Annotated in this window: 51 protein-coding genes and 1 tRNA gene; 33 read left to right on the forward strand and 19 right to left on the reverse strand. The window is 49.3% G+C overall.

Translation table 11 applies throughout. The annotated features are described in order from the left end of the window. Nucleotides 1-46: 46 nt before the first annotated feature. A tRNA-Asp gene (locus tag M0R47_RS05990) sits at nucleotides 47-123 on the forward strand. 78 nt (nucleotides 124-201) lie between these two features. Further along, nucleotides 202-2,064: a SurA N-terminal domain-containing protein gene (locus tag M0R47_RS05995; protein WP_292551762.1), complete on the forward strand. Its 1,863-nt coding sequence runs from the start codon at nucleotides 202-204 to the stop codon at nucleotides 2,062-2,064. Nucleotides 2,065-2,129: 65 nt separating this feature from the next. On the opposite strand, the gene M0R47_RS06000 is transcribed toward M0R47_RS05995, so the two are convergent. Continuing rightward, entirely contained in the window at nucleotides 2,130-2,912 is a 783-nt protein-coding gene (locus M0R47_RS06000) for an enoyl-ACP reductase (RefSeq protein ID WP_292551765.1), read from the reverse strand. A gap of 116 nt (nucleotides 2,913-3,028) precedes the next feature. Here M0R47_RS06000 and M0R47_RS06005 point away from each other — a divergent pair, with 116 nt between their 5' ends. The 8 genes from M0R47_RS06005 (at nucleotide 3,029) to M0R47_RS06040 (ending at nucleotide 10,868) form a co-directional block, all read left to right on the forward strand. After that, nucleotides 3,029-5,158: an ABC transporter substrate-binding protein gene (locus tag M0R47_RS06005; RefSeq protein WP_292551768.1), complete on the forward strand. Its 2,130-nt coding sequence runs from the start codon at nucleotides 3,029-3,031 to the stop codon at nucleotides 5,156-5,158. Next, nucleotides 5,155-6,132, forward strand: coding sequence for an ABC transporter permease (locus tag M0R47_RS06010; RefSeq protein WP_292551771.1), 978 nt, complete (start codon nucleotides 5,155-5,157; stop codon nucleotides 6,130-6,132). Before M0R47_RS06005 ends, M0R47_RS06010 begins: the two co-directional genes overlap by 4 nt. A gap of 112 nt (nucleotides 6,133-6,244) precedes the next feature. Continuing rightward, a complete protein-coding gene (locus M0R47_RS06015; RefSeq protein WP_292551774.1) occupies nucleotides 6,245-6,781 on the forward strand; it encodes a transposase in 537 nt (178 codons plus the stop codon). Nucleotides 6,782-6,886: 105 nt separating this feature from the next. Next, a complete protein-coding gene (locus M0R47_RS06020) occupies nucleotides 6,887-8,230 on the forward strand; it encodes an ABC transporter permease (RefSeq protein WP_292551777.1) in 1,344 nt (447 codons plus the stop codon). Beyond that, nucleotides 8,223-9,827: a dipeptide ABC transporter ATP-binding protein gene (locus tag M0R47_RS06025; protein ID WP_292551779.1), complete on the forward strand. Its 1,605-nt coding sequence runs from the start codon at nucleotides 8,223-8,225 to the stop codon at nucleotides 9,825-9,827. Before M0R47_RS06020 ends, M0R47_RS06025 begins: the two co-directional genes overlap by 8 nt. Before the next feature lie 78 nt (nucleotides 9,828-9,905). After that, nucleotides 9,906-10,094, forward strand: coding sequence for a type II toxin-antitoxin system HicA family toxin (locus tag M0R47_RS06030; protein ID WP_292551783.1), 189 nt, complete (start codon nucleotides 9,906-9,908; stop codon nucleotides 10,092-10,094). Nucleotides 10,095-10,097: 3 nt separating this feature from the next. Next, nucleotides 10,098-10,310, forward strand: a complete 213-nt coding sequence (locus M0R47_RS06035; protein ID WP_292551785.1) for a type II toxin-antitoxin system HicB family antitoxin — start codon at nucleotides 10,098-10,100, stop codon at nucleotides 10,308-10,310. Nucleotides 10,311-10,400: 90 nt separating this feature from the next. Beyond that, nucleotides 10,401-10,868: a CreA family protein gene (locus tag M0R47_RS06040; protein WP_292551788.1), complete on the forward strand. Its 468-nt coding sequence runs from the start codon at nucleotides 10,401-10,403 to the stop codon at nucleotides 10,866-10,868. Nucleotides 10,869-11,046: 178 nt separating this feature from the next. On the opposite strand, the gene M0R47_RS06045 is transcribed toward M0R47_RS06040, so the two are convergent. Continuing rightward, nucleotides 11,047-11,634, reverse strand: a complete 588-nt coding sequence (locus M0R47_RS06045; protein ID WP_292551789.1) for a hypothetical protein — start codon at nucleotides 11,632-11,634, stop codon at nucleotides 11,047-11,049. 257 nt (nucleotides 11,635-11,891) lie between these two features. Further along, complete coding sequence (locus M0R47_RS06050) at nucleotides 11,892-13,205, reverse strand: TRZ/ATZ family hydrolase (protein ID WP_292551792.1); 1,314 nt, start codon at nucleotides 13,203-13,205, stop codon at nucleotides 11,892-11,894. Nucleotides 13,206-13,355: 150 nt separating this feature from the next. On the opposite strand from M0R47_RS06050, the gene mtnA reads away from it, so the two are divergent. The 6 genes from mtnA to tusC all read left to right on the forward strand — a co-directional run bounded on the left by mtnA (nucleotide 13,356) and on the right by tusC (nucleotide 17,082). Beyond that, a complete protein-coding gene (mtnA, locus tag M0R47_RS06055) occupies nucleotides 13,356-14,390 on the forward strand; it encodes an S-methyl-5-thioribose-1-phosphate isomerase (RefSeq protein WP_292551795.1) in 1,035 nt (344 codons plus the stop codon). Beyond that, nucleotides 14,380-15,099, forward strand: coding sequence for a sulfate transporter CysZ (gene cysZ / locus M0R47_RS06060; protein ID WP_292551798.1), 720 nt, complete (start codon nucleotides 14,380-14,382; stop codon nucleotides 15,097-15,099). Before mtnA ends, cysZ begins: the two co-directional genes overlap by 11 nt. A gap of 146 nt (nucleotides 15,100-15,245) precedes the next feature. Continuing rightward, nucleotides 15,246-15,695: a hypothetical protein gene (locus M0R47_RS06065; protein WP_292551801.1), complete on the forward strand. Its 450-nt coding sequence runs from the start codon at nucleotides 15,246-15,248 to the stop codon at nucleotides 15,693-15,695. 175 nt (nucleotides 15,696-15,870) lie between these two features. Next, nucleotides 15,871-16,146, forward strand: a complete 276-nt coding sequence (locus M0R47_RS06070) for a type II toxin-antitoxin system HicB family antitoxin (protein WP_292551805.1) — start codon at nucleotides 15,871-15,873, stop codon at nucleotides 16,144-16,146. A gap of 185 nt (nucleotides 16,147-16,331) precedes the next feature. Continuing rightward, nucleotides 16,332-16,721, forward strand: a complete 390-nt coding sequence (gene tusD / locus M0R47_RS06075; RefSeq protein WP_292551807.1) for a sulfurtransferase complex subunit TusD — start codon at nucleotides 16,332-16,334, stop codon at nucleotides 16,719-16,721. Nucleotides 16,722-16,725: 4 nt separating this feature from the next. Beyond that, on the forward strand, nucleotides 16,726-17,082 hold the full coding sequence (gene tusC / locus M0R47_RS06080; protein ID WP_292551810.1) for a sulfurtransferase complex subunit TusC: 357 nt from the start codon (nucleotides 16,726-16,728) through the stop codon (nucleotides 17,080-17,082). Between the two features lie 175 nt (nucleotides 17,083-17,257). On the opposite strand, the gene ettA is transcribed toward tusC, so the two are convergent. From ettA to M0R47_RS06100, 4 genes are all read right to left on the reverse strand, one after another. Next, nucleotides 17,258-18,925 carry an energy-dependent translational throttle protein EttA gene (gene ettA / locus M0R47_RS06085; RefSeq protein WP_292551813.1) on the reverse strand — a complete coding sequence of 556 codons (1,668 nt, stop codon included), beginning with the start codon at nucleotides 18,923-18,925 and terminating at the stop codon, nucleotides 17,258-17,260. Nucleotides 18,926-19,280: 355 nt separating this feature from the next. After that, nucleotides 19,281-22,982 carry a pyridine nucleotide-disulfide oxidoreductase gene (locus tag M0R47_RS06090; RefSeq protein WP_292551816.1) on the reverse strand — a complete coding sequence of 1,234 codons (3,702 nt, stop codon included), beginning with the start codon at nucleotides 22,980-22,982 and terminating at the stop codon, nucleotides 19,281-19,283. 200 nt (nucleotides 22,983-23,182) lie between these two features. Further along, nucleotides 23,183-24,064 (reverse strand): ribosome small subunit-dependent GTPase A, encoded by an 882-nt coding sequence (gene rsgA / locus M0R47_RS06095; RefSeq protein WP_292551819.1) that lies wholly within the window; start codon nucleotides 24,062-24,064, stop codon nucleotides 23,183-23,185. Beyond that, nucleotides 24,064-25,314, reverse strand: coding sequence for a M48 family metallopeptidase (locus M0R47_RS06100; protein ID WP_292551821.1), 1,251 nt, complete (start codon nucleotides 25,312-25,314; stop codon nucleotides 24,064-24,066). Before M0R47_RS06100 ends, rsgA begins: the two co-directional genes overlap by 1 nt. Nucleotides 25,315-25,402: 88 nt before the next feature. Between M0R47_RS06100 and orn the strand changes: the two genes are divergently transcribed. From orn to serS, 3 genes are all read left to right on the forward strand, one after another. Then, nucleotides 25,403-25,948: an oligoribonuclease gene (orn, locus tag M0R47_RS06105; RefSeq protein WP_292551824.1), complete on the forward strand. Its 546-nt coding sequence runs from the start codon at nucleotides 25,403-25,405 to the stop codon at nucleotides 25,946-25,948. Between the two features lie 3 nt (nucleotides 25,949-25,951). Next, nucleotides 25,952-26,659: a fluoride efflux transporter CrcB gene (gene crcB / locus M0R47_RS06110; protein ID WP_292551827.1), complete on the forward strand. Its 708-nt coding sequence runs from the start codon at nucleotides 25,952-25,954 to the stop codon at nucleotides 26,657-26,659. 99 nt (nucleotides 26,660-26,758) lie between these two features. Further along, complete coding sequence (gene serS, locus M0R47_RS06115) at nucleotides 26,759-28,030, forward strand: serine--tRNA ligase (RefSeq protein WP_292551829.1); 1,272 nt, start codon at nucleotides 26,759-26,761, stop codon at nucleotides 28,028-28,030. A gap of 29 nt (nucleotides 28,031-28,059) precedes the next feature. Here serS and M0R47_RS06120 read toward each other — a convergent pair whose 3' ends face one another. The 5 genes from M0R47_RS06120 to M0R47_RS06140 all read right to left on the reverse strand — a co-directional run bounded on the left by M0R47_RS06120 (nucleotide 28,060) and on the right by M0R47_RS06140 (nucleotide 33,838). Further along, a complete protein-coding gene (locus M0R47_RS06120; RefSeq protein WP_292551832.1) occupies nucleotides 28,060-28,617 on the reverse strand; it encodes an L-threonylcarbamoyladenylate synthase in 558 nt (185 codons plus the stop codon). Nucleotides 28,618-28,718: 101 nt separating this feature from the next. Then, nucleotides 28,719-31,031, reverse strand: a complete 2,313-nt coding sequence (gene topA / locus M0R47_RS06125) for a type I DNA topoisomerase (protein WP_292551834.1) — start codon at nucleotides 31,029-31,031, stop codon at nucleotides 28,719-28,721. Between the two features lie 103 nt (nucleotides 31,032-31,134). Next, on the reverse strand, nucleotides 31,135-31,602 hold the full coding sequence (locus M0R47_RS06130; RefSeq protein ID WP_292551837.1) for a DUF494 domain-containing protein: 468 nt from the start codon (nucleotides 31,600-31,602) through the stop codon (nucleotides 31,135-31,137). Nucleotides 31,603-31,616: 14 nt separating this feature from the next. Further along, a complete protein-coding gene (dprA, locus tag M0R47_RS06135; RefSeq protein WP_292551840.1) occupies nucleotides 31,617-32,669 on the reverse strand; it encodes a DNA-processing protein DprA in 1,053 nt (350 codons plus the stop codon). Between the two features lie 50 nt (nucleotides 32,670-32,719). Beyond that, complete coding sequence (locus M0R47_RS06140; protein ID WP_292551843.1) at nucleotides 32,720-33,838, reverse strand: LysM domain-containing protein; 1,119 nt, start codon at nucleotides 33,836-33,838, stop codon at nucleotides 32,720-32,722. A 96-nt stretch (nucleotides 33,839-33,934) separates the two neighbouring features. On the opposite strand from M0R47_RS06140, the gene def reads away from it, so the two are divergent. The 11 genes from def to M0R47_RS06195 all read left to right on the forward strand — a co-directional run bounded on the left by def (nucleotide 33,935) and on the right by M0R47_RS06195 (nucleotide 44,429). Then, entirely contained in the window at nucleotides 33,935-34,441 is a 507-nt protein-coding gene (gene def / locus M0R47_RS06145; protein WP_292551846.1) for a peptide deformylase, read from the forward strand. Between the two features lie 2 nt (nucleotides 34,442-34,443). Next, the gene (fmt, locus tag M0R47_RS06150; RefSeq protein WP_292551849.1) at nucleotides 34,444-35,373 is read left to right on the forward strand and encodes a methionyl-tRNA formyltransferase; all 930 of its coding nucleotides are present in this window, start codon (nucleotides 34,444-34,446) and stop codon (nucleotides 35,371-35,373) included. After that, the gene (gene rsmB / locus M0R47_RS06155; protein WP_292551852.1) at nucleotides 35,370-36,656 is read left to right on the forward strand and encodes a 16S rRNA (cytosine(967)-C(5))-methyltransferase RsmB; all 1,287 of its coding nucleotides are present in this window, start codon (nucleotides 35,370-35,372) and stop codon (nucleotides 36,654-36,656) included. The genes fmt and rsmB overlap by 4 nt, the downstream gene beginning before the upstream one ends. Further along, nucleotides 36,634-37,218 (forward strand): DUF4390 domain-containing protein, encoded by a 585-nt coding sequence (locus tag M0R47_RS06160; protein ID WP_292551854.1) that lies wholly within the window; start codon nucleotides 36,634-36,636, stop codon nucleotides 37,216-37,218. The genes rsmB and M0R47_RS06160 overlap by 23 nt, the downstream gene beginning before the upstream one ends. After that, nucleotides 37,200-39,347 (forward strand): ATP-binding protein, encoded by a 2,148-nt coding sequence (locus tag M0R47_RS06165; protein ID WP_292551856.1) that lies wholly within the window; start codon nucleotides 37,200-37,202, stop codon nucleotides 39,345-39,347. The genes M0R47_RS06160 and M0R47_RS06165 overlap by 19 nt, the downstream gene beginning before the upstream one ends. Before the next feature lie 15 nt (nucleotides 39,348-39,362). Beyond that, complete coding sequence (locus tag M0R47_RS06170; RefSeq protein WP_292551859.1) at nucleotides 39,363-40,724, forward strand: sigma-54 dependent transcriptional regulator; 1,362 nt, start codon at nucleotides 39,363-39,365, stop codon at nucleotides 40,722-40,724. A 131-nt stretch (nucleotides 40,725-40,855) separates the two neighbouring features. Then, complete coding sequence (gene rplM, locus M0R47_RS06175) at nucleotides 40,856-41,284, forward strand: 50S ribosomal protein L13 (RefSeq protein ID WP_292551862.1); 429 nt, start codon at nucleotides 40,856-40,858, stop codon at nucleotides 41,282-41,284. Between the two features lie 11 nt (nucleotides 41,285-41,295). After that, nucleotides 41,296-41,691, forward strand: a complete 396-nt coding sequence (rpsI, locus tag M0R47_RS06180; RefSeq protein ID WP_292551865.1) for a 30S ribosomal protein S9 — start codon at nucleotides 41,296-41,298, stop codon at nucleotides 41,689-41,691. A 106-nt stretch (nucleotides 41,692-41,797) separates the two neighbouring features. Beyond that, nucleotides 41,798-42,529, forward strand: coding sequence for a glycosyltransferase family 2 protein (locus M0R47_RS06185; protein ID WP_292551867.1), 732 nt, complete (start codon nucleotides 41,798-41,800; stop codon nucleotides 42,527-42,529). Continuing rightward, on the forward strand, nucleotides 42,522-42,800 hold the full coding sequence (locus tag M0R47_RS06190) for a lipid-A-disaccharide synthase N-terminal domain-containing protein (protein ID WP_292551869.1): 279 nt from the start codon (nucleotides 42,522-42,524) through the stop codon (nucleotides 42,798-42,800). The genes M0R47_RS06185 and M0R47_RS06190 overlap by 8 nt, the downstream gene beginning before the upstream one ends. Before the next feature lie 6 nt (nucleotides 42,801-42,806). After that, a complete protein-coding gene (locus M0R47_RS06195; RefSeq protein WP_292551872.1) occupies nucleotides 42,807-44,429 on the forward strand; it encodes a glycosyltransferase family 39 protein in 1,623 nt (540 codons plus the stop codon). A gap of 96 nt (nucleotides 44,430-44,525) precedes the next feature. Here M0R47_RS06195 and M0R47_RS06200 read toward each other — a convergent pair whose 3' ends face one another. From M0R47_RS06200 to M0R47_RS06230, 7 genes are all read right to left on the reverse strand, one after another. After that, nucleotides 44,526-44,711, reverse strand: a complete 186-nt coding sequence (locus tag M0R47_RS06200; protein WP_292551875.1) for a DUF6726 family protein — start codon at nucleotides 44,709-44,711, stop codon at nucleotides 44,526-44,528. Between the two features lie 166 nt (nucleotides 44,712-44,877). Next, nucleotides 44,878-45,891: a Gfo/Idh/MocA family oxidoreductase gene (locus M0R47_RS06205; RefSeq protein ID WP_292551878.1), complete on the reverse strand. Its 1,014-nt coding sequence runs from the start codon at nucleotides 45,889-45,891 to the stop codon at nucleotides 44,878-44,880. Nucleotides 45,892-45,934: 43 nt separating this feature from the next. Then, nucleotides 45,935-46,195, reverse strand: a complete 261-nt coding sequence (locus tag M0R47_RS06210) for a DUF5062 family protein (RefSeq protein WP_292551881.1) — start codon at nucleotides 46,193-46,195, stop codon at nucleotides 45,935-45,937. Continuing rightward, on the reverse strand, nucleotides 46,188-46,916 hold the full coding sequence (locus M0R47_RS06215) for an arginyltransferase (RefSeq protein ID WP_292551884.1): 729 nt from the start codon (nucleotides 46,914-46,916) through the stop codon (nucleotides 46,188-46,190). Before M0R47_RS06215 ends, M0R47_RS06210 begins: the two co-directional genes overlap by 8 nt. A gap of 58 nt (nucleotides 46,917-46,974) precedes the next feature. Then, nucleotides 46,975-48,933 carry a transglutaminase-like domain-containing protein gene (locus tag M0R47_RS06220; protein WP_292551886.1) on the reverse strand — a complete coding sequence of 653 codons (1,959 nt, stop codon included), beginning with the start codon at nucleotides 48,931-48,933 and terminating at the stop codon, nucleotides 46,975-46,977. Then, nucleotides 48,930-50,261 carry a DUF58 domain-containing protein gene (locus M0R47_RS06225; RefSeq protein ID WP_292551889.1) on the reverse strand — a complete coding sequence of 444 codons (1,332 nt, stop codon included), beginning with the start codon at nucleotides 50,259-50,261 and terminating at the stop codon, nucleotides 48,930-48,932. The genes M0R47_RS06220 and M0R47_RS06225 overlap by 4 nt, the downstream gene beginning before the upstream one ends. Nucleotides 50,262-50,264: 3 nt before the next feature. Continuing rightward, a complete protein-coding gene (locus tag M0R47_RS06230; protein ID WP_292551892.1) occupies nucleotides 50,265-51,221 on the reverse strand; it encodes a MoxR family ATPase in 957 nt (318 codons plus the stop codon). Between the two features lie 327 nt (nucleotides 51,222-51,548). Between M0R47_RS06230 and M0R47_RS06235 the strand changes: the two genes are divergently transcribed. The 3 genes from M0R47_RS06235 to M0R47_RS06245 all read left to right on the forward strand — a co-directional run bounded on the left by M0R47_RS06235 (nucleotide 51,549) and on the right by M0R47_RS06245 (nucleotide 57,389). Further along, nucleotides 51,549-52,892: an RNA polymerase sigma factor RpoD/SigA gene (locus M0R47_RS06235; RefSeq protein ID WP_292551894.1), complete on the forward strand. Its 1,344-nt coding sequence runs from the start codon at nucleotides 51,549-51,551 to the stop codon at nucleotides 52,890-52,892. Between the two features lie 88 nt (nucleotides 52,893-52,980). Next, nucleotides 52,981-54,894, forward strand: a complete 1,914-nt coding sequence (gene ftsH / locus M0R47_RS06240) for an ATP-dependent zinc metalloprotease FtsH (protein ID WP_292551896.1) — start codon at nucleotides 52,981-52,983, stop codon at nucleotides 54,892-54,894. Nucleotides 54,895-55,838: 944 nt separating this feature from the next. Further along, a complete protein-coding gene (locus tag M0R47_RS06245; RefSeq protein WP_292551899.1) occupies nucleotides 55,839-57,389 on the forward strand; it encodes an FG-GAP-like repeat-containing protein in 1,551 nt (516 codons plus the stop codon). The last annotated feature ends 282 nt before the right edge of the window (nucleotides 57,390-57,671 follow it).

A 57,671-nucleotide genomic window follows, 5' to 3' on the forward strand; every position in this document is an offset into this window, starting at 1 on the left:
AAGGCGAGGGTCGGGGGTTCGAACCCCTCAGCACCCACCAGACTTTGGAGTGGTAGTTCAGTTGGTTAGAATACCGGCCTGTCACGCCGGTGGTCGCGGGTTCGAGCCCCGTCCACTCCGCCAAAATTAAAAAGCCCCGGATCGATTGGTTCGGGGCTTTTTTTTTGATTAAAATTAAGTTGTTTCTTTAGGATAGATCATATGCTGACAAAAATAAGAGAAAAAGCACAAGGTGCTTTCGCATGGGGTATTCTGATAGTGATTTGTGTACCTTTTGCATTATGGGGCATACAGAATTACCTGGATACTGGAGAAGAAGCGCCTGTCGCTTCCGTAGGCGATAAAGATTTTTATCAGCGCGATGTTAATAGGGCTTACGAGCAATATAGCCAGCAACTCCAGGGAATGACGTTTGATGAACAAAGCTTGAAGGCGCAAGCCTTGGAAAAACTGATAAAGGATGAGGTTTTGTTGCAGTATGTACGTGCTCAGGGACTTGTAACAACAGATGATGCCGCGCGTGAATTTATAAAATCTTTGCCCTATTTTCAGGTAGATGGTAAGTTTGATGATAAGCGTTACAAGGCAATGCTTAATTCACAAAAAATATCCTCGGCTGAATTTGTAAATAGAATCAAGAATGCTCTGATTATGGAGCAGTTTCAGCGCAGCATTATAGATAGCAGTTTTGCAACTAAATATGATGTGGAAAGCTTTTTCAAAATCCAGAATCAACAGCGCGACGTGGATTATGTCACCGTTGCTGTACAGAAGTTGACGGAACAACCCTCAGAGCAAGAGATAGAGACTTATTACCAGCAGCATCAGGATTTGTTTCGAATACCTGAGCAGGTTTCGGTAGAGTACGTAGAATTATCACTTGAAGATATAGCCAAGACTATAACGGTAACCGATGACAAGCTGAAAGCGTTCTATGAAGAGCAGAAAGATCAATATACCACCCCAGAGCGAAGAAAAATCAGTCATATCCTGTTTGCAATTAACGACAAGACCGACGAGAAAACCGCACTGGAAAAAGCTTTAAAGGCAAAACAAGAACTTGCAAATAAAGACTTTGCCGCTTTAGCGGCGGAAGTTTCCGATGACAAGCTAACCGCTAAAACAGGCGGAGATTTAGGCCTGTTTAATGCAGGCGTCATGGAGAAATCGTTTGAAGATGCAGCAAGCTCTTTAAAACTGGGTGAAGTATCAAATCCCGTTAAATCGGCGTTTGGTTATCATTTGATAAAAGTTACCGAGTTAGTGTCTGGCGAGGTTAAACCGTTTGAATCAGTCAAAAATGAAGTAACCAAGGCTTATCAAAAAGCCCAAGCGGAAAATGCCTTTTATGAGGCGGGGGAAAAATTAACTGAAATGAGTTATGAAAATCCCGACAACCTGAAAACCGTGGCGGACGCTTTGGGCATTGCTGTTAAGAAAACAGCCTTGTTTACCAAAGATAAAGGCGACGGCATTGCCGCTGAAGAAAAAATTCGTAATGCTGCTTTTGCTGAAGAAGTTCTGAAAGGTAACAATAGTGCGCCAATAGAATTAGGAACCGATCGTCTGGTTGCATTGCGAATGCTGGAGCATAAACCTGCTGCTGTACGCGACCTAAAAGATGTTAAGAAGGATATAGTTGACGCATTACTAACTGATGAGGCTAAGCAACAAGCTGTTGAAAAAGCCCGTCAGATTAAGGCTCGATTGCAGGCGGGAGAATCCATTCAAGCTGTTGCGGCTGAAAATAAGCTGCAAGTGAAGACAGCAACAGGATTAACGCGTAGCAAGGAAGATGTGCCGCTTCCGTTGAGTCAGGCCATTTTCAAGGCAGCTAAACCTGTTGGCGGCAAGCCGACTGTCTTTATCGCCGAATTGCCTGCCGGCGAGCAAGTGGTTGTGAGCCTGTCAAAAGTAAAAGAGGGTGCAATGACTGAGGATGACAAGAAACAAATGGAACTGGCGACTAAAAATATTGCCAAAGCGTTCGGTCAGACTGAATTCAATGCATTGATAAACAGCTTGCAGGCTGATGCTGACATAGAGGTGAGAGCGCCTAAGTAAAAACTGCTGGGCCGGAAATAAAAAAGGGAGCTTAAAGCTCCCTTTTTTTGTGCGCTACTTTTGCATTAAGATGCCGCTAGACCGGCAATGTTATAGCCGCAATCGACAAAAGTGATTTCGCCGGTAATACCCGAAGCCAGATCCGAACACATAAATGCCGCGGCATTGCCAACTTCTTCAATGCTTACGTTTCTTCTTAACGGCGCAGTATCGGCCGCTTTGCTGAGCATGGCTTTAAAATCATTAATGCCCGACGCGGCGAGCGTTCTGATAGGGCCTGCCGAGATCGCATTAACGCGCGTACCCTCGGCACCTAGCGCTACAGCCATATAGCGGACATTGGCTTCCAGGCTGGCTTTAGCCACGCCCATGACATTGTAGTTAGGAATCGCCCTGTCGGCGCCTAAATAAGACAGAGTCAAAAGAGAACCGTTACGGCCTTGCATCATTGCGCGCCCGGCTTTTGCCAGAGCGGTAAAGCTGTAGGAGCTGATATCATGGGCAATCTGAAAGTTTTCGCGGGTGGTGACGTCAACATAATCACCATTCAGCGCGTCACGAGGCGCGTAAGCAACCGAATGCACGATACAATCCAGGCCGTCCCAGTGTTCGCCCAGTTTGTTAAATACATTGTCGATATGAGCATCAATGCTGACATCGCATTCAATGGTAATGTTGGAATCACATTGACCAGCCATTTCTTCGACGCGACTTTGCAGCTTTTCATTCTGAAAGGTAAAGGCTAATTCAGCTCCCTCGCGGTGCATGGCTTGAGCAATTCCCCATGCAATAGAACGGTTACTGGCTAAACCTACAATCAAGACTCGTTTGCCTTGCATAAAACCCATTATCATCTCCCAATGTTTTTGTTGTTACAATAGAGTTTCAAGTATCTATGACCCTTTTATTGATGTCCAGTCTTTTGTCTATGAAGATGCGTACCTGCAAAGCTCGTGTATTAATTATGATATTGTCGGTCATATTTGGGGCCGTCTCGTTTTCGTGCGCTGCGCTGGCCTCTGGGCAACTTAACAATCCTTATCCGGAAGATGAGGGCGAGCAGGCGGTTTTGTATGAATCCTTTTCAGAGCGGCCCAAGCATATGGATCCGGCTGTCGCCTACAGTTCTAATGAATATGCCTTTATCTCGCAAATATACGAACCGCCGTTTCAATATCATTACCTGAAAAGGCCTTATCAGGTTGTACCGCTCACCGCCACTCGTATGCCTGAAGTGATTTATCTGAACCAGAAAGGCGAAAAGCTGGGGCAGGGCGCAAATAACAGCGATATCGCATTTAGCGATTATGTGATTGAAATCCAGTCAGGCATTAAATACCAACCGCACCCCGCGCTGGCTAAAAACTTCCAAGGCGCTTATGAATATCACCAGTTAGACAAAGAGCAAATCGAGGCCGCTACCTCGCTGAATGATTTTAAAACTACCGGCTCGCGCGAACTCACCGCCGAGGATTATGTTTACCAGATCAAACGTTTGGCGCATCCCAAGATCCAATCGCCGATTGCTGAAATCATGAAGAATTATATTGTCGGCTTTGACGATTTTTCCAAGCAGGTCAAAGATAAACCCAAGACAGCGGTTAGAGACCTACCGATAGAGGGGGCAACATCGCTGAGTCGCTACCAGTACCGCATTCGTATTAAAGGCAAATACCCGCAGTTCATCTACTGGCTGGCCATGCCGTTCTTCTCGCCGATGCCGTGGGAAGCGGATGTGTTTTACGACCAGCCGGGGCTTGCCGACAAAAACATTACCTTGGACTGGTTTCCGATCGGCACCGGGCCATATTTGCTGTCAGAGAATAACCCGAACCGGCGCATGATCCTGCTGAAAAATCCGTTGTTCCATCTAGAAACCTATCCGAGCGAAGGCGAGCCGGAAGACCAGCAAAAAGGCCTGCTGGCCGATGCCGGAAAACCGCTGCCGTTTATCGACAAAGTGGTTTTTATGCTGGAAAAAGAAACCATCCCCTACTGGACCAAGTTCCTGCAAGGTTATTACGATGCGTCGGGCATCGCCTCGGACAGCTTCGATCAGGCCATACAATTTACCGGCAGCGGAGGCGTGGCGCTGACGCCGTCGTTGCTGGAAAAAGGCATTCAGCTGCAAACGTCGGTAACGACCTCCAATTTTTATATGGGTTTTAACATGTTGGACACCACCGTCGGCGGTGCGACCGAGCAGGCCAGAAAGTTGCGGCAGGCGATTTCTATAGTGGTCGATTATGAAGAGTTTATCTCTATTTTTATGAACGGGCGCGGCGTTGCGGCACAAGGCGCATTGCCTCCCGGCATCTACGGCTTTGCCGAGGATGAAACGGGCATCAATCCCTATGTTTACGATAACCAAAACGGCAAGCCGCAACGCAAAAAAATCGAGGCAGCACGGCAATTGATGGCCGAAGCCGGCTATGCCGGCGGCATAGACCCCAAAACCAAAGAGGCGCTGATTTTATACTTCGACACCACCGCGACCAGTGTTGACGACCGCCCCAGAATGAACTGGTATCGCAAGCAATTTGAAAAGCTGGGTATAAAACTGGTTATACGCGCCACCGACTACAATCGTTTTCAGGAAAAAATGCGCACCGGCAATGCCCAGCTGTTTTTCTGGGGCTGGAATGCCGATTATCCCGATCCCGAGAACTTCTTTTTCCTGCTGTACGGCCCAAATTCCAAAGTGAAGCACGGCGGCGAAAATGCCTCGAATTACCGGAATCCTGAATTCGACCGCTTATTCGAGCAAATGCGCAACATGGATAACAGCGAGCAACGCTACCGGATTATTCAGCAAATGCAGGAGATCGTGCGTCACGATGCACCTTGGATTTTCGGCTTTCATCCGAAGAATTTTTCACTATTTCACAGCTGGTACAAAAACCTCAAGCCGAACCTGATGGCGAATAACCAGCTTAAATATACCCGCATCGATACAGCCGCCCGAGCCGAGAAAAGGCAGCTGTGGAACAACCCGGTATTCTGGCCGTTGGCATTGGTCGGCGGGGGATTTGTGCTGATGCTGATTCCGGCGGTTAATGCCTACCGCCGCCGAGCAAAGGAACCCAATTTATGACCCAATATATTATCCGGCGGCTTCTGTATAGTTTGCCTTTGTTGATGGGCGTCAATATCTTAACCTTCGTGCTGTTTTTTGTCGTTAACAGTCCTGACGACATGGCGCGTATGCAACTGGGGCAAAAGCACGTGACCGAACAATCCATCGCAAACTGGAAACAGCAGCATGGTTACGATATGCCGCTGCTCTGGAATAGCGACAGAGAAGGCGCGAAAAAAATAACCGACACCATTTTCTATCAAAAATCGGTCGGCCTGTTTTTGTTTCGCTTCGGCGTGTCCGATAGCGGCAGGAATATTGGCGCGGACATTAAAGAGCGTGCTTGGCCCAGTCTGGCCGTGGCGTTGCCGACGTTGATAGTCGGCCTGCTGGTAAATATCTGTTTTGCCTTAATGATGGTCTTGTTTCGCAACACTTATCTGGAACATGGGGGCATCGTGCTGTGCGTGATTTTGATGTCGATTTCGTCGCTGTTTTATATTATCGGCGGGCAGTTTTTCATCGGCAAGGTATTAAGATTAGTGCCCATTTCCGGCTATGACGGCGGTTTGGCGGCCATTAAATTCCTTATCCTGCCGGTGCTGATCGGCGTATTTTCAGGCATAGGTTCAGGCGTGCGCTGGTACCGAACCCTGTTTTTGGAAGAAGTCGAAAAAGACTATGTGCGCACCGCAAGAGCCAAAGGCCTGACCGAAACACAAACCCTGTTTCAGCATGTATTGCCGAACGCGATGATCCCCATTTTGACTGGTGTCGTCGTGGTGCTGCCGCTGTTATTCATGGGCAGCTTGATCATGGAATCGTTTTTTAGCATCCCCGGTTTGGGCAGTTACACCATAGATGCGATCAACATGCAGGATTTTGCGATCGTCCGGGCCATGGTTTTCCTGGGTTCGGTGTTATACGTGATCGGGCTATTGTTGACCGATATTTCTTACACACTGGTTGATCCGCGCGTGAGGTTATCGTAATGATTTGAGTATTGTTCAAAGCCAGCTTTGAACAATACTGGTGGTTTAACACGTATTTAGTCATTTAGTCGGAGTTCAAAGCTGGCTTTGAACGATTTGTAAAGGTTCTGCGATGCTAAAGAAAAGCCTACATACGCCAGCGCATTTATTTTTGGACAATACGCCCTATTTTGTCACCAGCGCCATTTATCAAAAAAGACCGCTATTGGCAGCCGATACTGTCAAGCAGCATTTGCTGGAAACGATTAAGGCCTGCTTTCGTGAGAAAAATTGGACGCTAAACGATTGGGTGATTCTGGATAACCATTATCATCTTTTAGGCGTGAGTGATAAAGGCGATGACTTGAGCAAGATTTTTCGTAAAATTCATGGCATAACCAGTCATGTTATTCAAGCGCACTGCTTATGTGAGCTACCGGTTTGGTGGAACTTTTGGGATTATTGTCCGCGCGATGAAAAAGATTACTTGGTTCGGTTGAATTATTTATTGATTAATCCGGTCAAGCATGGCTACTGTGAGGATTTACACGCTTATCCGTTTTCCAGTTTTCATCAACGGTTAGCGCAATCGGGACGGGAAGATTTGGCTAAACAATTTAAAGACAATGACGGTTATCAAAAAATGGTGTTGCAAGAAGATGATTTTTAATAGTCCAAAGCCAGCTTTGGACTCCGATTCAGGCGTCCACTATTTAAAATGGAGTTCAAAGCTAGCTTTGAATATTGTCGGATGTGACCAACACAGGCTAACGCAATGATTGTTCTATGGACAGACGCGCTGATTTACTTGCTGATCGCAGTGATGCTGGCGCTGGGCTTGTACCTGCGCGGCAAGGAACATATCCAGCGCCCGCTGCAGCAAATTGGCCGCAGCAAAATCGGCATGGTGTCGCTGGTGGTGTTGCTGTTTTTTGTGCTGATCGGCTTGCTCGATTCCGTGCATTTCAGGCCTGCCGACGATAAAAAAAACGAGATCATCAGCCTGCTGGACGATTGGGCGACGCCGCTACGCGAGCATGGCGAAAAAACCTACTCCGCGCCTTTTGCGACCACGCTTTACAGCAAGGAAATGATGACGTTGGCAGACGGCTCCATGCAATGGGGTTACCCGCGCCTGGAGTTCGGCGGCAGGCATTTGAATAATCCTGAGATAGAGAAAGTCCCCGATATTTTACAAAAAACAGTTTACGGTTTGGCCCAAGGCGCCAGCCTGATTGGTTTTTTTATGCTGCTTATGTGGATGTTATTTGTTGAGCAGCATAAACGTTTTATGCGCAGCTCAACGGCAAAAACAGTCTGGGCGGTAGCGTTTTTTATGGTGTCGTTTAGTTATGCCTTAATCTATCTATCCGGCTATTACCATGTGTTCGGCACCGATAAAGTCGGCGAAGACGTTTTTTATCAGGCGATAAAAAGCATCCGCACCGGCTTGGTTATCGGCACGTTAACCACGTTAATCATGCTGCCGATGGCGATCGTTTTCGGCATCCTGGCCGGCTTTTTCCGCGGCTGGGTGGATGACGTCATCCAATACATCTACACCACGCTAAATTCCATTCCCAGCGTATTGCTGATCGCCGCCTCCATCCTGATGGTGCAGGTGTACATGGCCAATCACGAAGCGGACTTTACCAGCGTCATCGTCAGGGCCGATATGCGTTTATTGTTTCTGTGCATGATTCTCGGCGTGACCAGCTGGACAGGCTTGTGCCGGTTGCTCCGGGCGGAAACCCTCAAACTCCGGGAAATGGAATACGTCCAGGCCGCGCAAGCTTTAGGAGTCAAGCAAGGCGCGATTTTGCTGCGCCATATTCTGCCTAACGTGATGCATATCGTGTTGATCTCAGTGGTGCTGGATTTCAGTTCGCTGGTGCTGGCCGAAGCCGTGTTGTCGTACATCAATATCGGCGTCGACCCGACCAGCTACAGCTGGGGCAATATGATTAACGGCGCGCGGCTGGAAATGGCGCGCGAGCCTATCGTGTGGTGGTCGCTGTCGGCTGCTTTTGTGTTTATGTTTGCGTTGGTGCTGGCAGCCAATTTGTTTGCCGACGTGGTTCAGGATGCGTTCGATCCAAGAAGGAGCGGCAATGAATAATCCGATACTGGCCGTACGGCGCCTTAGCGTCACCTTCAACCACCGGCAGAAAGTCGTCGATGACATCAGTTTTGAAATTCAGGCAGGCGAAACCTTTGCGTTGGTCGGGGAATCCGGTTCCGGCAAATCGATCACCGCCTTGTCGGTGCTCAGGTTGTTGCCGAACAATGCAAGGCTTAAAGCCGACGCGATCAGCCTACATGGCGATAATTTGCTGAACCGCTCGGAATTCGATCTGTGCAAAATTCGCGGCCGGCGCATCGGCTTTATTTTCCAGGACCCGATGTCTTCATTGAACCCGGTGATGACTATCGGCAGACAAATCGAGGAAGTCATCAAGCTGCATTTTGACTTGCCCAGAGAAGCGCTTAAGCAACGGGCGCTGGAATTATTGCAGCAGGTTGAAATACCCGATTCGCAGCAGCGCATTAAAGACTACCCGCATCAGCTTTCCGGCGGCCAGCGGCAGCGGGTGATGATCGCCATTGCCTTGGCCGGAAAGCCGGATTTGTTAATTGCCGATGAGCCGACCACCTCGCTAGACGTGACCATCCAGGCGCAAATCCTGGCGTTGCTGAAAAACATCCAGCAGCAGACCGGCATGGCGCTGTGGCTGATCAGTCATGACTTGGCGCTGGTGTCCACGATGGCCGATCGGGTTGCAGTGATGCAGCAGGGTAAAATCGTCGAAACCGGCCTGACCGCCGAGTTTTTTAGCCAACCCAAACACCCCTACACCCGCAAGCTGCTGAATGCCTTGCCGTTGATGCAAAGCTGCTTAACGCACAGCGCCGAGGAAAAACCGCCGCTGCTACAGGTCAGCGATTTTTATTGTTATTACCCGATACGGAAAGGCATCTTCAAGCGTATCGTCGATCATGTGCGGGCGGTCGATGGCGTCAGTTTCAATATTCAGCAGGGTAAAACGCTGGCCCTGGTCGGCGAATCCGGCTGCGGCAAAACCACCCTGGGCAAGAGCCTGCTGAACCTGATACCCGGCAGCGGGCGCGTCGTCATCAACGGCGTCGAGTTGAATGCCTTGACCGGTGAAGCATTGCGGCAGCAACGCGCCAATATCCAGATCGTGTTTCAGGACCCGTTTTCATCAATGAATCCGCGCATGCTGGTCGGCGATATCATTGCCGAAGGCATCAGGGCCTTGCATCCTCATACCAGTTCAGAGGAGCGCAAGAGCAGAGTCCGGCAACTGTTGCAGCAAGTCGATTTACCGGAAGACTCGGCGCTGCGCTACCCGCACGAATTTTCCGGCGGTCAGCGCCAGCGCATCTGCATTGCACGGGCTCTTGCTGTCGATCCCAAGCTGATCGTTTGCGACGAGCCGACCAGTGCGCTGGACGTGTCGGTACAGGCGCAGATTATCCAGTTGCTAAAAACCTTGCAGCGGGAGAAAGGCGTCAGCTATTTGTTCATCACCCATGACCTTGCCGTCGTCGCGGAAATTGCCGATGACGTTGCCGTGATGTATAAGGGCAAGATCATAGAGCAGGGCAGCGTGGCCGAGGTTTTGACGCAGCCCAAGCAGGCTTATACCCAAAAACTGTTGGCGGCTGTGCCGGTTTTGAAGATGGAGCATTGAAGTGGAACTCCATTTCAAACATTTGTCGGTATGTGTGGCATTTTGGGACGCGCTGTTTTAGTCTGCTAATCTACCGACATGAAAGTAAATGAAATATTAATCATGCTAAAAGAAGACGGCTGGTACCTTGTTGCTACGCGCGGAAGTCATCGGCAATTCAAGCATCCAATCAAAAGCGGTCGCGTAACTGTACCAGGAAAACCGGGCGATGATTTAGCTCCCGGCACTTTAAGTAGCATAATCAAACAAGCAAAACTAAAGGAGTAACCCATGCGTTACGCAATTGTTGTCGAAAAAGCGGAAAATAACTATTCAGCCTATGTGCCTGATTTGCCTGGTTGCGTTGCTACTGGAGGTACTTTAGAGGAAGTCGAGCATGAAATACGCGAAGCAATGGAGTTCCATATTGAAGGATTGGTTGAAGATGGTTTACCAATACCCGAACCGGCAAGTGTCGTTCAATATGTTGAAATAGCCGCTTAATTATTTAATTATATTTGAAGTGAGTAAGGTCGGTTTCGCGTAGCAGACCGACCTTACTCACTTACAACTTTAACTTTGTAAATAAAACTTATGAAAAAACAAATTTTACTTGCGGCAACAATAGCTCTCGGCACATTAGCCTTTACTGCACCGGCCGAAGAAATCGGTGATGTCAGCACGACATTTAAATTTCTGGGGGCCAATAATAAAATTGTGGTCGAAGCTTTCGACGATCCTGAGGTTCCCGGTGTCGCTTGCCATATCTCACGCGCTAAAACAGGCGGGATGAAAGGCGCCGTAGGCTTGGCTGAGGATCCGACAGAGGCATCCATTTCATGTCGGCAAATAGGCGCCATTGATGTAAATAAGCTGGATAAATTGAAAAATGGCGGTACGGTGTTTAAAGAAAGCCTGTCGCTGGTTTTTAAGACGCTGCAAGTTGTGCGTTTCTATGACAAGAAGCGTAATGTCCTGGTCTACTTGGCTTACAGTGACAAAGTGATTGAAGGCTCGCCAAAGAATGCCATTTCATCTGTGCCGGTTATGAAGTGGGATTAGCAGGACAAGCGAATGCCGTAATACGCTGGAGTTATTGCGGCATACAGGCTGGCTGAAGGGCCCAAAGCGAGTTATCCAGTTGCTCAAACCTTTACAGAAGGAACAAGGCTTCATGACCCATGATCTTACGATACAGCTTTGGGCACCGGATGCTTGTTTCAATAAAGTGCAAAAAATATTAGGCTAAAAACACAAAAATAAAAGCAATGGAAAAGCTCAGGTTGCCGAAAAATAAGGGGTCTCTTAAAAACCGTTTAAAGATTTCATTCAGTATGGCGCCGCCCAAAAGATAAACAGGAAATACATAGATAGAGGTCATGTGTCCCATATCTCCGGGGGTGTAATAAAATATGAACGTGTTAAGGAAAAAGTCGCTTGAAATATTTACAAATATTTCAAGTAACAAGGCCTCAACAGAGAGCACGAAAGCAAAAATATAGGCTTCATGTTTAAGGTTAAGGTAGTGAATCTTTTTCTTAACAAAATAAAGATGGTAGCCATAGAGTGACCACTGGAAAAACGCAAAAATCGAAGTATCGCCATTATGCACAGGTGTCACTAGATATACCCAAAGAGGCGATTGGAAAGCTGCTCTACAGAAGCTGTTAACAGCCACCTCGCTAATAACGCCTATCAGGGCGAGGGTTCCTGAATACATGTAGACCTCTTTGATTCTTACTTCCGTTGGGCTTTTGATGAGCGCAAGGCCTGCGAAATAAATAACTGCAATCAAATACAAGAAAAAAATAATAAGGTTTGCAACCATAAGGTAGTTCTCTAAACTGGTTTAATCGTCAAAGCGGGGCGAAGGGCGGCTTGCCCTGTTCGAAACGTTTACGTTGGTTTGGTTAAGATGTTGCGTAAGCCGGGCATGCTGTTTATGCCTGGCATTCATAGGTCTAAATATGGCGACGGGTTTGGGTTTCTCTCCCGTCGTTGCCTCAAACGCAAAAATGCCGGGCACGGAAGATACTGCCCGGCAAACTCAAGTCGTTCAATTCGGCGCGTGGAACAAGGTATCAATCAACTCGATAACCGCTCCTGCCATTCGGCGATTTTTATTTTCAACTCATCAACATTAACCGTAGTCAGATGGCGCTGCTTTAACAGGCGTTTGCCGGCGACCCAGACATCGGTGACTTGCTGGCGGCTTGCGGCATAAACAATCTGCGAAACCGGGCAATATAACGGCTGGGTTTCCAAATGCGATAAATCGATGGCGATCACGTCGGCGGCTTTGCCGATGCTCAACGAGCCGGTTTCATGGTCCAGGCCCAAGGCTTTGGCTCCATTGATAGTCGCCATGCGCAGGGCGGTCATGGCGGGGATGGCGCTGGCGTCACCGGCAACAGCTTTGCCGAGCAATGCCGCAGTGCGCATTTCGCCGAACATATCCAGGTCGTTGTTGCTGGCCGCGCCGTCAGTGCCTAAGGCCACGTTAATGCCTGCTTCGATACATTTAGCGACCGGGCAAAAGCCGCTAGCCAGTTTTAAATTGGATTCCGGGCAATGCACGATATGAGCGCCGGATTCTGCAAACAGCGCGATTTCATCGTCGGTTAGCTGGGTCATGTGCACCGCGATGAATGACGGATCGATCAGACCGAGTTCATGCAGCCGCTGCAAAGGCCGCTGTCCGGTTTTTTCCAGCGCCTGTTCGGTTTCGTGCAGCGTTTCGTGGACGTGAATATGGATCGATAACTCCAGCTCATCGGTAAATGCTTTAATTTTTTGTAGCGGTTCGTCAGATATTGTGTACGGCGCATGCGGTGCAAACGGTGTGGAAATTAGCGGGTGGTGGCGCAGTTGATCATGCAGCGCCAAGCCTTTTTCAATATAGGCGTCGCTGTTTTCGGCCCAGACCGTCGGGAAATCGATGACGATCAGCCCGACACTGGCGCGGATGCCGTGATGTATCGCCTGCGCGGCGGTAATTTCCGGGAAGAAATACATGTCATTGAAGCAAGTTGTCCCGCCCAGGATCATCTCGGCTATTGCCAGATCGGTGCCGTCTTTGACAAACGCCTCAGTCATCCATTTTTGTTCCAGCGGCCAAATATGGTTTTGCAGCCAGTCCATCAGTTGCAAGTCGTCGGCAATGCCGCGCATTAGTGTCATTGCGGCATGAGTGTGACTGTTGATCAGGCCGGGCAGCAAGGCATGGTTGTCCAGATTTTCGGTAGTGGTACCCTGATATTTTTGCTTGGCGAGCTCGGTAGGCAGCAGATCGATAATCCGGCCGCCATCGATAACCAGCGTATGGTGATCATAGGTTACGGATTCCGGTTCAACGGGTATAATCCAGCGAGCGTGGATGAGGGTATCGACAACTGTCATAAGATATTCCTGTATTGAATTGCCAAATTATAACTTTTTAGTAACTATTCGGCACGAAGGAAGATTTAGGCGAAGGGCAAAAAAGCTTCTTCGCCTTTCGCCTCTTAAAAGACATTAAACAATCAGACTTTAATTTATATATTAACGACTATGCAAAATAGATTGACTGTACAAGCCTTGCAATGGACGGGCGATACTTTAAAAGTGCTGGACCAGCGACAATTGCCGGAAAAAATCGTTTACGACGAATACAAGGATGCCGAAGGTGTCACCGAAGCCATTGCCAGCATGCGCGTTCGCGGCGCACCGGCTATCGGCATAGCGGCAGCTTACGGTGTGGTGCTGTCGGTTCGCAAACAATATGCCCAGTCCAATCAGTGGCGGAAAAAAGTGGCCGCCGATATCGAGTTGCTGGCAAAGTCCAGGCCCACAGCGGTCAATTTGTTTTGGGCCTTGGACCAGATGAAAGCCGAACTAGCCAAGCAACTTGATAATCCGCTGGCCGCCATTCTGGCTTGTGCGGAAAAAATCCATAACGATGATATTGCCGCCAACCATAAAATGGGCGAATTCGGCGCCGATATTCTGGACGGTGCAAAGGGGGTAATGACGCATTGCAATGCAGGTGCCCTGGCGACAGGCGGCTACGGTACGGCGCTGGGCGTTATCCGCAGCGCTTATCAAAGACAGCGCCTCAACGTTTATGCGGGCGAAACCCGGCCCTGGCTGCAAGGTGCGCGGCTGACCGTTTGGGAATTGGCGCAAGACGGCATCCCGGCGACCCTGATTGCCGATTCGGCGGCGGCATGGCTGATGAAATCCGGGGCTATCGATTGGATCGTGGTCGGCGCGGACCGCATTGCAGCCAATGGCGACGCCGCCAATAAAATCGGCACCTATTCCCTGGCCGTGTTAGCCAAACAGCATGGCGTCAAGTTGATGGTCGCCGCGCCGACTTCGACCATCGACTGGACTATCGAAAACGGCGACAAGATAGAGATTGAGCAACGCAATCAGAACGAATTATTGCCCGCTTGTTATAGCAAAGAAGGTTCTTTGATCAGTGCCTGGAACCCGGTTTTTGACGTGACCCCGGCGGCATTGATTTCAGCGATTGTGACCGAACGCGGCGTAATATTAAATCCTTCCGAACAAGGCGTGAGAGGTTTAAAAAATGCAATTTAATAAAAAAGGCAACAATCCGGTATTGGCCGTTAGCTTTTTATTTAAGGGGCTGAATCTATTAAGCAGTCCGGAACTGCGTAAATTCATCATTATCCCCATGTTAATCAATGTGGTGTTGTACAGCGCCGCGTTAACCTTGGGTTATTTTTATATTTCAGACTTGATTGACCAGTTTATCCCCAGCTGGCTGAGTTGGTTGAGCTGGATATTATGGCCGTTGTTTTTTATCAGCTTTTTTATTGCCGGTTTTTTCACCTTTACCTTATTGGCGAATATATTGGCCGCGCCGTTTTACGGAAAATTATCCGCAAAAACGCTGGCGATGGTAAAAGGCCAGGCATTTGCAAGCGCTGAACAGCCTTTGGCCAAAGTCCTTGTTGGGGAAGCTAAGCGCATGGGCTATCTGGCGACCAGGGCCTTGCCATTGCTGATATTGTCGATCATTCCCGGCATCAATGTCATTGCGCCTTTTTTGTGGGCGCTGTTCGGAGCCTGGGGCATGGCGCTGGAGTATTTGGCCTACCCGCTTGAAAACGAAGGCGTATTGTTTTCCGAGCAAAAAGAGCTGGTCAAAAGCGTAAGGCTGGGCGCGTTAAGTTTTGGCGGACTGGCGGTGTTGGGGCTTACCATTCCGTTGCTGAATATCATCATCGCCCCGGCTGCGGTGATTGGTGCTACGCTTTATTTTAATGAGATTAGGCAGGATTGAGGCGTAGATGAAAAGGTTATCTGATATATCCTGATGATTTCAGTTCCGTAGGCCGGAATAAGCCGGTTCGAGCGGCAGCGAGAACTGGTGTTTCCGGCAACCATTCTTAAAATTTGTCTATTTGTAGTTATATTTGAGGGAGAGTAATGTCGCACAATTCAAAGGAAGAACTTGTATATCGAACATGTGTGCTTCTAGTACAACATTTTAGAAATCTTATAAAGGCAAGAGCTGGCGGTTTTAACTGCGGTTTTCACTCAAGAATATTTCAACACATGCTTCATTGGGAATTTGACTTTGTTGGGGTAGGTCAGTCAGCTGAGGTAACAAATGAATCTGGTTTTCATCCTGAACATGTTGTTCCGTGTGCTGTTCTAATAAGAGAAACACTTAGGCTCATTGAAGAAAACGTACTGAGTGACACGGAAATTGCGAAGTTACTTCAGAAGCATTGGAAGATCGCAAGAATAACAAAAGAACAAGCATCGGAAATTGACAAGCATTATAAGTCGGAAATGCCACCAGGTTGGTGCTTTGAGTCCGGAGAAACTCTCGCGAGGCTAGCACACATCAAATTAGTACCTATTAGCAAATAGACAAAATAAGCACATCTGATTAGCTTGGGGTTAGCAATCAGTCAGGCAGTCGGGCATGCTGTTTATGCCCGACATTCATATACATTAAATGTCGGGCAACGAAAAGATGTCGCCTAAAGCGCCTACCGTTGGTGCCCGACCTACAAAATTACTTTTAATTACCAGGATTTATCGTATGGAACAGATTATTAATCTTCATATTGAAAAACTACCTGAAGGCCTTTATTTAGCTACCTCGGACGATATTTCCGGCTTAATTGCCCAAGGGCGGACAATAACCGAAACCTTAGAAATTGCGCGTGACGTAGCCAAAATGCTTCTTGAAGCGCAAGCCGAGAACCACCTAGATACCGAAAAAGTCCGGTTAAATCCAGAACAGTTTTTTGGAGTTAGCCATGTAGAGCATGTCGATCAATTATTTGAATCTATACGCGACGAGTGGGAACACTAAAGCATGAAATATTATTGTGCTAGTTCCCAAGCTCCAGCTTGGGAATTTGGTGCGGGAAGCTCTAGCTTCCCGTCTCGCGAAGCTAGAGCTTCGTTACTTGGGTTCCCAAGCTGGAGCTTGGGAACCAGTGTATTTCTTAACTTGATGGTAGTAATGCGTTGCGTGGGAACGAGGTTAAATCCCTAATGAAATTCGCAATACAAGTTAACGCCAGCCCTTACCAGTCCAATGCCGGGTACACCGCATACCAATTCATCAATGCCGCCTTGGCAGCGGGACATGAAGTGTTCCGGGTATTTTTTTATCAAGACGGCATTTACCATGCATTCAAATACGCGACACCGCCGAATGACGAGCTCCAGTTCACCGCGCAATGGAGCGAGCTGGCAAGACAGCATCAGATTGACTTGGTAGTGTGCATTTCCGCCGCCCAACGGCGCGGCTTGCTATGCAGCGACGAAGCCAAGCGGCAGGGCAAACAGGATAATGATCTGGCCGATGGCTTTCGCATTTCCGGTTTGGGGCAACTGGTCGAGGCCACGCTGGAAGCCGATCGCTTTATCGTATTCGGGTGAAGGCATGAAACGTTACTTATTCGTACTGCGCAAGCCGCCGCATAGCGGCGCCCAAGTTCAGGAGATGCTGGACATCATTCTGACCACAGCCGCGTTCGACCAGCACGTCAGCATCTTGTTGCTGGATGATGGCGTGTTTCAGCTGAAAAACGGGCAGAAGCCTGAGCTATCAGGCATGAAAGATACCGCTGCTATTTTTAAGGCGCTGGAAATCTACGATGTGAATGACATTTACACCGAAGTGGAGTCGCTACAGGAACGCGGCTTAAAGCCGGGAGATTTGTGCTTGTCGGTGCAGGAGTTTTACCGGAAAGACATAGCCGGATTGATGAAGCGATTTGATGTGGTGTTTGCGGGGTAGGGTTTAGAGACCTTCCAGGTTTTTAAAACCTGGAAGGTCTGGAAACGGCTTTAGAGCCAAATTATTTTGTGTTTTTTGTACCTGATCTATTAATCACCACGAAGGACACGAAGAGCACGAAGAAAAGCCAAAATAAAAACTTCGTGTTCTCTGTGTTCTTCGTGGTTTTATCTTTTTAGCCAGTCAGCTTCTTATACTTCAACCGATGAGGATTATCCGCATCGCTACCTAACCGACGGTGACGGTCGGCTTCGTAATCTTCATAGTTGCCTTCAAACCAGACCACGTTACTGTCGCCTTCAAACGCCAACATGTGCGTGGCGATTCTGTCCAGGAACCAGCGGTCATGCGAAATAACCACCGCGCAACCGGGGAAGGCCAGCAGCGCTTCTTCCAACGCGCGCAGGGTTTCAACGTCCAGATCGTTGGTTGGCTCATCGAGCAACAGTACGTTGCCGCCGGTTTTTAGCAGCTTGGCTAAATGTACGCGGTTGCGTTCGCCGCCGGAAAGATCGCCGATACGTTTTCCCTGATCCGCGCCTTTAAAGTTGAAACGGCCCACATAGGCGCGGGAGGGCGTTTCATACTTGCCGACGGTAATCATGTCCAGCCCGTCGGAAATTTCATCAAACACGGTTTTCTTCGGGTCCAGGTCATCACGCAACTGATCGACATAGGCGAGTTGAACGGTTTGCCCTAGTGTTAGAGCGCCTGAATCGGGCTTGTCGACACCGGCCATCATGCGGAACAGCGTGGTTTTACCCGCGCCGTTCGGGCCGATAATGCCGACGATGCCGCCGGGCGGCAGTTTAAAACTCAAACCGTTGAATAACAGTTTGTCGCCGAAAGCCTTGCTGATGTTGTCGGCCTCAATGACCACGTCGCCCAGACGAGGTCCGGGCGGAATATAAATTTCCTGAGTCTCGTTGCGTTTTTGCACGTCGGATGAAGACAGCTCTTCAAAACGGGCCAATCGGGCTTTGCTTTTAGCATGGCGGCCTTTGGGGCTGGAACGCACCCATTCCAACTCTTCTTTCATGGCTTTTTGGCGGGAAGATTCCTGTTTTTCTTCCTGCAACAAACGGTTGCTCTTTTGCTCCAGCCAGCTGGAGTAATTGCCTTCCCACGGAATGCCGGAACCTCTGTCCAGCTCCAGAATCCAGCCGGCGACATTGTCCAGGAAGTAGCGATCATGGGTTACCGCGACCACGGTGCCGGGATAATCGTGCAGAAATCTTTCCAGCCAGGCGACCGATTCCGCATCCAAATGGTTGGTCGGTTCGTCCAATAACAGCATGTCGGGGTTGGACAGCAATAAGCGGCATAAGGCCACGCGGCGTTTTTCACCGCCCGACAGTTTGGTGACATCGGCATCCCAATCCGGCAACCGCAACGCATCGGCAGCGACTTCAAGCTTGCGGTCCAGGTTGTGGCCGTCGCAAGCGTTGATGAAGTCTTCCAGGAACGCTTGTTCGGCAGCGAGTTTGTCGAAGTCGGCATCGGGCAGCGCGTAAGCGGCATAGACGGCGTCGAGTTTTGCCAAAGTTTCCTTGATTTCCGCGACCGCTTCCTCGACATTGCCGCGCACGGTTTTATTGGGGTCGAGCTGCGGCTCTTGCGGTAAATAGCCGATGTTGATGCCTTTAAGCGGGATAGCCTCGCCTTCGATTTCCTTGTCGATGCCCGCCATGATGCGTAGCAGCGTCGATTTACCCGAGCCGTTTAAACCCAATACGCCGATCTTTGCGCCGGGAAAAAAAGACAGCGAGATGTCCTTGAGGATATATTTCTTGGGCGGGACTATCTTGCCGACCCGGTTCATTGAATATATGTATTGCGCCATAATGTTTAGTTCATCAGTTTAAAATTGGTATAGGGTACCAGAAAGCAGGCGCCTTGGTTGGCGCGATCTCGGTTATTATTCCACGTTATTTGGCAATTTTTAAGTGTTGATGATGAGGCGGATGCTGCGTGGTTAATTTTTAGCACGAAAGCAGCAATCGGTATTTAAATGAAACGAGGTGTTACATGTTTATATGACTGAACTTCGCTGAGCGAGGTTCAATATTCTATTGGTTCGGCATGGCTGGCTAGCAACAATCCCTCTATGCGTCAGCTTGATTTTAAATAGAGTTATCATCAAGTCTGACGCATAAGGGTATGTCATCGTTCAGCACTGAGGTGCGGTGATTCGACCTCTAATTTTGACGCTGTTTCTCCAGCAAATAATCCAGCCAGAGATTAGACAGCTTTTCCTGCACGGTATTTTGCCGCAATCTTGCGTTCAGGTGCGGGAAGTCAACCTTATCCAAATCCTGATCCTGGTTGTAGCACGAGTACACGAACACTTCCTTGCCGGTCTCTGCATCAACATGTTTGCACAAGCATTGCGCGCAAATGCCTTTCATCATGCACTGCATCGGCGAGTTGATCGAACCGATGGCGTGATGGGCCTTTTTCAGATAAGGCTTCAATACATCGAAGCGTGCGCTTTTCACTGCGGCCATCATGCGATCCGACCCGATCACGATCAAATGGTCGACATCCGACAGCGAAATGGGTTGTTCGCCGAGTTCGCCGTTGGCGTAGGCCAACATGCATTCCAGGATATTGCCGACAAAAGTCTTGTCTTGTGGACGGGTCGGGGTAATCGGGGTTACGCCTTCGCCTTTGTCGACCGACCAGATAATGATATCGGCGGCAGCTTCCACGTCCTCGACTTTAAAGCGGTCTTGCGCATATTTGTAACCGGCGAAATAAATCACCTTATTGCCTGCCGCTCTTAACGCCTTGCCGATGGAGAACAGTACCGCGTTGCCCAAACCGCCGCCGAGCAACAATACGGTCTCGCCGGTCGGGATATCGGTTGGCGTACCGGTTACACCCATCAACACCAACGGATCGCCGACTTTCCAGGTTGCGCACAGGCGTGAGGACGAGCCCATCTCCAGTGCAATCAATGAAACCGTGCCTTTGTCTTTATCGACTTCCGCACCGGTCAGCGCCAGGCCTTCGGCCGCCAGCACCGTGCCTTCGACGACAGGAGCAAAGGCTTCGTAGTTTTGTACGCGGTAAAACTGTCCGGGCTGGAATTTTTCCGCCGCCATCGGCGCTCTGACCACCACTTCGATAATGGTCGGGGTCAAGCGGTTGATGGCGACGATAGTGGCTTTAAATGCTTCATCCAGACGAGCAAACAAGGCTTTCAAGGCTGCATCGCGTTCCGCTTGCTGAGCAGGATTTAATCGAGCCAGTTCTTGTTCAAACAGTTTGACCACATGCGGGTAGCCGTTCTTGGCGCTGGCCATGGCTTTAACCACATTACCGGCATAAACAGGATGGTTATCGCCGTAGAAACTGATGAATTTGCCGTCTTTTTGATAAGACGTCAGCGGCGCGGGTTTGCCGAGTTTGGGCATAGCTTCATCGTGCATCGGCACCAGTTCAACGGAATCGTTGTTCCATTCCGGCTGGTAGCGTTGGAAGAACCATTTGTCCATCACGAAGGTGTCAGGGTATTCGCTTTGGTAAATGGTGTTCGGCGAAGTGCCCGCCGCAACGTATAGGCTGCGCAATGGAACTGTGACATTCTGCCCTGAACTAAGCCAGCGGCCTTCTTCCAGCACCAGTTTTTCAAACTCTACTGCGTTTAAATGGCCGTATTCATCGGTTTCTGCGCCGAGCGGGCTCATGCCCTCGGCCAAAGCGATGCCTTCTTCCAGCGCTTTGGCGATTTCTTCGTGGTTTTGGCGATACGCAGGCGCATCGTTGATGCCTTTACGGTAAAACAGCGTGACGCCGCCCCAGGCATCTACCAGCGGTTGAAAATCAGGCAGTTCGCCTTCCGCTTCGGCGCGTTGGCGTTCGGCGACGATAGCTTTGCCGTGCGCCAGGAATTCATCAAGGATAATGGTTTCTTCCTGATCGTAACGGCTGCGGACGGTTTGCTCGCCGTACACGTTCACCAGGGTTTCATAACGATGCAGGATTTTTTCGACCTGTACCGGGTAATATGCCATCAATTCGGTTGCGGTATCCATAGCGGTCAAGCCGCCGCCGATAACGCCGGCAGGCAAACGAACCTGCAAGTTTGCCAGAGAGGAATCCTTAGCAGCTCCGGTTAATTGCAAGGCCATCAGGAAATCCGACGCTTTGCGTATGCCGCGGATCAGGTTGTTCTTCATGTCGATAATCGTCGGCTTGCCTGCGCCCGAAGCGATACAGATATGGTCGAAGCCCATGCTCCATGCATCTTCGATAGTAATCGTGCCGCCAAAGCGCACGCCACCGTAAGAGCGGAACGCTGCGCGACGCTGCAAGGTCAGGTAAATGACTTTCAGGAAGTTCTTGTCCCAGCGTACGGTAATGCCGTATTCGGCAACGCCGCCAAAACCGGCCAGGATGCGTTTGTCCAGCTCTTCGTAAAGGTCTTGGAAGTTGACAATCGGCATAGGCAGATGTTCGCTGTCACCGGTCAGTTCTACCGGCAGCGGCTCAAGCTTTAAGCCGTCGATACCGGCAACGCCGAAGCCTTCATTTAACAAGTAATGACTCATCGTGTAACCGGCAGGGCCGAGGCCGACCACCAGCGCGTTTTTGCCGTTGTAAGGCAGCATATACGGGCGCTTGACGTTTAATGGGTTCCAGCGGGTCAGTAAGCTGTAGATTTCAAAGCCGTAAGGCATGAACAATACGTCTGTCAGGACGCTGGTTTCAATTTGCGGAATATCGACCGGATCGGTTTTTTGGTAGATACAACCTTTCATGCACTCGTTGCAGATACGATGTCCGGTGCCTGGGCACATTGGGTTGTCGATAACGACAATCGCCAACGCACCGATATTGTCGCCGTTACGCTTGACGAGGTGCATTTCCGAGATTTTTTCATCCAGCGGGCAGCCGATAGTGGTCACGCCTAATGGGTCAACCTTGAAAGTTTCGGTTTTTTTGTTGCGCATGCCCTTGGAGCAGGAGTCGGTGTCGCGCTCGTGACAGTAAATGCAATGATTGACTTCGGACAATACCTGGCGCTGGTTGTAACGCGGGTCGGTCAGCTTGAAACCGTCCCGGCGGCGGCGGTGCTCCTGCTCGCCCATCCAGGCCTTGAACTCGCCGCGGTCGACCAGGTCGTGTGCAACCAAGTGGTCGAAATCGCGCTTTTTCGGGAATTTGAAGCTTGACCAATTCGCAACCACATCGTTGTCTTGTTGAGCGACGAAACTCCAGCGTTGCACGATGTCCATCAGGGCGGCGACAAATTCGGCGGGGTCTTGCTGACTGATGATGTCGTTAAATTCGCTTGCCGCTTCCTGATGCGCGGCGAGTTTTGCGCGCAGAGCCTCGGCGACCAAATCGGCATTTTCGTAATCGCTGTCTTTGCCTTTGGCAACCAATTTGTAATGGCTGGACAGCAGGCCGATAGCTGCGCCAACTCTTGCTACGCGGTGTTCGGGGTCATTATCCTGGTTGGCTTCGGGGAAGCCGGCATCTATCAGCAGATCAAAACGGTTCAGGATGGAAGGAATAGCCCAATCGCTGGTATCCTGGCCTTTAAAGGCGAAGCCTAACTTTTCGACCACTTCATTTTTATAGGTAAAAATGGTGTCGATTTCATCCTTAATTCTGGCGCCCTGCGCTTGATGCTGCTCGGTAACATTGAACAACTGAGCGACAAACTGGCCGACATAAGGCCCCATGCGCACCAGCAGGTCGGAAACAGCTTCTGCCGATAATCCGGCGCCCTGGTTCTCGCGGTAAGCCTTGAATTCATTGTGCAGCACTGAATCATGGCGCTCAACCGAAGCATCAAACACATCCAGCAAATCTTTCAGACGTGCAGAGTCATATAAATCGGGGTAGTTAAAGCCGGGAATGCCTAGGGTAAGATTGTGTTGTTCCATAGTTCTCGTGTTTGATTAGTTCGCTTGTCCATACAGCCCCCATAAAAAATGGCTTTATCTGTACTTAAAAGGTTACCGAAAAGACTGAATTTAACCGCGCATTATAAGTAGATATGGCTTTTTTTGCCACAGATAATCTTTTAAGGGTGAGCTGCAATAAGTTCTTAAGACATAATAATTTTTACAAATTACTGTTCAGGCTAAGACGTCGGCATTTTTTCCCTGAGTTTTAAAAACCGCTGATACCGCGTCATGGAAATAGCGCCGTTTTCCGCCGCCGAGCGCACCGCACAGCCTTTATCAACCAGATGGCGGCAGTCCTTAAACTGGCATTGATCAATCAACGGCTGGAACTCACGATAACCGTAAGCCAGCTGTTGTTCGGATAGGCCCGCTAGCCCGAATATGGCGACGCCGGGGCTGTCGATTAAATCGCCGCCTTGCTCCATATGGTACAGCGTCGCTGCTGTGGTGGTGTGCCGTCCGTGTTTGGTAGTTTCCGAGATGGTGTTGGTTTTGAGATCTTTATCGGGAATGATCGCATTGGTTAATGAGGACTTGCCGACGCCGGATTGTCCCGCCAAAATGCTGACCTGATCTTTTAAGGCCCGCTCCAGTTCGTCCAGTCCCGATGCCGCCGTAGCGCTGACCCGGTATAGCTGATAGCCCAGATTGGTATAGTCCAGCAGTTCCTGTTCAATAACGGTCGATTGCGCCAAGTCTGTTTTATTCAGCACTAACGCCGCATCTATATTGCGGTTTTCGCAAATGGCCAGGTACTGGTCTATCAGCAAAAAATCGCAATAAGGCTCGACAGCAAAGACGACAAAGACGGTGTCGATATTGGCGGCAACAGGGCGCGTTTTGCCGCTTCTGGACGGGCGCATCAACAGCGAACGGCGCGGCAGGATTTTTTCTATGCGCCCCTGGTCGGGCGAGGATTGTGTCCATAAAACTCGGTCGCCGACTGCGACGGTTTCAAGCCGCCGCAGGGTTTGGCACAGTACAATCTTGTCGTTATGTTCAACCGCGATACCCTGGCCTAAATGGGAGATAACCAGGCCTTCAATTAATTCACTCATCAAGCAGGGCGTATTTGTGATTCTAAGTTGGCAATACGAATAGCCGCAGGCGGATGACTGTAATGGAATGCGGAATACAAAGGGTCCGGCGTTAAGGTGCTGGCGTTTTCTTCAAACAATTTAACCAAGGCGCTGATCAGCTTTTCGGCTTTGGCATTGTTTGATGCAAAATTATCGGCTTCAAATTCAAATTTACGTTGAAAGTAGGCAACGATAGGCTGGATAAAAAAGGTAAACGACGATGATACCAGCATGAACAGCAACAAGGCCGCAGCATGCGACGGTTGCTCTACGCCCAGTCCGTTATAGAACCATTGCTGGTCGATCAGCCAACCTAAAACCGCGAAACTGACCAAGGTCATGACGGCATTGGCAATCAGCATCTTGATGGTGTGTTTGCACTTGAAATGTCCCAGTTCGTGGGCCAGTATCGCTTCCAGTTCTTCATCGTCCAAGGAATTAATCAAGGTATCGAAAAATACGATGCGCTTGTTGTTGCCAAGGCCGGTGAAGTAGGCGTTACCGTGGCCTGAACGCTTGGAACCGTCCATAATGAAGATGCCCTGGCTGCTAAAGCCACAACGAGCAAGCAAATCCTGAATACGGTCTTTTAACGAGCCTTCTTCCATCGGGGTGAACTTATTAAATAACGGCGCGATCAAGGTTGGATAAAGCCAGCTTATCAGCAGCGAAAAGCTTATCAGTATGGCCCAGGCCCATAACCACCACAATGAACCTATGCTGTCCATAACCCACAGGATCAGGGCGATTAAAGGCATGCCGATAGCGGCAACCAAAACCATCTGCAATAGTTGATCCTTGACGAATTGTTGTGGCGTGCTTTTGTTGAAGCCGTACTTTTCTTCAATTATAAAGGTTTGGTAGACGCTGGTAGGAAGCTCTAACAAAGTCATCACCAGAAACACAGTAGCCAGTGCCGCCAAGCCTGCTATTAAAGGCGATTGCACCGTAGCGGCCCAAAATTCGAAAGCCCAATTAATGACGCCGCCGAGAGTCAATATTAATAGCAGTACAACACCGAGTACGCTGTCGATATTGCCTAGCCTGCTTTTTTCCAGCGTGTAGTCGGCCGCTTTCTGGTGGGCTTCCAGCGAGACAGTATTTTTAAAGGCTTCTGGCACGGCGAAGCGATGCTTTGCAACATAATTAGCGTGCCGTTGGGCCAGCCAGAACTGGACTGAAAAAGACAGGGTTAGCGCGACTAAAAAGACGATGGTAAAGCTATTCATAGACGGGATTCTTCAAAGTTTAAGAGTTAGACGTACACATTAGCCAATGCTACACTAACCGCCACCTTCAATACAATGGAATCAATAAATGGCGCAGGATTCATCGCATCTCATCTGGGTAGATCTTGAAATGACAGGACTCGATCCTGACAACGATTTGATCATCGAGATTGCTACGATTGTTACTGACAAGAATTTGAATGTTTTGGCCCAAGGCCCGGTGCTGGCGGTGCATCAGTCCGATGCGGCGTTGGCGGCTATGGATGAGTGGAACCAGCAGCATCACGGGCAGTCCGGCCTGATTAAGCGCGTCAAAGCGTCTACTATTAATGCTGCTGAAGCCGAGCGGCAAACGCTGGCATTTCTAAAGCAGTGGGTGCCGGAAAACACCTCACCAATGTGCGGAAACAGCATCGGCCAGGACAGACGGTTTTTATACCGCTACATGCCCAAGTTGGAGGCGTATTTTCATTATCGCAATATCGATGTTTCAACGATCAAAGAGCTGGCCGCCAGATGGGCGCCGCATGTCAAAGACGGCTTTAAAAAACAGTCCTCGCATCAGGCCCTGGACGATATTATCGAGTCTATTGAAGAGCTGCGTTATTACCGCGAGCACTTTATCAAGTTCTAAGTTATGAACCAAATACTTGCAGTTGGGCTGGGCGGAGCGTTTGGCGCAGTGATTCGGTTCCTGGTGTCGTCGGGTATTTACCAGTGGTTGGGACGAGGCTTTCCGTATGGAACATTAGTTGTCAACGTGATCGGCTCGTTTATGCTCGGCTTGTTGACCGAGTCGTTGATCCAGCAACGTATCACCATCACATTTGAATACCGGGCGGCTATTCTGATTGGCTTTATCGGGGCGTTTACAACGTTCTCCACCTTTTCGCTGGAAACTTTTTACCTGATAGAACAGGGCAATTTAAACAAGGCGGCGCTGAATATATTCATCAGCGTCACGGCTTGCGTAGGTGCAATCTGGATCGGATTGCTGTGCGGCCGGGGCCTGTTTTATTATTCGGATGGCATTATTCAGGTGTCGGGCGGCGTCATCCCTTATGCCTTGATGACAATCAATGCGATATTCGCTTTTCTGGTCAGTATGTTGGCAACCATTTTGTTGCAGAAAGTGGCGATATCCGTGGAATATCGCGTCGTCCTGACCGTGATCACAGTGGGTGTGTTTTTAACCCTGTCCGGCTTATACCTGTTGTTGTTTTTGGTTGAGCACGGTTATTCGTTCGACACCCATCTGAATTTAATGCTGAGCACCTTTGTCGCCAATAGCCTGGTTTGTATTTTAGTGATTTGGATGGGCTTGCTGGTCGGCAGGCAGATTTGAGAGACGAAAGACAAAGGGCTAAAGGCACATACTTTTTTCGCCCTTTGCCTTTTGTCTTTCGCCTCATATATATTTTAATTTTAAGGTAATAATTTAATCATGTTAGATCCCCGCTTATTCAGAACCGAGCTTGATTTTGTTAAGGAACAGCTAAACAGACGTTCATTCGATTTTAACCCGGAGTATTACTCCGAGCTGGAAGCCCGGCGCAAAGATATCCAGGTTAAAACCCAGGAATTGCAGAACGAACGCAACAGCAGCTCAAAAGCCATCGGCATGGCCAAAGCCAAAGGCGAAGACGTGCAGCCGCTGTTGGATCAGGTTCAGCATTTGGGCGATGAACTGAAAGCCGCGGAAACCGAGTTGTCCGGTATTCAGGCGAAAATGACCGCCCTGATGGAAGGCATACCCAACATCCTTGATGAGTCCGTGCCGAGCGGCAAGAGTGAAGACGACAATCTCGAAATCAGCCGCTGGGGCGAAGTTCCGAACTTCGATTTCGAGCCCAAAGACCATGTTGATTTAGGCGCAAAGATAGGCATGGATTTCGAGCTGGGCGCAAAAATCGCCAGCGCAAGATTTGTTGTTTTAAACGGGCCGCTGGCGCGCTTGCAACGGGCCATTATCCAGCTGATGCTCGATACCCATACCTCCGAACACGGCTACAGCGAAACCTACGTGCCTTTTTTGGTCAACGCCGACAGCTTACGCGGCACCGGCCAGTTGCCCAAGTTTGAAGCCGACCTGTTCAAGGCCAGCGACGATCCAGGCTTATACCTGATTCCGACCGCCGAAGTGCCGGTTACCAACATTGTCAGGGACGTAATTATCGACGCCAAAGACCTGCCGCTTAAATTCGTCTGCCACAGCCCCTGTTTTCGTAGCGAAGCCGGCGCCTATGGCCGCGATGTCAGAGGCATGATCCGTCAGCACCAATTCGAAAAAGTCGAGATTGTGCAAATCGTAAAGCCTGAGGATTCAGTTGCGGCTCATGAAGAGTTAACCAATCATGCAGAAGCCATATTGAAAAAACTAAACCTGCCTTACCGCAGGATGTTGTTATGCGCAGGCGATACCGGTTTTTCATCAAGCAAAACCTACGATCTGGAAGTGTGGCTGCCGGGGCAGGGCGCGTATCGCGAAATTTCATCGTGCAGCAACTTCAAAGACTTTCAGGCGCGCCGCCTGCAAGCCCGTTGGCGCAACCCCGAAACCGGCAAGCCCGAGCTGGCGCATACCCTGAACGGTTCCGGTCTGGCTGCGGGCAGAACCTTGATTGCGGTGATGGAAAATTATCAGGATGCAGAAGGTCGCATTCATATTCCTGAAGCGTTGCGACCTTATATGGGCGGGTTGGAGGTTATTGGTTAGCTGTGGGCAGGCTGCTTTTGGCTTTATGTTCAACGAAACCGCTTTCCGCTCGCCGCATCATAAATAGCAGTTTCTTGTCCAAGTTCGCCGACTTTGCCGTGCACGATAAAAATATCGGAACCGGCAAAGGTTTTTAGGAGTTTCCTTGAATCTTTGATGGCTGGTCGGGTCGTCGGGTTGGCGCTGGTGGAGACTAGCGGACTGCCGAATTGGGCGCATAAAGCTCGGGCTATCGGGTGATTGGTTACTCTGACTGCCAGGGATTGATGTTCGCCGGTCAGACATTTTGGCACCCAAGGCTGGGCTGGAATAACCCAGGTCACGGGGCCTGGGCAAGTCGGTGTGATCCGCTCAATAATGGCTTGATTCAAGACGAGGTAAGGGCGCAATTGCTCCAGCGATGAGGCGATCAGTATCAAGCCTTTTTCTACCGGGCGCTGTTTGATGGCGAGCAGGGACATCACAGCCGTTTCATTGAGCGGATCGCAGCCTAAGCCGTAAACGGCTTCAGTGGGATAGGCGATTACTGCTCCGGTTTTGATATGACGAACAGCGTTTTTTATTTTGAAGCCGGAGCAGTAGGGCATTTGAGTTGGATTTTAAAGCTTCACCGCGAAGAACACGAAGTTTTTACTTTCTTCGTGTTCTTCGTGTTCTTCGCGTCTTCGTGGTGAATTAAAGTTTTAAGCTACTTAGGCCCCTGCACATCGGCCGGATCGCCTTCATACGGTGTTGCGTATTTGCAGTCTTTTTGCGGGCAAACTTTTTCCACGCCGCGCCGTTTGGTCTCTTTGACGGTCAAAATAGGCCATGCACATTCCGGGCAGCTTTCTTTGATCGGCGCGTTCCATAATGCGTAATCGCATTTCGGGTATTCCGAGCAGGAATAGAAAATCTTGCTGTTTCGCGACTTACGCTTGAGTATATTGCCTTGTTTGCATTGCGGGCATTCGACGCCGGTGTCCGACGGTTTTTCCAAAGGCTCGATATGCTTGCATTTGGGATAGCCGCTGCAACCGATAAATTTGCCGTAGCGGCCTGTCTTGATCACTAACGGCGATTCGCATTTAGGGCAGACTCGGCCTTCCACAACTTCGGGTTCGTCGGTAGCGCCCGCGTCATCGTTCAGGTTTCGGGTGTATGAACAGCCGGGATAGTTGGTGCAGCCGATAAAGCGGCCATTACGTCCCAAACGGATGGACAGCGGGCTGCCGCAATCCGGGCATTTTTCATCGATAGCTTCCTGGGTGACATCCTTGCGCTGGACGCTTTCTTCTTTTTCGTGGATTAGCGTGTTAAACGGCGTCCAGAAATCGCGCATTAACGGAATCCAGTCTTTTTCTCCCCGCGAAACCGCATCCAGTTCATCTTCCAGATTGGCGGTAAAACCGTAATCGACATATTTGGTGAAATGTTCGGTCAGGAATTTATTGACGATTCTGCCGACATCGGTCGGGTAGAAGCGTTTGCCGTCCAAAGTGACGTAGTCGCGGTTTTGCAAAGTCGAAATGATCGATGCATAGGTCGACGGCCTGCCGATACCGTGCTCTTCCAGCGACTTTACCAGGCTGGCCTCGCCGTAACGTGGTGGCGGCTCGGTAAAGTGTTGTGCGGCATTGATGTCGTTCAGTTGAACCGGACGGCCTTCTTCCATCGGCGGCAGGAAACTTTCCTTGTCGTCGCTCTCGTTGCTGTCGTCTTTGCCTTCCAGGTAGGCGGCCATGAAGCCGGGATGGGCTATCGTAGAGCCGGTGGCTCTGAACACGTGCTTGCCGTCGCCGCAGGTTAAGTCGACGGCGACCATGTTCAGCGTGGCATGAATCATCTGGCAGGCAATGGTGCGCTTCCAGATCAGTTCATAGAGCTTGAACTGTTCAATACTCAGATGGTTTTTTAGCTGGCTCGGCAGGTACCTTGGATAGGTCGGGCGTATCGCTTCGTGCGCTTCCTGGGCGTTTTTAGATTTGGTCTTAAAGACTCTAGGCTCTTTGGGCACATTTTCAGCGCCGTAGTTTTCGGCAATCAGCGCACGGATTTCTTCGACGGCGTCTACCGACAGGTTGACCGAGTCGGTACGCATATAGGTGATTAGACCTGCGGTTTCGCCACCTATATCGATGCCTTCATACAGTTGCTGGGCAACGATCATGGTGCGTTTGGTGGTGAATCCCAGTTTGCGCGAGGCTTCTTGTTGCAGTGTCGAGGTGATGAAGGGCGGGGCAGGGTTGCGTTTTTGCTGTTTCTTTTCCAGCTTGGCGACCATTAATTGGCCGTCGGCGGCATCCAGCAAGGTTTGCCTGGTTTTTTCCGCCAGCTCTTCATCGGTAATGCTGAATTGTGTGACTTTTTCACCGTCAAACTGGGTCAGTTTGGCTTTGAAGGCTTGATCCTGCGAGGTCAAGGCGGCATCGATCGTCCAGTATTCGCGGGATTTAAAGGCCTCGATTTCCAGTTCGCGTTCGACGATCATGCGCAAGGCAGGGCTTTGTACGCGGCCTGCGGACAAGCCGCGGCGGATTTTTTTCCATAATAACGGCGACAGGTTAAAACCGACCAGATAATCCAAAGCGCGGCGCGCCTGTTGGGCGTTGACCAGGCTGATGGCGACTTGCTCTGGGTTGGCTATGGCCTCGGTGACGGCTCTTTTGGTGATTTCATGGAAAACAACCCGATGCACCGGCTTGTCTTTTAGTAATTTTTTTTCTTTCAGCAATTCAAGTAAATGCCAGGAAATGGCTTCCCCTTCTCTATCAGGGTCAGTCGCCAGATATAAGGTGTCTGCGGTTTTAAGGGCTTTGCTGATCGCTTGGACATGCTTTTGGTTGCGATCGATAACTTCGTATTTCATTGCGAAGTTGTTATTCGGGTCGACGGCACCTTCTTTTGGGATCAGGTCGCGGACGTGTCCATAAGAGGCTAAAACTTGAAAGTCTTTGCCTAAATATTTTTCTATGGTTTTGGCTTTTGCAGGTGATTCTACAATGACGAGGTTCTTACTCATTTATTTAAAAAGATGAAAGGCGAAGGGCTAAAGACGAAGGGCGAAGGGCTAAAGGCAAAAAACGTACATTTTCGCCTTTAGCCCTTCGCCCTGGGTCTATTTTTTAATGCAAATAAGTTGGAATAAGATCATAGACAATATCTTCCATTCTGGAGAAAGCGATTTCCTCATCAGGCTGGCTGAGCAATACCATCAGCACTATCCACTTTAGCTTCTCCATTGACAGCTCTTCATTTTCAAGTGCCATGGCCCGGTCGATGACAATTTCCCGGTTGGCGGAGCTGAGGATGCCGCTATGTTCAAGAAACATGATCATATTGCGGGAATCAAGATCCAGACGGGCTTTCTCCTGGCTGCAAAAAATGCGGAAAGTAGGCAATATCGATGCATTTATGGCCCGTTGCAGGCTAAGCGATTCCAGCCAGTCAAAAGCTTTGTTGACTTCGATTTGTTCAAAGCCCGCTTCAAGCAATTCTGTTTTGACGATATCGCTGTCAGGAAGTATTTCAATTTCATCTTCCATGTAGTTTTCGAATAAGTACATCAGGACATCAAAAATATTTTCTTTCATAAGCTCTTGGTTGTTTATTTGATTCGGGTATAGCATCCGCCGGCGGATGCTTCTATATAGCCTTGCAGTTCCAGAATCAGTAACATTGACGAAATAACTTCGACGGATTCGTTGGCATTTTCAACCAGAGTATCGATAGAAGTTGGGCTAAACATGACAAGATTCAATAATGTTTGTTGCTCCAGGTCAAGCGTTGATTGCATTGTGGATAGGGAGAAATTCTCATCCTGTTGATTATATTGATGTAGTTCCTCAAGAATATCTTGAGTTGTTTCGACAAGTTTCGCGCCTTCACGGATCAGTGCATTGCAGCCGCGGGCCAACGGGTTGTGAATAGAGCCTGGAATTGCGAAAACTTCGCGGTTTTGTTCGAGCGCCATGCGCGCAGTAATCAGCGAGCCGCTCTGTTTAGCGGCTTCGACTACCAAGAGTCCTTGGCACAGGCCGCTGATAATGCGGTTGCGTCTGGGAAAGTGGTTGGCTTTGGCGGTCGTGCCGGGCGGAAATTCCGAAATCATCGCGCCGGTATTGACGATTTCAGTGGCCAAGTTTTTATGGCAAGCCGGATAGACGCGATCCAGCCCGGTTCCGGCTACCGCAATCGTATAACCCTGAGCCTTTAATGCACCTTGATGGCTGGCGGCGTCTATGCCCAAAGCCAGTCCGCTGGTAATTACAAAACCATAATGACTCAGGGTCTTGGCAAAGTTAAAGGCGGTTTCCAGGCCTGAGGTCGAAGGGTTGCGACTGCCGACGATGGCGAGCTGCGGCAGTGATAACAGTTCGGGGTTGCCGCGAACAAACAGAATAGGCGGGGGATCGGAAATTTCCTTTAACGGCAATGGATAGGCAACGTCATGGAGAGTGATCGCGCTGTTGTTTTCCTGGCTCAGCCAGCTCAGGTCATAGTCGATCAGCGACCAGTCAGGGTTCTTGATCGCATTAACGATATCGCTTTTCAGGCCTAATGCGCTCAGTGCGGATGCTGATTCAGCAAATAATTGCGCCGGGGTATGGCTTTCAAGTAAGCGAAGAAATGTTCGGCAGCCAACGCCTGGCGTGCGCAATAACGCAAGCCAGTATTTTATGTCGTCATCGGTTTGTTGGGCGGTAATGTTCAGGGGGTTCTAACTTTGTCTAAAACATGAAGAGCCTGGGTCGCTTTCATAACCAGGGCATAACTGACACGCTCAAACGGGCGGAAAACCATCAGGGTGCCGGCAATTTCATCGGGAAGATTAACGGCATCATTCTTAATTGGGCTATAGTCATCCCTGACAATCTTGCCAGCTCTATATATATCCAGTTCGTGTCCGGCTAAGAGACCGTCGGCAGTGCCTTTGTCGATTACGACGACATTATATCGGCCGATTTGGGAAACACCGCCGAGCACGCTGATAATGCTGCCTTTTATGCTCTCTTCAGGCGGACGGGGAAAATAATTTAAGGCGAGGTCCTCTTCTAGAGTGGGCATGATCCGATCGCCAATGCGGATTTCACGATCGGCTTTGGTTATGGCCAACGTTGCCGGATCGCCGGGTTGTTGCAATGAAGCCTCAGCAATGTATTGCGCCTCATAGCCCAGGATTTCCCCACTTTCCGGACTGGCATACGCGCTTCCGGGACGGTAAATTGTGTGGGATAGGCTATCTGTTTCGGTTATTGAGCGAACATAAACACGGTCGCCGATACCTACAATGAGATGTTCGCCTGCAAAGTCAACAACATAAGGAGCGTTGTTGAGTTCATCCTCGCCCACTACTTTGGGTGACGTCAAATAGCTAGCTATGTTTGCCGTAGGAATTAACCGGATAGCCTGTTCTAGTTTGGATTCACGAATGCAGGGCAATACCTTTCCGTCTTCTGAAACGGCAAATTCTTTACGCCCGTGTTTATAATCATCTTCTTTAAGCACGCAGGGAGCATTGGTTGTGGTTTGAGCTTGAGGTATATCGCTTCTGGAAAGACTAAGCTGCGGTTTGCCGTTTATCACGGAAAAATAAAGCGTATCGCCGGGATAAATCAGATGAGGATTTTTGATTTGAGTATTGTGACTCCACAGTTCAGGCCATTGCCACGGGTGCGTCAGAAATTTACCGGATATTTCCCATAAGGTATCACCTTTAATAACAGTGTATTGATCAGGATGGGACGGATTTATTTGTATTTCATCAGCCCATGCGCTTAAGCTGAAAAGCAGAGAAACTATCAATCCGGTGAGTGTTCGAAAAGCCATGTTGGGTTCCTGTAGAGTCTTTTTTACTATCTGAATTCAAAGTTTAGATGAATTCAGATAGAATTCCAGTATTCAAACATTATAGTGGAGAGTTTGTTGAGTATTCTATCTATTCTCGAGTTTCCGGATGAACGGTTGCGTAAGAAGGCTGCAATCGTAAAAACGGTCGATGATAAAGTTAAAAAATTGGTCGATGACATGCTTGAAACCATGTACGAATCGCATGGTGTAGGGTTGGCCGCAACCCAGGTTAATGTGCATCAACGGATAGTTGTTATTGATGTCAGTGAAGAAAAAGACACCCCGTTATGTCTAATCAACCCTGAAATTATCGAAAAAGACGGCGTTAAGGAATCAGAAGAAGGTTGTCTTTCGGTGCCCGGCTTCTTTGAAAAAGTGACCAGAGCCGAACACATTATAGTAAAAGCGCTCGACAAGGAGGGGGAACCTTTTGAATTGAGCGCCAGGGACTTGCTGTGCGTGTGCGTTCAGCACGAGCTGGATCATCTGGATGGAAAACTGTTTGTTGATTACATTTCACCGTTAAAACGGCAGCGAATTAAGAAAAAATTGGAAAAAATTCACAAAATGGAAACGAGCTGAGCATGAAGATTATTTTTGCGGGAACTCCCGAGTTTGCTGTGCCTTGTTTGCAGATGTTGCTGGATTCGAAGCATGAAGTTTGCGCCGTTTACACCCAGCCCGATCGTCCGGCGGGCAGGGGACGCAAGTTACAGCCCAGTCCGGTCAAGGAACTGGCCGTAGCTGCCGGAATCCCCGTTTTTCAGCCGCTTACCATGAAAACCAGTGAGGACTTGCAGCAGATCAGTGCATTTAATGCCGACTTGATGGTGGTGGTCGCTTACGGCATGATCTTAACCCAAGCCGTTCTGGATGTGCCCAGATTGGGCTGCATCAATGTACATGCTTCATTATTGCCGCGCTGGCGCGGCGCCGCGCCTATTCAACGGGCGTTGATGGCGGGCGATGAAAAAACCGGCGTGACCATTATGCAAATAGTGCGCAAGCTGGACGCCGGCGACATGCTGCATAAGGAAGAATGCGTGATTGCTGCGACCGATACCGCTAGCGGCTTGCATGACAAATTGGGTGCGTTGGGCGCCATAGGCTTGGCCAAAGTGCTGGAGCAAATCGAAGCAGGAACCCTTCACCCCGAGCCGCAAGACGAGGCGCTGGTGACCTATGCCGAAAAACTGGAAAAAAGCGAAGCCTTTATTGATTGGGCGCAACCTGCTGCTCAAATAGCGCTGAAAGTCAGGGGTTTGAATGCCTGGCCGGTTGCCCAAACGCTTTATCAGGGCAACGTGTTACGCATCTGGCAAGCGGTCGAAGTCAATGACGATTCATCCGTACAGTTGGAGCCCGGTGTCGTGCGGTGTGCCGATAAGCATATGGATGTGGCAACCGGTAAAGGCTTTTTACGGCTGCTGGAAGTACAGTTGCCGGGGGGGAAACGCATGCCGGTTCAGGCTTTTTTGAGTGCACATGATGTTAACGGGGTAAAACTCGGTTGAATACACGACTAGTCGCAGCACGGGTACTGTCCCGTGTTTTGCAGGACGGGCAGTCTTTAACCGCCGCCTTGGATAATGCATTTTTAGCCGTAGAGTCGGGAAAAGACCGGGCTTTCATTCAGGCGTTATGCTACGGCGTTTGCAGGCAATATCACCGGCTGGATTATATTTTAAGCCAGTTGCTGGATAAGCCGCTGAAAGATGCCGACGTTAAGGCGCTGGCTTTGGTGGGCTTGTACCAGCTCAAATACATGCGGGTAAAACCTCATGCGGCAGTGTCCGAAACGGTTTTGGCGGCGCGTAAAAAGCCGTGGGCCAAGTCGCTGATCAATGCGGTGCTCAGAACCTATCTGCGAGAGCAGGAAGGGCTTGAGCATAAAGCCGATAAATTTCAGGTTGCGGCCTTGAGTCATCCTGATTGGCTGATTAAGCAGATTGAGCGGGATTGGCCTGAGCAGGCCTTGAATATCTTCCTGGAAAACAACTTGCAGCCGCCTATGGTGCTGCGGGTCAATCTGGCGAAAGTCAGTCGCGAACACTATCTACAGCTATTAACTGGGCAGGGCATAGAGGCTGAAACCATCAGCTTTTGCCCGTCGGCAATTAGATTGGATAAACCTGTGCCGGTAGACATGTTGCCCGGCTTTGCCGATGGCTTGGTGTCCGTTCAGGATACCGCCGCGCAGCTGGCCGCAGGGTTGCTGGATGCCCAGCCGGGACAGCGCGTGTTGGATGTGTGCGCTGCGCCGGGCGGCAAGGCTGCGCATATTCTTGAAAGCCAACCGCAACTAAAAGAACTGGTTGCGGTCGATATAGACGAGTCCAGAATGCAGCGGGTGGGCGAAAATTGCCAGCGCTTAAAATTGCAAGCCACGCTGGTGGTTGGCGATGCCGCCAATCCGTCAGGCTGGTGGGACGGTAAGCGGTTTGATCGGATTTTACTGGATGCGCCCTGTTCGGCATTAGGCGTTATCCGCCGCCACCCCGATATTAAATTATTACGCAGAGCCGAAGACATTCAGCAGTTGCAGGCTTTGCAACAAACCATCCTGAAAGCTGTCTGGCCGCTGTTAGCGCCCGGCGGGCTTATGGTCTACGCAACCTGTTCCATTTTAAAGCAGGAAAATGAGCTGCAAGTTAAAGCTTTTCTAGCCGAACATAGCGATGCCGTCGAACTGCCTATAAATGCCGGCTGGGGTGCTGCCGGGGCATGCGGGCGCCAGATTCTTACCGGTGAATCGGCAATGGACGGGTTTTATTATGCGCGTATCAGCAAGCAGTAAGTCATCGTTTTGCTATTCATTGCTATATTGTCTTTTTGCATGGCTGTTGCCTGTTTTAAGCTATGCCGATGCGTTTGGCGTAGAGGTGAAAAATGCCGAAATGACTTTGCAAGGCAACAGCTATGTTGTATCGGCGGATATCGATTATCAGCTCAGTGCGAGGGCAATGGAGGCGTTGCAAAACGGTGTGCCGTTGTATTGGGATACGCATATTAAGGTTCAGCAGCATCGCGATTACTTCTGGGACAAAACACTGATCAACACCGGCATTCGTTATCGCATTCAGTATCATGCGTTACTGAATATGTACCGGGTCAGAAATGAGGGTAGCGGCGAGCTGTACAATTTTTCTACGCTGTCATCGGCATTGGATTTAATGTCAACGATACATAATTTTCACCTGATGGATAAGCCGGCTGATACCTCGAAAGAACGTTACGCTGTCGGCATAAAAGTAACGCTAGACCGGGACGCGCTGCCTTTGCCGCTACGTCCGGTTGCTTATACTAATCCTCAATGGTATTTATCCAGCGATTGGACATTATGGCCTTTGACAAAATAAAACCCCCTATTAGTTTGTCTATATTGGTTCTGTTTGGCCTGATTTTGCTGTTGTTGCAGCTGATGAGTTCGGCAACTCAGGAATCTTCAGAACTGAGCGCAATGTATTCATGGCTGCTGTTGGTTAATGCGCTGGGATCGGTGGTGTTGCTGGGCTTGGTCGGCGTTAATATTTACTCCTTGGCGCGGCAGTTAAAAAAACGCGAGGCAGGCTCGAGGTTAACCACGCGCATGGTGTCGTTGTTTGTGGTGCTGGCTTTGGCGCCCGCCGCTATTGTGTTTTATTTTTCGATGCAGTTTCTGCATCAGGGCATCGACAGCTGGTTTAATGTGGAAATAGACCGGGCGATGGAAGACGCCCTGGAGCTTAGTCAGGCATCATTAGATCAACGGATGCGTTGGCATTTGCGGCAGACTCAGCAACTAACCTCGAAGCTGGTGGAGTCGTCAGAAACGCAGGCAACGCTGGAGATGGAGAATTTGCGCGAACTTTCCGGGGCATCCGAGATGACGTTGTTCTCCCGGCAGGGCAGGATTATTGCCTCTAGCAGCATCAATCCCGGCGATATTTTGCCGAGTTTGCCGGATGAGCATACGTGGTTACAGTTGCGTCAGAATTCTGAGTATGTCGCTTTAACGCCGGTACGCGATGATGAGTTGATGATCCGGGTGATCGTTACCGTTAAAGCCAAGGAGCCGCAATACTTACAGGCGTTATATCCGGTACCGGTAAGAATTGCCGACTTGGCCGATTCGGTGGAATTTGCCTTTGTGCGTTACCAGGAAATGCATTTTTTAAGGCACTCGTTAAAGTTGAGCTTTTCTTTGGCCTTATCGCTGGTTTTGTTGATGAGCTTGCTGGCGGCCATTTGGGTGGCTTTCATCAGTATCCGTAATATTGTTGCCCCGGTAAAAGCCCTGGTCAAAGGCACGCAGGCAGTCGCTTCCGGGCATTACGACCAGGAGTTGCCGGTTATGGCTCAGGATGATCTGGGCTTTCTGGTGGAGTCCTTCAATGAAATGACTCATCGTATTGCCCGGGCCAGCGACGAAACCAGAATGGCCGGTATTGAGGTGGAGAATCAGCGGGCTTATCTGGAAACGATACTGGCGAATTTAACGGCGGGCGTGATCAGTTTCGATGCGGAGCATAAAATACGTACTGCAAATCAGGCGGCTTACCGGATTTTCCATATTCATGTGAATCAGTTTGTCGGGCGGACTTTACTGGAACTGGTCGAGAATTATGCGGAATTGGCCGAACCTTTAAAATCCATTCAGCGCTTGTTGGAGCAAGCCGACGATATATGGCAGCAGCGGATTGCTTTTTTAGGCCCCAATGGTCGGCAAGAGTTGTTGTGTAGAGGTACGCCACTGTTTTCCCAAGAAGGTTTTCGGGTCGGGGCGGTAGTGGTTTTTGATGATGTGACCGACTTGATTCAGGCGCAGAAAAATGCGGCATGGGGAGAGGTCGCCAGGCGTCTGGCTCATGAAATCAAGAATCCGTTGACGCCGATACAATTATCGGCAGAACGGTTGCAGCATAAGCTGGCCGATAAGTTGGCTGCCGGCGATGCGGATATGTTACAGCGCTCGACCACGACCATCGTGCAGCAGGTTGAAGCGATGAAAGAAATGGTGGATGATTTCTCGGAATACGCCAAGCCTTCCAAAAAGCAGACAGTGGATATTGATTTGCCTCATCTGGTCCAAGGGGTGTTAGCGCTTTATGCGCTAAGGTCGGGAGTCAAGTTCAAAGCCGACTACGATACCGGCTTGTTGATGATTAAGGGCGATCCGGTTAGTATCAGGCAAGTGTTGCACAACTTGATAAAAAATGCGTTGGAAGCGATAAACACCAAGGGCTTGATCGAAATAAGCCTGCGCCGGGTGCAAAAAAATAACACCGATTTTATTGAAATAGCGCTTTACGATGACGGGCCGGGCATTAAAGACGAGCAAATTGAACAAATCTTTGAGCCTTACGTTACCACCAAAGCCAAGGGAACCGGGCTGGGGTTGGCTATAGTTAAAAAAATAATTGAAGAACATGGGGGTGCGATATGGGTCGACACCAGCCGAAAAGTGGGAGCGGGATTCATCATTCAGCTTCCGGCGTGTAATTTTTGAGATGCCGTAAAAAATATGAATGCACAAAAACCACATATATTGGTTGTAGATGATGAGCCGGACATTCGCCGGCTGGTCTGTGAAATTCTTGAGGATGAGGGCTATCAGGTCGCTACAGCCGAGAATGCCAGTGCAGCCCGGCAGTTAAAAGCATCTAAAGCTCCCGATTTAATCCTGCTCGATATCTGGATGCCGGATACGGATGGCATTACCTTATTGAAAGAATGGGTTGCGGAAGAGATCATGCTTTGTCCTGTCATTATGATGTCGGGGCACGGTTCCGTCGAAGCCGCTGTTGAGGCAACCCGGCTGGGGGCTTATGACTTTCTTGAGAAACCGTTGTCTCTGGCAAAATTATTATTGATCGTGGAAAGGGCTTTGGAAGCCAGCAGCCTGCAAATGGAAAATGCAGGGCTTAAGCAGCAGTTGCACACCGATATTGAGCCGGTTGGCAAGAGTGCGACCGTTGCCAGGCTCAAGGATCAATTGAAGCGTCTGGCTCAGCATGATGCCAGGGTCTTGTTTGTCGGTGAGGCTGGCGTTGGTAAGGAGATGTTTGCCCGGTATCTGCATAACAACAGCGCGCATCGGGACGGCCCCTTTGTGGATGTGGCTGTAAGCAGTATCTCGCCGGAAAATTCGGCGGTAGAGTTTTTCGGAAAAGAAGATGCCGGCAAGGTTTATCCCGGCTTGTTGGAAAGAGCGCACAAGGGGACATTGTTTTTAGGTGAAATTTGCGGCATGGATAAGGAAACCCAGTTAAGGTTGCTCGGTGCCCTGGAGTCCAGCTCTTTTCTGCGGGTAGGCGGTAGCGAGGCAGTTCGTGTCGATGTTCGGGTTGTGGCGTCAACTCGCATTGCCTTGGATGAGGAGGTCAAGGCCGGACGTTTTCGACAGGACTTGTATTATCTGCTTAATGAAGTTTCGCTCGATATCCAGCCGCTTCGGGAGCACAGTGAAGATGTGCCGGCATTGCTGAGTTTTTATGTCGATTATTTTGTCAGTCAGGATAGATTGCCTTTTCGAAAGTTTTCCATGGCCGCGCAAAATTTCTTACGTAATTACAGCTGGCGCGGCAATGTGCGGGAATTGAAAAACCTGGTGCAACGGTTGATGATTCTGGGAGCTGGCGAAGATATAGAAATGGATGAGGTGAAGGCGGCGCTGGGTTCGGTGATTAGTGACACCCCGACTTCCCACGCGGTACCTGAATTTTTTAATTTACCGTTAAAAGAGGCCAGGGATCATTTCGAGAAAGCTTACCTGGAGTACCATTTTGAAAGAACCGGCGGCAGTGTTGCGAAATTGTCAGCCGCAGTGGGCATGGAGCGAACACATCTTTATCGCAAGTTACATTCATTGAATATTAAGTTATAATTCAAACAAGAGATGGAGGGTTCAAAAAACTGTGCTTTTTCATCTGAAAACAAATAAACTTGAAAAATATGTTACTTTTTAGTAGAATTTTGCTCTTTATATTGAGCCTTTAACAGAAAGCCTAAGCAACGATGAAAACATTTAGTGCAAAGCCAGCAGAAGTTAAGCGTGATTGGTACGTGATCGATGCAGAAGGAAAGACGCTTGGCCGTCTTGCTTCTGAAATTGCGCTACGCCTTCGCGGTAAACATAAACCAGAATACACACCGCATGTTGATACCGGTGATTATATTATTGTAGTAAATGCAGAGAAGATAGGCGTTACCGGCAATAAAGAAAATGATAAATTGTATCAGCACCATACAGGTTATATCGGTAATCTTAAGACTGTTACCTTGGGAAAATTAAGAAAGACTTTCCCTGATCGTATTCTTACTACAGCAGTTAAAGGAATGTTACCTAACAATCCACTGGGTCGTGCAATGTTCAAGAAATTGAAAGTTTATGCAGGTCCTGAACACGATCATCAGGCTCAACAGCCACAAGTTTTAGAATTATAAGCGGGTAGATCATGGTAGCAGCAGCTCAGTACTACGGAACAGGTCGTCGTAAATGTGCAATAGCACGTGTTTATGCAACAACAGGTACCGGAAAAATCACTATTAACAAAAAAACCATCGAAGACTATTTCGGTCGTAAAACTGATCAGATGGTTTCTCGTCAACCATTAGGTTGTGTTGATATGGAAGGCAAATTCGATATTAATGTCATCGTTAAAGGCGGTGGTCCATCAGGTCAGGCTGGCGCTATTCGTCACGGTCTGACACGTGCGTTAATGGTATACGATGAAGCCCTACGTCCAGCGCTTAGAAAAGCCGGTTTTGTTACCCGCGACTCGCGTATTGTAGAACGTAAAAAAGTGGGTTTACACAAAGCCAGAAAACGTCCACAGTACTCAAAACGTTAATCGGTTACTTCCATGTGGTAGCTCGCGTTGTTACTCATGTGAAAATAAAGGGTCGCATTCTTACGGATGCGACCCTTTTTTATGGATGCTCAAAGGAGGATGGGATGTGAAGATCTCGATTATTATTCCTGTTTATAATGAAGCCGATAATATTAGTGCGTTAATTGCAGAGGTTGGCAGGGCTATGAGCGGAGTCGAAGCCTACGAGATTATCTATGTTGATGACGGCAGCAATGACAATACAGCTGAAGTTTTGAAGCAGGAATTGCAGCAGGTTAACGCATTGAAAGTAATTCGCCATCAGCGAAGCTGCGGACAAAGCGCTGCTATTTATACCGGAGTAAAGGCTGCAAAATTCCCCTTTGTCGCAACACTGGATGGCGATGGACAAAACGATCCAGCCGACATTCCCCGATTATATGAAGCATTGATACAGCAAAGAGAAAACATCAGCAATTTATGGATGATAGCCGGATGGAGAAACAATCGCCATGATTCCGCTTGGCGGCTTTTTTCTTCAAAAGTGGCTAACGGCGTTCGTTCCCGGCTATTGGACGATAATACACCGGATACCGGTTGCGGTTTAAAGGTGTTTTTAAGAGATGAATTCCTGAGCTTGCCGTATTTTGACCATATGCATCGGTTTCTGCCCGCTTTGATTTTAAGAGCGGGAGGGCAGGTGATATCCGAACCGGTCAATCACAGATCCAGAACACATGGCCATTCGAAGTACGGTACGTTGGATCGGCTTTGGGTAGGGATTATCGATATATTAGGCGTGATATGGTTGAAAAAGCGGGCAAAGCTGTCGGAGGCAAGCGAAGTTGAACGTGGATAAAGAAATTATTTGGCTCATTATAGGTTTTATAGGGCAGGCGTTATTTTCGGCTCGATTCATAGTGCAATGGCTTAAGAGCGAACGTGAGAAGAAAAGCGTATTTCCTATCGCTTTCTGGTATTTCAGCATTGGCGGCGGAGTGACCCTGCTGGTTTATGCAGTATACCGGGAAGATCCGGTTTTTATCGTGGGACAACTTTCCGGCCTGCTTATTTATTTCCGGAATCTGTATTTTGTGGTCCATGAGCGTAAGAACTTAAGCATTGAATAGCCCGCCATGTCTCAATTGCTGTCTGCCAGACTTTGGGTTTTTCTTTTATGGGGACTGTTAACTGCCGTTAGCCTTTATATCCGACCGCTATTTCCTATCGATGAAACCCGCTACGCCGCCGTGGCATGGGAAATGTGGCTTAGAAATGATTTCCTCGTCCCTTATTTAAACGGGGAAACCTACAGCCATAAACCCCCCTTGTTATTCTGGCTGATGCAGTTAAGCTGGTGGCTGTTTGGTATCAATGACTGGTCGCTACGGTTAATTACTCCGCTTTTTTCTCTGGCAATACTATTTTTATCCGGTGCAGTGGCTCGTAGTTTATGGCCTGGTCGCAAACGGATTGAAGCGCTGACCCCCGTACTGCTGTTGGGATTGCTTTTCTGGATGGTCTACAGCACATTGACCATGTTCGATATGATGCTGGCATTTTTTGCGCTATTAGGCATCTACAGTCTGCTAAAACTCGTGGATTCGGGTTTGTCATTAAAATACTGGACGCTGTTAGGAATAGCCATAGGTGGTGGTGTTCTGAGCAAAGGTCCAGTGATCTTGCTGCATATCTTACCTGTCGCGCTGTTGGCTCCCTGGTGGTTGAAAGTGGCTTGTTTTCGCTGGAAACATTGGTATTTTGGTTTGGTTGGCGCTATTTTGGTTGGGGCCGTCATCGCATTATGTTGGGCAATACCGGCCGGAATTGCAGGTGGGGACGCTTATAGAAATGCGATCTTCCTGGGCCAGACCAGCGGGCGATTGGTCGAGTCTTTTGCGCATAAATTGCCATGGTGGTGGTATTTAGAGATTTTGCCCTTATTGCTGTTGCCGTGGCTGCTTTGGAAACCTTTGTGGATCGGATTACGCAAGCTCACGTACCAGGATCCGGGTATCCGCTTTTGTCTGGCTTGGGCATTACCGGTTTTTATCGCGTTTTCCCTGATCAGCGGCAAGCGCATCCATTATTTATTACCTTTAGTTCCAGCCGTAGCTTTGATATTGGCGCGGGCCGTGGATGAAATAACGGAACCTGAGCGTTGGGAACGAGCCCACAGTGTTGTGATGGCGGTTTTCGGATTGCTGGGTGCGATATTCATAGCAGTGCTGCTTTTAAATGATACGTATCATTGGCAGACCGAATTATCATCAATATCGGTAGACTGGGGAATTCTGCTGGTTATTAGCGCGTTAATTTTGGGCGTAACCAAGGCAAAAGGGGCGCAGGATTCGGTTCTATATATTTGTATAGCTTCGGCTATCGCATTAATCACTGTCTGCGGCGGTTTTTTTGAGATTAAATACGGGCGCTACGATACCCAGCCCGCTGCACAGGAAATTGCCGAATTAATGGATGAAAATAGGGATATTGCGTATTTCGGCGGTAAATATCACGGCCAATATCAATTTGCCGGGCGTCTTAAAAAGGCAATTACCGTCGTGCCGGACATTGATTCTTTGTACGGCTGGGCTGGGCAACACCAGTCCGGTTATATCATAGTGACCTATCAGGATGAAGAGGCATTGTCCCCGTCGTTAGTCGATCATCATTATCCGTTCAGGGGCCAGAATATCGGCTTGCTTTCATGTCGGGATTTGTTGGCGAACCCTAGGCTTAGAGCTGTTTTGACACCGTAGATGATGAATATGCGGACTTCCTGCTTAAGCCCGTATGCATGGGTTGCCCGCTTTCCGGCAACCCATGCATTGAAGTTTCATCAAAGCGTTCAGCGTTTAAATGGGAATATCATCCACGGTTTCAGCCGCTTCATCGATTGCATCATGAGCGGTATTGCCAACTCCCGGTACGATTGATACAACCGCTCCGCCTAAACGCATGGGTACGGAAGCGATTTTAGTTAATACGCATCCTTGTAAAATCATAGTTGTGACTAATAAAAATACAATTCTTAACTTCATTTTTAACCTTCTTTTGCAAATATTCAGTAGACATATTTGATAATGCTCCCACCCATTGCCATGTGCAATATTTATTTGCGATTAAGCATCTTCATACTTGCTTTGCAATGCCAAGCTCTTTGAATGAGTGAGAAATCAAATCGATCCGGCGCGTTCAGGTATTGGCCTAACCCAGCTTGGTTCGTTGTCCAATAGCCGCTGATTGCAAAGCGGCAACGATGACTTGGCAATTGGCTTTCGCATCGTCCAGCGAAAGTGCCGGAGCCTTGCCTCTTAATACGCAATCGCTGAAATGCTCGATTTCCAGCCGGAAGTGATTAGCCGTTGGCAACCATTCTTCGCTTGGTTCGCCGCCTTCCGTCCACCATGAAATCATCGGCACATCGCCGGGCATACACCAGACGTTATGGCATTTAACACCGCCCTTTGTACCGACGATTTCATACTCGCAACGCCTTGCGCGTTCAAAACTGAAATCGAAATGCGCGTACTTTCCGTCTCCGAAATCGATAATCCCGCTGGTTGCCACATCCGCTCCGCTCTCGACATATTTGGCGATGGCTGTAACAGCGATAGCAGGCTCGTCGAAAAACATCCGCGCCGAATGAATCGCGTAACAACCGATGTCCCACATCGCGCCGCCGCCGTTTTCAACGTTCTTTGCCAAGCGATACATTCGCTCAGGCCGCATCATGAAAGAATAGCTGGACCGCACTGACCTGATTTCGCCGATCAGCCCCGACTGGATCAATTCCCGCACTCTGGCATGTTGCGGGTGGAAACGGTACATGAAGCCTTCCATGACCGTGACTTTATGTCTCAGTGCGGCGGCCTGAATGGCCTCGATGTCGGCCACAGCCAGCGCCATAGGCTTTTCGCACAATACATGTTTGCCCTGTTCGATGGCACGTAATGTCCACTCGGCATGCTCATCGTTGGAAAGCGGCAGGTACACGGCATCGACTTCCGGATCATCAAGTAGCGCTTCCAGGTTGTCATAGCAGCGCGCCTGCTGCTGTTGCAGCCCGTACTGTGCCAGTGTTTGCTGGGCGGCGCCGGGGCGGCGGCTGGCGATGGCGACCAGCTCGGCATTGGACGCTTCCAAGATGGCCGGCATTAAGCGTTCATTGACGCGCGCCGCTCCCAAAATGCCCCAACGCAGTTTTTTATTGTTATTCATCAGATTTACCTTCGGTGTATGTTTTTTGCTTATGTCGCTGAGTTTATTTCAAGAGTGGATGATCTTTAGGCAATTGCCGCGCTATCCATAATGCTAATTTATGTTTCATATTCACCCCGTTTTCCTGGTCAATCGCCAACGGCTGGATAAGTTGATCATTGACCAGCAGACGGTAAAGGCATTCAGTTTTATCCTTTGCCGAATCCGTTGAAGTAAATCCGGAGTATCCGCGGTTTTTCGCATACTTTTCGGCAACCTCCATCGCTTTTTTTAACAGCTGAGATTCATTTTTTAACTTAGCCATTGTTGTTTCCCACTGGGTTGTCGGTATTCAAAAAATCCCACTGCTGGTTAATCAAGCCTTGCAGGGGGTGATATTGGTTTTTATAGTTCATTTTTTGGCAGTCGGCAATCCAAAATCCAAGGTACAGCCACTCCAGCCTTTGTTCTTGCGCATATTGAATTTGCCACAGCACCGCATAAACACCGGGGCTATGGTCGGAGAACTTGGGGTCAAAGAAGGTATAAACCGCCGAAAGAGCATTATCAAGGCGGTCTACGACCGCCACAGCGGCCAGTTCGCCGGCAATGGAAAATTCTATAAATTCGGTATTGCACCATGAACTACCCAAAAATCCAATGTACTCATCGGGGCTGGAGCTTGCCATATTACCCTCGGCATGGCGTTGATTCTGATAGCGTAAATAAAGATCGTAATGGGTTTGTTCGAAGGCAGCGGGCTTGATTATAGCGGTGGTATGTTGATTTTTTTGCAAACAGCGCTTTTGCCTGCGATTGGGTTTGAATTGCGCAACGGGCAGGCGCACCGGAACGCATTGCGAACAATGTTCGCAATGCGGGCTATAAACATCGTCACCGCTACGCCTGAAACCGTAAGCACTAAGTTGCGAGTAAATAGCGGTATTAATTTCAAGAGAGGGAACAACATACACGGATTGTGCCCGCTGACCCTCCAAATAGCTGCAAGGATGCGGGGCGGTAATCAATAGCGGGATAGAGGTCATAAAAATCGTTTTGTCAGTTCACGATGTAGCTAAAGTACGCACAGCTTACCCTAGAATGCTAATGCTTGGCTGCGTTGTTTTGGAAATCATCCGTCCACTCCTTTGCTTGTTGCTGTAACAGCTGTCTTTGTTCGGCGGAAAGCCCGACAGGGTCAAAACGTAGTCGATAATGCAATTTATAAAGCCGATTTAATGCCGGTATTTGCAAACGCCCAACCCATTGCTGAATGCTTTCGTTATGCCGTCGGGCCTGGCCGGTATTTTGCAAGCATTGCTCGATCAGGTAAAACTCGGAGTCGAATCCCTGATAAGAAGTTTTAAGCACTGCTGTTTTTGTAAACGGTACATTCCTGTTTAGTTTCTGCCTTGCGGAATATATCCACCATGCCAGAAAAACCGGTAGCAATAAGGCGGGCAGTTCCAGTTCGGCATTCTGTTGAAATTGCCATTGGCTAAAATAAAACATGCAATTCGACCACCAGTCGTTGAGCGGCTGCCACAGGCTGGCATGCTCTGTTTCCATCGCCAGCCATTGCGACGGCGTAGAATCGACAGCTTGCCATACACCGTTTATATAGGCAATCGCCCAGGCATGGGCATGGCGGCTGCGAACGATATATAAGCCTTGCCGACTGTCGTATTCATTGATGGCATAGCCATTGGCCAGGCGTGCGGGAATTCCCGAATGCCTGAGCAATAGTACGGTGGCGACAGCAAAATATTCGCAATGGCCGGACTTGCGCTTTAGCATAAAGTCTTTCAAGGCCAGATCGGAATCCGTTTGACTACCTAAATAAAGACTGTAAAAAAAGTTGCTCTGAAAATAGATTTTGATGCGTTCGGCGATGGCTTCCGGCCGTTGTCCTTCCATTTTTAATTCACCGTGAACCTGCTGTAACCAATCGAGATGCTGCTCAGGCACTTGCAGGTCCAATTGGCTTGGCGCGCCGGCTCTTTGGCCGGTATAAAAAACCTGATAGCGGGCAAATCTTGGCGGCAGGCTCGCTTTTACCGCGCCCAGCTCGGTGTATTGCAGGTCAGCGTCATCGAGTCCTGTTATTTTCGCCGTGCCATCCGGCAACGCCAATACAGATTGATGATCAAGTTGTTGCAGGATTTCCAGTTTGTGTAACTTGCCGTTTTCGGATACCGGATTTTTAGCCGTAAACAGCCGCGTGGAAGCGGTCCAGTTGTGGCCTAAATACAAGTCATAACTGGCTTGATGCAGCAGCAATTGCCCATCGGCTCTTACCCGGAATTGGATCTTGTCGGATAATTTCAACTCGCCGACATCGCCGATAGACGTTTGCCCTTTAAAAGGATCGGTTTGCCGGTCGCCAAGCCACTCAAGGGATTCTTCTTCGAATGTTGCACTTAACCGTTTTAAACCCTGATAACCGGAATGGCTCACAGCAACAGCCAAGCCGATGCATAACAGCCATAGCGGTACCGGGGAATGCTTGGGCCGAACCGACCATAAAATGCCGGTAAACAGCGTCGCGGCAATGATGAAATAAACAGGCGATTGCACATTGGCAGCTCCGGCGCTCAACACGGTTAAAGCCGCATAAGGCAGGATGAAATCAATCTCTCTAAGCAGCCTGATAACGCCGGACTCCCTGTTATAGAGCGAGGCATAAGGCGGGTTGGAGTCAAATTCTTCAGCTGATCCGGGTTTGCGCAATGAATAAAGCAAAGCCGCTAACGGCAAGGTCTGAGTGTTGCTGAACAATTGCGCAAATAACGTCGGCGCAAACACCACCGGCAGCCACTTTAGCAACACAAAAATAGGCCGATCGGTGGGCTGTAAAATATACACATCGATTAACAGCAGTATCACCAGCAGCGCGGATAAATCGCCGCAACGGTAAAACTGGCGTGAGCTTATCCGCCAACGCCACTCACTATATTTACCGATAGCGATGACAAGCAACAACACAAAAGTCGCCAGCCAGGTTTGCGATAACCATCCCCATGACAGCAGACTGAAGCATAAAAACAGCATGTTCTTATTCATAACGCCGCCAGTTGTTCGGCCAGATGATGATAGTCGAGCAGATAAAAACATTCAGGTTTATCCGCGCATTGCTGTTGGGTCAGTGAGCCGTCGTGCAATAAAAATACCGTAGCGGGCAAACCGCGAGCCGATAATTGTTTGATAAAGTCCTGCCGGGCCGGGTCCCAATGCATCAGCACGCAAACCAAGCTGCTGCACAATCCGGCTCTGGCTAACACGGCCTGCTGTAACTGGGTAAACGTGCCTTGTTGGCTGGGTTGAACCGCCGCCAGAATCTCCTGCAAATGCGCTAACTGATCGACACCGCGCCCGGCGGTAAAACAATAGGCTTGTAAGCCGACAAACATTAAATCCAGCAAGGCTTCATGTTGCCGCTCACTGGCCGCAAGTGAGGCCGCCACCGACACCGCCGCTTCAAATTGCTCAACCGGCGCATCGCCGGCAAAGGTGTCCAGCAGTAACGCGCGGCGGACAAAATATTCATCCTGATATTCCCTGACGATCGGCTTGCCGTGTTTGGCGAAGCTCTTCCAGTGGATGCTGTTTAAGGGATCGCCGCGTTGATAGTCTCGTAGCGACATGAACTCGCTGGAATTGCCGACCGAACTTGCCTGCGCCACACCGCCGGCTTGGTATTTGCGCTTTCCGGGCAGCGTTAGCGGCTTGACCGGATAATGTTTGGGCAGCACCAGACAGCTTTGAGGCGCTTTCAGCACGATTAAACGCCTGAACAAGCCCAGTAAATCCGGTTTAGCCAGATAGCTGTCGGCAAAAATGAGGGCGCCGCGCCGGGTAGGGGTAAAGCTGATCTTTACCTGTAGCGGCGTTTGCGCCAGCTCAGGCAAGGCCGTTTCGGCAATCACGCCGCCGCGCCGATAGGCCAGATAGCGCAGCCATTGTCGAAAGCTTACGCCCTGTTTGAACCACGGCTGTTTTTCCAGTCGATAAAACTTAAGTAATGGCATTGCGCCGGGCAGGGTTTCCGACAACTGCTCGCACAGCGCCAGACGGTCATAAGTCCGCGGCGTTAAATTAGTCAGCGTGACGCTGTAGCGCAGCGGCTCGCCGACCATACCGTAACGCGGCAAGCGGCGGGTTAATGACACTTTGAGTCCATTAAACATGCTGTTCAAAAAGGAGCAAGCCAGCAGCACGAATAAAAATACGAACAACTGATAAGTAGTGCTTTGCCGGGTGTTGACGCCAAAAACGGCGGCGGCAACCATGAAAGTAATAACGAGGTGGCCGGTAAAGGTAAAATGCTGCCGCATCCAGTTATCGAAACGATAAACCCTGCGATACTGCCTGAGCATAAAACCTTGCCGCATCGTCTAGCTCGGTATCGGGAGGCTGTCGACTATTTCCTGCATTAACGTCGTCGCTTCAATGCCGGAAAACTTGCTTTGCGAGTCCACGTTAAGCCGATGGGCAATAACCGGGATGGCGAGTTCCCTGATCACATCCGGGGTGACAAACTCAAAGCCGTCCAGCAGCGCCAAGGCTTGCGCCGTTTTCATCAAGGTTAGCGAGGCTCTGGGACTTGCGCCCAGCTTGATTTCCGCCTTGTCGCGGGTGGCCGAGACGATAGCGACAATGTAGCGTTTAAGTTCCTCGCTGATCCGCACTTGCTTAACCTGGGCTTGTAAAAACTGCATCTCATCCAGGGTAATGCACGTTTTTAACGTATCCAAGGGATGCTGTTTGCCTTGCGAGCTTAAGATTGCGACTTCCTGAGCGCTGGAAACATAGCCCAAACTGAACTTCATCGCAAAGCGGTCCAACTGCGCTTCCGGCAACGGGTAAGTGCCGTGAAACTCAACCGGGTTTTGAGTGGCGACCACAAAAAAAGGCGAAGGCAGCGGCCTGACTTGGCGCTCGACGCTGACCTGATTTTCCGCCATGGCTTCCAATAACGCCGACTGGGTTCTGGGGGAGGCGCGGTTAATCTCGTCCGCCAGCAGGATATGGCAAAAAACCGGCCCCTGCTCAAAACGAAAACTTTGCTTTTGCGGGTCGAAAATCGAGATACCTATGATGTCGGACGGCAGCAAATCGGGCGTAAACTGAATGCGCTGGAATTGCGCGTCGCAGGAAACTGCAAGCGCTTTAGCCAGCGTGGTTTTGCCGGTGCCCGGAACATCCTCCAGCAGTACATGCCCGCCGGTGCTGAACGCCGCCAGCAGCCAGTGTAAAGTGCGCTGTTGCCCAAATATCACCCGCTCTAAATTATCATAAAGTTTGTCGAAGATAGAATGTGCTTGTGCAAAAGGTGGCGAGAGAGTAGTCATAGCACCAAATCACTCGATTGTTGGGTTGAGGCACAGGCGGCAACGTTGAATTCAGCGCTTTATCTGCCGCAAGAGACATCAAATCCGGGTCGAAACAGTATAAAGAAAGCATCTCTGTTGAAAGTGATGCAGTCTTAAGCTGTGAAGTGGCCGGCGTGGCTGCTGTAACCGGTCTTCGATAAACCCTTATTTTAGTGATATTTATTTTCAATAAAATGAAGATTATTATATAAAACAAATAAATCCCATTAACCGCACTATTTTTCTCAGCAGTAGATTCACTTAATAAGCCTTAAAAAACCGCTTTGTCAAGATTTGGTGACCATGATGTGTTCAAATGAACCTTTATTAAAGCCGGAAACGGCGATTTCTAATGGCGTTGAAGAGGCGAAAGAAAGCGCTGAGCATTGTAATCTTCAACTGGCAATCGATCTGGAGGCCAATAAAGCCAGGTTGATTAATGTTCTGTCACAATTCCCCGCCATTGCGTTATGGTTGCTTCATAAGTATGAAGCGAGCGTTTGCGAGTCCGAGCAGGCTTCCGAAGCGCTGACGGTTGCTTTGGCCAAAATTAAGAGCCGTTATTTGCAGGCGAGTTTGTCGTTTTCAGGCAGAGGTTTTAAGCGTAAAGCTGAAACCGATGAAAAACGACATTTAACTGAGGCACTGCAGGCATTTCCTTTTTCGGTTGATGATCTACTGGTGCTGATTGAGTTTATTATTTGTGTTTTCACGAATCGAGAAGGGGGCTATCAATCGGCTGCCCAGAATGTTAAAAATCATTCCGCCTGGATTGTTAAACGGCTGAAAGGATCAAATCGGCACAGCAAGTTAAATTTGCCTGATATAATGGATGCTATACGCGCCAGCCAATTTGATGAGCAATTTCTGTTTTTGTCCGGTGCTGATATGCAGCAATATGTGACTGATATGATTGTTGCCGAACGGTTGTGGTTAAACTCAAGGCAAGCTTTAGCAGAGGCGAATTCCGGTCTGGTTTTATTCATAGCCAATCGGTATAAGTGCGGCTTTTTAGATTTTGATGACTTGGTCCAGGAAGGTCAAACCGGCTTATTAAAGGCTATCGACAAATTTGATCACCGTTTGGGGTTTCAATTTTCGACGTATGCGGCTTATTGGATCAGGCAGGCGATATCCCGCGCCCTGTCTCGTAGCGAAAGAGTCGTGCGGGTGCCTTGCGAACAGGTGGCTAATATTCATAAAGTGCTGCGCGCCAAGAACGAACTGCTCTCAAAAACGGGTAAAGAGCCCTCGATTAAAGAACTGGCCGACTACTCAAAAATACCTGACGATCAAATAAATGCTATTTTATGCATTTCTCAAACGGCAGTGTCATTGGAAAGCTTGGAGGACGATGAGGATTCATTAGCGCCGATAGATTTTTTAGAACAGCAGGTTTTTGCTCATCCGTTTAAAAAAATAGAGCAATCAGATCTTAAAGACTGGATCGGCAATGCGATTAAAGTCCTTGATCCACGTGAATTAAAGGTGATTTGTTGCCATTTTGGCGTCAATACCGATAATGAAATGACATTGCAGGAAATTGGCGCGGAACTTAACTTAACCCGGGAACGGGTTAGACAGATTCAGGTTAAGGCGCTCAATAAAATGAAACTCAGCTATGGTAACCAATTAATGAGCTTTTTATGAGTTACGCTCATTAATATACGAGGTCGCACCGGTTCCCATGAGCTGTGGCGCTTCCGCCACCCATGGCAGTCGTAACCAGGAGATACACATGAAAAAATATTTGTTCAATATTTTGATTTTTGGCGTTGTTATTGTCGGAGGATATTTGATCTACGACCGCGTCCGCTCTACGCCACCGGCAATTGATACCCTGGCTTACTCAGATTTTATCAGTAAGGTAAAGCATGGGCAGGTTGAGCGCGTGGAAGTGTCCGGTCAGCAGCTTGGCGTTCGAACTTCCGACGGGCAAAGCTACCTGACCTTCAATCCCGGCGATGGGCATTTAATTGACGATCTGTTAACTGCGGGCGTTCAGATAAGAACAGTTCCACCCGAGCAGGAAACATTGCTGATGAGAATCTTCATCTCCTGGTTTCCAATGCTGTTAATGATCATTGTGCTCATTATTTACATGCGCAGAGTGCAAGGCGGCATGGGCGGCGGCGCTTTTGGCAAGAGCAAGGCCAAAATGCTTGAAGAAGACAAAATGACCGTTACCTTCCGAGACGTTGCCGGTTGTGAAGAAGCCAAAGAAGACGTCGCCGAACTGGTTGATTTTTTGGCCGATCCGCAGAAATTCCAAAAGTTGGGCGGACAAATACCTCGCGGCATATTAATGGTCGGCCCGCCTGGCACCGGTAAAACCCTGATTGCCAGAGCCATCGCCGGTGAAGCAGGCGTAAAGTTTTTTACCATTTCGGGTTCGGATTTTGTCGAAATGTTTGTCGGTGTCGGTGCGTCGAGAGTCAGGGATATGTTTGCCCAGGCTAAAGAACACGCGCCCTGTATTATCTTCATTGACGAGATTGACGCGGTCGGTCGCCAGCGGGGCGGTCCAGGTGTGGGGGGCGGCAATGACGAGCGGGAGCAAACTCTCAATCAATTGCTGGTGGAAATGGATGGGTTTAACGGCAATGAAGGCGTTATCGTTATCGCCGCCACCAACCGCGCCGATGTACTGGATAAAGCCTTGCTCAGGCCGGGACGTTTCGACCGCCAGGTCAATGTCGGCCTGCCCGATGTGCGCGGCCGCGAGCAAATACTGAATGTGCATATCAAAAAAGTGCCGGCAGCCGCCGATGTCGAATTGGAATATATTGCCAAAGGAACCCCCGGTTTTTCGGGCGCCGATCTTGCCAATGTCGTCAATGAAGCCGCTCTGTTTGCCGCTCGTTCGAACAAACAGGAAGTCAGCATGACCGATCTTGAAAAAGCCAAGGATAAAATCCTGATGGGCGCAGAACGGCATACCATGATCATGACCGAAGAGGACAAACTGCTGACCGCATACCATGAAGCCGGGCATTGCATTGTCGGGCAAATGTCGCCTGACCATGATGCTGTTTATAAAGTCAGCATCATGCCCAGAGGCATGGCCTTGGGCATCACCATGTTTCTGCCCGACAGAGATCAATACAGCGCCAGCAAACGCAAACTGGAAAGCCAGATTGCCAGCTTATTTGGCGGCAGACTTGCGGAATTGATGATTTACGGGGGAGACCGGGTAACCACGGGCGCGTCGAATGATATTGAGCGCGCCACAGAGCTGGCGCGCAACATGGTTACGCGTTGGGGCTTATCCGATAAACTCGGCCCATTGGTGTATGGTGAAGAAAGCGGCCGGCCGTTTATGGGACATCCCGGCGCTCAAGGCAGTTCCGTATCCGATAATGTTGCGCAGCTTATTGATGAGGAAATCCGCTCAGTGATAGACCGCAACTATCATCGGGCTGAAACTATCTTGCAGGAAAACATCGATATCCTGCACAAAATGGCCGATGCCTTGGTGAAATGGGAAACCATAGACCGCCTGCAAATTGAGGATTTAATGGCCGGCAAAGATCCTCGTCCGCCTATGGACGACGGTAATTCAGCGAGCAAGACTTCGGAGTCGGGCAGCGAAGTAAAAAGGATAGCTGATGAGAAAGCAATTAGCCCGAACAAGCATGCCGGACAAGTTTGAAGTGTGCTTATGCAGGCATTATTTGTTAAATAAAGCCTAACGGAATCATTGCATTGCGGTAACCAAGCCGTGCCCAAACAGCTTTTGGCGAAGTTGCTGCAATGCTTCTCTACTACGGATCAAGATGATCTTTGGCTTTGCAAATAATGCCTTCGCTTGTCGTTTTTAAGTCAAGCGAAGGCTCAGTTGCTTTATTTTGAGAGCATCAAACTTTGCAGAATAACTTGATCTGTTGATTTGTCTGTTGGATTCTTATTTGATATTGGATAAGTTTTGAGGCCAATTTATCCTTCCTATTAGCTCCTAATTCAGCAATTTTAGTTTTAGTCTCAAGAAAGTCTATTGACTCATAGGGCTGTGAGTGCACTTAGCCCCGTTGCGTTAACATAAAAGTAAGCCATTGTTCGATGGCTCTTCCGCTAATTTACTTCACTATATAAGCCGCCAGCCAGTATGGACGGCATAAACCCAAACCCAAACCCAAACCCAAACCCAAACCCAAACCGGGAAACGACGGCAGGCAATAAACCGGTGCGTTGTTGCATGACTAGAGCAATTCTCCAATTCACCGTCAAGCGAACTTGAACGCTTTCTCTGGCCGTGCCCGCATGGACAGAGCCTGAGCCAGAGTCTCCGTTAGGACGAAAATTAAGCAATGCTTAACTTTTCGCCGCTAGGATGAGCCTGAGTTTTTTACCATTGGGATGAACCCGGATTTGCCAGTAACAGAATCGTAGTTTGGATTCTATTAGCGATGTTCCCATCTCATGTTAATACCCTCACAGTACACGCCCAAAAGACTACGCCTTCAAAACTGAATGGGCTTTTTTAAAAGTGCCGTATCTGGTTTTGCCTCATGTAGTCTTTTATCTGAAATCAATAGCTACCGGCGATTGCAACAATTCGTCCGTAGATTTTATTTTGTAATGTATGAGATTTAATTTATGAATAAGAACAATATGATGAGAAGCCTTTCTTCTTTCATACTCATATCAACCATTACTGTCACAAGCACCGCCGGTGCCTTTGAAGTAGGGAGTGATGTCCCTGTGGGCGATAACCCAAGCTCCGTAGCCGAGGGTGATTTTAACGGAGATCAAAAACGGGATCTCGTCGTTACTAATTTTAACGATAACACTATCTCAGTGTTGCTAGGTAACGGTAATGGCGATTTTCAATTACCGACTAAATTTAGTGTAGGGTCTAGCCCGAGGCTGGTGCGTTCATCAGACCTGAATGCTGATAGCAAGTCCGACCTGGTCGTAGCCAATCAGGGCAGTAATAACCTTTCAGTGTTGTTAGGAGTCGGCGACGGTACCTTTAAAGCGGTCAACTACGCAGCCGGTATCTCTCCCTTTTCATTCATATTGGCCGATTTCAATCGTGACAAGATCTTGGACGTTGCGGTTGCCAACTATACAGCCAATACCATCTCCTTACTCCAGGGAAAGGCTGGCGGAGGCTTTCTGCCGCCATCGACTCTCGCAGTGGGTTACCGGCCCAGCTCAATCGCTAACGGCGACTTCAATAACGATGGTTTGGTCGACCTTGCCGTTGCAAACTATGGGGGGGGCTCGGTCACGGTTCTATTGGGTAATGGAGCAGGCAAATTTTATAAAAAAACCAATTTGATTATTGGCTCGGGCCCTTTTGCTATCACCGCAAACGACTTTAACGGGGATAAAAATATCGACCTGGCTGTCACAAAATCCAAGAGTGACAAAATTTCCATACTGCTAGGCAAAGGCAATGGCTATTTCCTCCCCGAGCGTCAACTGGCCGTCGGCAATAACCCCAAGGCAATAGAAAGCGCAGACTTTGATGGAGACGGCGCAATTGACATCGCGGCAGCCCGTTTCTCAAACGCTACTTTATCGGTGCTGCCGGGAAAAGGTGATGGTACTTTTTCAGCTCGTGAAACCTATCCCGTAGGCAACGGCCCTTCTGCCATTGCCGTGCGTGATTTTGATGGTGACCAGCGCCTTGATCTGGCAGTTGCCAATCAGAACGACGGCAGTGTATCGCTTTTGTATGGCGAAGTTCCTTCGGATTCGGCTGTTACTTCTCCCGATGTCCAGCCGCCTACTACCCCAACGTCTCCCAGCACGGACATAGCAGCGCTAGAGCAGAGTGTTTTTCAGCAGATTAACGCCTATCGTATCTCTCAGGGGCTGCCGGCACTAACGCTGAATGCGACTATCAGTGAGCAAGCGCGGATTCATAGCCGGAATATGGCATCAGGGACAGTCGCTTTTGGACACACGGGTTTCGAAACCCGCATTCAAACGATAGCGCAAACCATTTCCTATAGAAGCGTAAGCGAAAACGTAGCGGCTAATAGAGGCTATAGCGACCCGGCGGCTACAGCCGTGGCAGGATGGCTGAACAGTCCAGGGCATCATGCCAATATTGTCGGCAATTACCGATTGACAGGAATCGGCGTGGCGAAAAGTAGCACGGGGCAGGTTTATTTTACCCAGATATTCTGGAATTGAACCTCCCTTAGCGAGACAATGAGCTCTGTAGATTCGGCCTGAAACAGTCTAAATATCGGAAGTTTCAGATCAAACAAGAAGTAGGGATATCAGTACAGTGGGCAAAGCTTTACCGCTTGCCCACCATTTCCATTAAATAATGATTGGCAGAAAAAAGCTGTCCTTTCCCGGCGATTCTGTGCAGTTAAAGCTTAAAGCCGGGTAAAGACCAATTGCTCGTAAAAAAGCCTGAAAACGAAGCCGGCTTTTATGAGTTGGAACCTCGCAGTAGGCTAATGCCAC

This window comes from Methylobacter sp. (assembly GCF_023227905.1).
Lineage (GTDB): Bacteria > Pseudomonadota > Gammaproteobacteria > Methylococcales > Methylomonadaceae > Methylobacter_A.

Excerpts from the sequence above, each read along its gene's own strand:
- M0R47_RS05995 (WP_292551762.1), top strand. The coding sequence starts at position 202 with ATGCTGACAAAAATAAGAGAAAAAGCACAAGGTGCTTTCGCATGGGGT.
- M0R47_RS06000 (WP_292551765.1), bottom strand. The coding sequence starts at position 2,912 with ATGGGTTTTATGCAAGGCAAACGAGTCTTGATTGTAGGTTTAGCCAGT.
- M0R47_RS06005 (WP_292551768.1), top strand. The coding sequence starts at position 3,029 with ATGATATTGTCGGTCATATTTGGGGCCGTCTCGTTTTCGTGCGCTGCG.
- M0R47_RS06010 (WP_292551771.1), top strand. The coding sequence starts at position 5,155 with ATGACCCAATATATTATCCGGCGGCTTCTGTATAGTTTGCCTTTGTTG.
- M0R47_RS06015 (WP_292551774.1), top strand. The coding sequence starts at position 6,245 with ATGCTAAAGAAAAGCCTACATACGCCAGCGCATTTATTTTTGGACAAT.
- M0R47_RS06020 (WP_292551777.1), top strand. The coding sequence starts at position 6,887 with ATGATTGTTCTATGGACAGACGCGCTGATTTACTTGCTGATCGCAGTG.
- M0R47_RS06025 (WP_292551779.1), top strand. The coding sequence starts at position 8,223 with ATGAATAATCCGATACTGGCCGTACGGCGCCTTAGCGTCACCTTCAAC.
- M0R47_RS06030 (WP_292551783.1), top strand. The coding sequence starts at position 9,906 with ATGAAAGTAAATGAAATATTAATCATGCTAAAAGAAGACGGCTGGTAC.
- M0R47_RS06035 (WP_292551785.1), top strand. The coding sequence starts at position 10,098 with ATGCGTTACGCAATTGTTGTCGAAAAAGCGGAAAATAACTATTCAGCC.
- M0R47_RS06040 (WP_292551788.1), top strand. The coding sequence starts at position 10,401 with ATGAAAAAACAAATTTTACTTGCGGCAACAATAGCTCTCGGCACATTA.
- M0R47_RS06045 (WP_292551789.1), bottom strand. The coding sequence starts at position 11,634 with ATGGTTGCAAACCTTATTATTTTTTTCTTGTATTTGATTGCAGTTATT.
- M0R47_RS06050 (WP_292551792.1), bottom strand. The coding sequence starts at position 13,205 with ATGACAGTTGTCGATACCCTCATCCACGCTCGCTGGATTATACCCGTT.
- mtnA (WP_292551795.1), top strand. The coding sequence starts at position 13,356 with ATGCAAAATAGATTGACTGTACAAGCCTTGCAATGGACGGGCGATACT.
- cysZ (WP_292551798.1), top strand. The coding sequence starts at position 14,380 with ATGCAATTTAATAAAAAAGGCAACAATCCGGTATTGGCCGTTAGCTTT.
- M0R47_RS06065 (WP_292551801.1), top strand. The coding sequence starts at position 15,246 with ATGTCGCACAATTCAAAGGAAGAACTTGTATATCGAACATGTGTGCTT.
- M0R47_RS06070 (WP_292551805.1), top strand. The coding sequence starts at position 15,871 with ATGGAACAGATTATTAATCTTCATATTGAAAAACTACCTGAAGGCCTT.
- tusD (WP_292551807.1), top strand. The coding sequence starts at position 16,332 with ATGAAATTCGCAATACAAGTTAACGCCAGCCCTTACCAGTCCAATGCC.
- tusC (WP_292551810.1), top strand. The coding sequence starts at position 16,726 with ATGAAACGTTACTTATTCGTACTGCGCAAGCCGCCGCATAGCGGCGCC.
- ettA (WP_292551813.1), bottom strand. The coding sequence starts at position 18,925 with ATGGCGCAATACATATATTCAATGAACCGGGTCGGCAAGATAGTCCCG.
- M0R47_RS06090 (WP_292551816.1), bottom strand. The coding sequence starts at position 22,982 with ATGGAACAACACAATCTTACCCTAGGCATTCCCGGCTTTAACTACCCC.
- rsgA (WP_292551819.1), bottom strand. The coding sequence starts at position 24,064 with ATGAGTGAATTAATTGAAGGCCTGGTTATCTCCCATTTAGGCCAGGGT.
- M0R47_RS06100 (WP_292551821.1), bottom strand. The coding sequence starts at position 25,314 with ATGAATAGCTTTACCATCGTCTTTTTAGTCGCGCTAACCCTGTCTTTT.
- orn (WP_292551824.1), top strand. The coding sequence starts at position 25,403 with ATGGCGCAGGATTCATCGCATCTCATCTGGGTAGATCTTGAAATGACA.
- crcB (WP_292551827.1), top strand. The coding sequence starts at position 25,952 with ATGAACCAAATACTTGCAGTTGGGCTGGGCGGAGCGTTTGGCGCAGTG.
- serS (WP_292551829.1), top strand. The coding sequence starts at position 26,759 with ATGTTAGATCCCCGCTTATTCAGAACCGAGCTTGATTTTGTTAAGGAA.
- M0R47_RS06120 (WP_292551832.1), bottom strand. The coding sequence starts at position 28,617 with ATGCCCTACTGCTCCGGCTTCAAAATAAAAAACGCTGTTCGTCATATC.
- topA (WP_292551834.1), bottom strand. The coding sequence starts at position 31,031 with ATGAGTAAGAACCTCGTCATTGTAGAATCACCTGCAAAAGCCAAAACC.
- M0R47_RS06130 (WP_292551837.1), bottom strand. The coding sequence starts at position 31,602 with ATGAAAGAAAATATTTTTGATGTCCTGATGTACTTATTCGAAAACTAC.
- M0R47_RS06140 (WP_292551843.1), bottom strand. The coding sequence starts at position 33,838 with ATGGCTTTTCGAACACTCACCGGATTGATAGTTTCTCTGCTTTTCAGC.
- fmt (WP_292551849.1), top strand. The coding sequence starts at position 34,444 with ATGAAGATTATTTTTGCGGGAACTCCCGAGTTTGCTGTGCCTTGTTTG.
- M0R47_RS06160 (WP_292551854.1), top strand. The coding sequence starts at position 36,634 with ATGCGCGTATCAGCAAGCAGTAAGTCATCGTTTTGCTATTCATTGCTA.
- M0R47_RS06165 (WP_292551856.1), top strand. The coding sequence starts at position 37,200 with ATGGCCTTTGACAAAATAAAACCCCCTATTAGTTTGTCTATATTGGTT.
- M0R47_RS06170 (WP_292551859.1), top strand. The coding sequence starts at position 39,363 with ATGAATGCACAAAAACCACATATATTGGTTGTAGATGATGAGCCGGAC.
- rplM (WP_292551862.1), top strand. The coding sequence starts at position 40,856 with ATGAAAACATTTAGTGCAAAGCCAGCAGAAGTTAAGCGTGATTGGTAC.
- rpsI (WP_292551865.1), top strand. The coding sequence starts at position 41,296 with ATGGTAGCAGCAGCTCAGTACTACGGAACAGGTCGTCGTAAATGTGCA.
- M0R47_RS06195 (WP_292551872.1), top strand. The coding sequence starts at position 42,807 with ATGTCTCAATTGCTGTCTGCCAGACTTTGGGTTTTTCTTTTATGGGGA.
- M0R47_RS06200 (WP_292551875.1), bottom strand. The coding sequence starts at position 44,711 with ATGAAGTTAAGAATTGTATTTTTATTAGTCACAACTATGATTTTACAA.
- M0R47_RS06205 (WP_292551878.1), bottom strand. The coding sequence starts at position 45,891 with ATGAATAACAATAAAAAACTGCGTTGGGGCATTTTGGGAGCGGCGCGC.
- M0R47_RS06210 (WP_292551881.1), bottom strand. The coding sequence starts at position 46,195 with ATGGCTAAGTTAAAAAATGAATCTCAGCTGTTAAAAAAAGCGATGGAG.
- M0R47_RS06215 (WP_292551884.1), bottom strand. The coding sequence starts at position 46,916 with ATGACCTCTATCCCGCTATTGATTACCGCCCCGCATCCTTGCAGCTAT.
- M0R47_RS06220 (WP_292551886.1), bottom strand. The coding sequence starts at position 48,933 with ATGAATAAGAACATGCTGTTTTTATGCTTCAGTCTGCTGTCATGGGGA.
- M0R47_RS06225 (WP_292551889.1), bottom strand. The coding sequence starts at position 50,261 with ATGCGGCAAGGTTTTATGCTCAGGCAGTATCGCAGGGTTTATCGTTTC.
- M0R47_RS06230 (WP_292551892.1), bottom strand. The coding sequence starts at position 51,221 with ATGACTACTCTCTCGCCACCTTTTGCACAAGCACATTCTATCTTCGAC.
- M0R47_RS06235 (WP_292551894.1), top strand. The coding sequence starts at position 51,549 with ATGTGTTCAAATGAACCTTTATTAAAGCCGGAAACGGCGATTTCTAAT.
- ftsH (WP_292551896.1), top strand. The coding sequence starts at position 52,981 with ATGAAAAAATATTTGTTCAATATTTTGATTTTTGGCGTTGTTATTGTC.
- M0R47_RS06245 (WP_292551899.1), top strand. The coding sequence starts at position 55,839 with ATGAATAAGAACAATATGATGAGAAGCCTTTCTTCTTTCATACTCATA.